49 protein-coding genes and 3 pseudogenes (1 of these 52 only partly in view) are annotated in these 57,671 nt (G+C 71.2%); 12 read left to right on the plus strand and 40 right to left on the minus strand.

Annotated elements, in window-relative coordinates; translation table 11 throughout:
• Both OHB56_RS14500 and OHB56_RS14505 read left to right on the plus strand, forming a co-directional pair.
• Nucleotides 1–1,110, plus strand: partial view of an alpha/beta fold hydrolase gene (locus OHB56_RS14500; RefSeq protein WP_406353679.1) — the 3' portion only. It extends 402 nt beyond the left edge of the window; only the last 1,110 of its 1,512 coding nucleotides appear in the window; its start codon lies beyond the left edge, outside the window; it ends in the stop codon at nt 1,108–1,110.
• A gap of 314 nt (nt 1,111–1,424) precedes the next feature.
• Nucleotides 1,425–1,709 (plus strand): hypothetical protein, encoded by a 285-nt coding sequence (locus OHB56_RS14505; RefSeq protein ID WP_326752658.1) that lies wholly within the window; start codon nt 1,425–1,427, stop codon nt 1,707–1,709.
• 79 nt (nt 1,710–1,788) lie between these two features.
• Here the strand turns inward: OHB56_RS14505 and OHB56_RS14510 are convergent, their stop codons facing one another.
• Both OHB56_RS14510 and OHB56_RS14515 read right to left on the minus strand, forming a co-directional pair.
• On the minus strand, nt 1,789–2,451 hold the full coding sequence (locus OHB56_RS14510; protein ID WP_406353681.1) for a response regulator: 663 nt from the start codon (nt 2,449–2,451) through the stop codon (nt 1,789–1,791).
• A pseudogene (locus tag OHB56_RS14515) lies at nt 2,448–3,251 on the minus strand (sensor histidine kinase); the annotation flags it as partial. The pseudogene OHB56_RS14515 and the gene OHB56_RS14510, both read right to left, overlap by 4 nt.
• 41 nt (nt 3,252–3,292) lie before the next feature.
• On the opposite strand from OHB56_RS14515, the gene OHB56_RS14520 reads away from it, so the two are divergent.
• The gene (locus OHB56_RS14520; protein ID WP_406353682.1) at nt 3,293–3,451 is read left to right on the plus strand and encodes a hypothetical protein; all 159 of its coding nucleotides are present in this window, start codon (nt 3,293–3,295) and stop codon (nt 3,449–3,451) included.
• Between the two features lie 184 nt (nt 3,452–3,635).
• Nucleotides 3,636–4,514, plus strand: a complete 879-nt coding sequence (locus tag OHB56_RS14525) for a cyclase family protein (RefSeq protein WP_406353684.1) — start codon at nt 3,636–3,638, stop codon at nt 4,512–4,514.
• Between the two features lie 55 nt (nt 4,515–4,569).
• Here OHB56_RS14525 and OHB56_RS14530 read toward each other — a convergent pair.
• The 9 genes and pseudogenes from OHB56_RS14530 to OHB56_RS14570 all read right to left on the minus strand — a co-directional run.
• Nucleotides 4,570–4,804: pseudogene (locus OHB56_RS14530) on the minus strand (MMPL family transporter); the annotation flags it as partial.
• A 264-nt stretch (nt 4,805–5,068) separates the two neighbouring features.
• Entirely contained in the window at nt 5,069–6,373 is a 1,305-nt protein-coding gene (locus OHB56_RS14535; RefSeq protein WP_326752662.1) for a hypothetical protein, read from the minus strand.
• Nucleotides 6,374–6,459: 86 nt separating this feature from the next.
• Nucleotides 6,460–7,494, minus strand: a complete 1,035-nt coding sequence (locus OHB56_RS14540) for an SCO2521 family protein (RefSeq protein ID WP_406353686.1) — start codon at nt 7,492–7,494, stop codon at nt 6,460–6,462.
• A gap of 1 nt (nt 7,495) precedes the next feature.
• Nucleotides 7,496–8,461: an SCO2522 family protein gene (locus OHB56_RS14545; RefSeq protein ID WP_406353688.1), complete on the minus strand. Its 966-nt coding sequence runs from the start codon at nt 8,459–8,461 to the stop codon at nt 7,496–7,498.
• Nucleotides 8,458–9,375, minus strand: coding sequence for an SCO2523 family variant P-loop protein (locus tag OHB56_RS14550; protein ID WP_406353690.1), 918 nt, complete (start codon nt 9,373–9,375; stop codon nt 8,458–8,460). Before OHB56_RS14550 ends, OHB56_RS14545 begins: the two co-directional genes overlap by 4 nt.
• A gap of 3 nt (nt 9,376–9,378) precedes the next feature.
• Nucleotides 9,379–11,223, minus strand: coding sequence for an SCO2524 family protein (locus OHB56_RS14555; protein ID WP_406353692.1), 1,845 nt, complete (start codon nt 11,221–11,223; stop codon nt 9,379–9,381).
• Nucleotides 11,224–11,285: 62 nt separating this feature from the next.
• Entirely contained in the window at nt 11,286–12,029 is a 744-nt protein-coding gene (locus OHB56_RS14560; protein WP_406353693.1) for an SCO2525 family SAM-dependent methyltransferase, read from the minus strand.
• 130 nt (nt 12,030–12,159) lie between these two features.
• Nucleotides 12,160–13,023: a hypothetical protein gene (locus tag OHB56_RS14565; RefSeq protein WP_406353695.1), complete on the minus strand. Its 864-nt coding sequence runs from the start codon at nt 13,021–13,023 to the stop codon at nt 12,160–12,162.
• Between the two features lie 27 nt (nt 13,024–13,050).
• The gene (locus tag OHB56_RS14570; RefSeq protein WP_406353696.1) at nt 13,051–17,298 is read right to left on the minus strand and encodes a caspase family protein; all 4,248 of its coding nucleotides are present in this window, start codon (nt 17,296–17,298) and stop codon (nt 13,051–13,053) included.
• Between the two features lie 495 nt (nt 17,299–17,793).
• On the opposite strand from OHB56_RS14570, the gene OHB56_RS14575 reads away from it, so the two are divergent.
• Nucleotides 17,794–18,228 carry a GNAT family N-acetyltransferase gene (locus tag OHB56_RS14575; RefSeq protein WP_406353698.1) on the plus strand — a complete coding sequence of 145 codons (435 nt, stop codon included), beginning with the start codon at nt 17,794–17,796 and terminating at the stop codon, nt 18,226–18,228.
• A 70-nt stretch (nt 18,229–18,298) separates the two neighbouring features.
• Here OHB56_RS14575 and OHB56_RS14580 read toward each other — a convergent pair whose 3' ends face one another.
• Both OHB56_RS14580 and leuA read right to left on the minus strand, forming a co-directional pair.
• Complete coding sequence (locus OHB56_RS14580) at nt 18,299–19,000, minus strand: TerB family tellurite resistance protein (RefSeq protein WP_406359058.1); 702 nt, start codon at nt 18,998–19,000, stop codon at nt 18,299–18,301.
• Nucleotides 19,001–19,183: 183 nt separating this feature from the next.
• Complete coding sequence (gene leuA / locus OHB56_RS14585) at nt 19,184–20,905, minus strand: 2-isopropylmalate synthase (RefSeq protein WP_326752667.1); 1,722 nt, start codon at nt 20,903–20,905, stop codon at nt 19,184–19,186.
• Between the two features lie 352 nt (nt 20,906–21,257).
• Here leuA and OHB56_RS14590 point away from each other — a divergent pair, with 352 nt between their 5' ends.
• From OHB56_RS14590 to OHB56_RS14600, 3 genes are all read left to right on the plus strand, one after another.
• Complete coding sequence (locus OHB56_RS14590) at nt 21,258–22,328, plus strand: M4 family metallopeptidase (RefSeq protein WP_406353700.1); 1,071 nt, start codon at nt 21,258–21,260, stop codon at nt 22,326–22,328.
• An 86-nt stretch (nt 22,329–22,414) separates the two neighbouring features.
• Nucleotides 22,415–22,681 (plus strand): protealysin inhibitor emfourin, encoded by a 267-nt coding sequence (locus tag OHB56_RS14595; protein ID WP_406353702.1) that lies wholly within the window; start codon nt 22,415–22,417, stop codon nt 22,679–22,681.
• 109 nt (nt 22,682–22,790) lie between these two features.
• Nucleotides 22,791–24,122, plus strand: coding sequence for a GH1 family beta-glucosidase (locus OHB56_RS14600; RefSeq protein ID WP_406353704.1), 1,332 nt, complete (start codon nt 22,791–22,793; stop codon nt 24,120–24,122).
• 132 nt (nt 24,123–24,254) lie between these two features.
• Here OHB56_RS14600 and era read toward each other — a convergent pair whose 3' ends face one another.
• From era to hrcA, 21 genes and pseudogenes are all read right to left on the minus strand, one after another.
• Complete coding sequence (gene era, locus OHB56_RS14605; RefSeq protein WP_055592215.1) at nt 24,255–25,208, minus strand: GTPase Era; 954 nt, start codon at nt 25,206–25,208, stop codon at nt 24,255–24,257.
• Nucleotides 25,209–25,369: 161 nt separating this feature from the next.
• The gene (locus tag OHB56_RS14610; protein WP_326752670.1) at nt 25,370–25,846 is read right to left on the minus strand and encodes a hypothetical protein; all 477 of its coding nucleotides are present in this window, start codon (nt 25,844–25,846) and stop codon (nt 25,370–25,372) included.
• Between the two features lie 250 nt (nt 25,847–26,096).
• Nucleotides 26,097–26,450 carry a cytidine deaminase gene (locus OHB56_RS14615; RefSeq protein ID WP_326752671.1) on the minus strand — a complete coding sequence of 118 codons (354 nt, stop codon included), beginning with the start codon at nt 26,448–26,450 and terminating at the stop codon, nt 26,097–26,099.
• A gap of 120 nt (nt 26,451–26,570) precedes the next feature.
• A complete protein-coding gene (locus OHB56_RS14620; protein ID WP_055626941.1) occupies nt 26,571–26,930 on the minus strand; it encodes an MmcQ/YjbR family DNA-binding protein in 360 nt (119 codons plus the stop codon).
• A complete protein-coding gene (locus tag OHB56_RS14625) occupies nt 26,927–28,270 on the minus strand; it encodes a hemolysin family protein (RefSeq protein ID WP_326752672.1) in 1,344 nt (447 codons plus the stop codon). Before OHB56_RS14625 ends, OHB56_RS14620 begins: the two co-directional genes overlap by 4 nt.
• Nucleotides 28,267–28,764, minus strand: a complete 498-nt coding sequence (gene ybeY / locus OHB56_RS14630) for an rRNA maturation RNase YbeY (RefSeq protein WP_055626939.1) — start codon at nt 28,762–28,764, stop codon at nt 28,267–28,269. Before ybeY ends, OHB56_RS14625 begins: the two co-directional genes overlap by 4 nt.
• Nucleotides 28,765–28,776: 12 nt before the next feature.
• On the minus strand, nt 28,777–29,847 hold the full coding sequence (locus OHB56_RS14635; RefSeq protein WP_406353708.1) for a PhoH family protein: 1,071 nt from the start codon (nt 29,845–29,847) through the stop codon (nt 28,777–28,779).
• 425 nt (nt 29,848–30,272) lie between these two features.
• Entirely contained in the window at nt 30,273–31,439 is a 1,167-nt protein-coding gene (locus OHB56_RS14640) for a PfkB family carbohydrate kinase (RefSeq protein ID WP_359731000.1), read from the minus strand.
• A gap of 177 nt (nt 31,440–31,616) precedes the next feature.
• Nucleotides 31,617–32,918, minus strand: coding sequence for a glucarate dehydratase family protein (locus OHB56_RS14645; protein WP_406359061.1), 1,302 nt, complete (start codon nt 32,916–32,918; stop codon nt 31,617–31,619).
• Nucleotides 32,919–32,938: 20 nt separating this feature from the next.
• Nucleotides 32,939–33,073: pseudogene (locus OHB56_RS14650) on the minus strand (5-dehydro-4-deoxyglucarate dehydratase); the annotation flags it as partial.
• A 120-nt stretch (nt 33,074–33,193) separates the two neighbouring features.
• On the minus strand, nt 33,194–33,340 hold the full coding sequence (locus OHB56_RS14655; RefSeq protein WP_326752674.1) for a hypothetical protein: 147 nt from the start codon (nt 33,338–33,340) through the stop codon (nt 33,194–33,196).
• 118 nt (nt 33,341–33,458) lie between these two features.
• Nucleotides 33,459–34,451, minus strand: coding sequence for an adenosine deaminase (locus tag OHB56_RS14660; RefSeq protein WP_406353710.1), 993 nt, complete (start codon nt 34,449–34,451; stop codon nt 33,459–33,461).
• A 21-nt stretch (nt 34,452–34,472) separates the two neighbouring features.
• Nucleotides 34,473–35,378, minus strand: a complete 906-nt coding sequence (locus tag OHB56_RS14665) for a ribonuclease Z (protein WP_406353712.1) — start codon at nt 35,376–35,378, stop codon at nt 34,473–34,475.
• A gap of 10 nt (nt 35,379–35,388) precedes the next feature.
• Nucleotides 35,389–35,742: an HIT domain-containing protein gene (locus OHB56_RS14670; RefSeq protein ID WP_326752677.1), complete on the minus strand. Its 354-nt coding sequence runs from the start codon at nt 35,740–35,742 to the stop codon at nt 35,389–35,391.
• Between the two features lie 49 nt (nt 35,743–35,791).
• Nucleotides 35,792–35,920 carry a hypothetical protein gene (locus OHB56_RS14675; RefSeq protein ID WP_406353714.1) on the minus strand — a complete coding sequence of 43 codons (129 nt, stop codon included), beginning with the start codon at nt 35,918–35,920 and terminating at the stop codon, nt 35,792–35,794.
• Nucleotides 35,921–35,925: 5 nt separating this feature from the next.
• The gene (locus OHB56_RS14680) at nt 35,926–39,228 is read right to left on the minus strand and encodes a S41 family peptidase (RefSeq protein ID WP_326752678.1); all 3,303 of its coding nucleotides are present in this window, start codon (nt 39,226–39,228) and stop codon (nt 35,926–35,928) included.
• 45 nt (nt 39,229–39,273) lie between these two features.
• On the minus strand, nt 39,274–39,777 hold the full coding sequence (locus tag OHB56_RS14685) for a hypothetical protein (protein WP_326752679.1): 504 nt from the start codon (nt 39,775–39,777) through the stop codon (nt 39,274–39,276).
• 547 nt (nt 39,778–40,324) lie between these two features.
• Nucleotides 40,325–41,065, minus strand: a complete 741-nt coding sequence (locus OHB56_RS14690; RefSeq protein ID WP_326752680.1) for a 16S rRNA (uracil(1498)-N(3))-methyltransferase — start codon at nt 41,063–41,065, stop codon at nt 40,325–40,327.
• Nucleotides 41,062–42,135, minus strand: a complete 1,074-nt coding sequence (locus OHB56_RS14695) for a nitronate monooxygenase (RefSeq protein ID WP_326752681.1) — start codon at nt 42,133–42,135, stop codon at nt 41,062–41,064. Before OHB56_RS14695 ends, OHB56_RS14690 begins: the two co-directional genes overlap by 4 nt.
• A gap of 416 nt (nt 42,136–42,551) precedes the next feature.
• Nucleotides 42,552–43,688, minus strand: a complete 1,137-nt coding sequence (gene dnaJ, locus OHB56_RS14700) for a molecular chaperone DnaJ (protein ID WP_326752682.1) — start codon at nt 43,686–43,688, stop codon at nt 42,552–42,554.
• A complete protein-coding gene (hrcA, locus tag OHB56_RS14705; protein ID WP_326752683.1) occupies nt 43,689–44,705 on the minus strand; it encodes a heat-inducible transcriptional repressor HrcA in 1,017 nt (338 codons plus the stop codon).
• Between the two features lie 160 nt (nt 44,706–44,865).
• Between hrcA and OHB56_RS14710 the strand changes: the two genes are divergently transcribed.
• Nucleotides 44,866–45,591, plus strand: coding sequence for an MBL fold metallo-hydrolase (locus OHB56_RS14710; protein WP_055591660.1), 726 nt, complete (start codon nt 44,866–44,868; stop codon nt 45,589–45,591).
• Nucleotides 45,592–45,634: 43 nt separating this feature from the next.
• Nucleotides 45,635–46,447: a DUF3097 domain-containing protein gene (locus OHB56_RS14715; protein ID WP_406353718.1), complete on the plus strand. Its 813-nt coding sequence runs from the start codon at nt 45,635–45,637 to the stop codon at nt 46,445–46,447.
• Between the two features lie 121 nt (nt 46,448–46,568).
• On the opposite strand, the gene hemW is transcribed toward OHB56_RS14715, so the two are convergent.
• From hemW to OHB56_RS14735, 4 genes are all read right to left on the minus strand, one after another.
• Nucleotides 46,569–47,801 carry a radical SAM family heme chaperone HemW gene (hemW, locus tag OHB56_RS14720; protein WP_055591674.1) on the minus strand — a complete coding sequence of 411 codons (1,233 nt, stop codon included), beginning with the start codon at nt 47,799–47,801 and terminating at the stop codon, nt 46,569–46,571.
• A gap of 67 nt (nt 47,802–47,868) precedes the next feature.
• Nucleotides 47,869–50,019, minus strand: coding sequence for a SpoIIE family protein phosphatase (locus tag OHB56_RS14725; protein WP_406353720.1), 2,151 nt, complete (start codon nt 50,017–50,019; stop codon nt 47,869–47,871).
• Between the two features lie 179 nt (nt 50,020–50,198).
• Nucleotides 50,199–50,576, minus strand: a complete 378-nt coding sequence (locus tag OHB56_RS14730) for a nuclear transport factor 2 family protein (protein ID WP_406353722.1) — start codon at nt 50,574–50,576, stop codon at nt 50,199–50,201.
• Between the two features lie 186 nt (nt 50,577–50,762).
• The gene (locus OHB56_RS14735; protein WP_406353724.1) at nt 50,763–50,942 is read right to left on the minus strand and encodes a hypothetical protein; all 180 of its coding nucleotides are present in this window, start codon (nt 50,940–50,942) and stop codon (nt 50,763–50,765) included.
• 58 nt (nt 50,943–51,000) lie between these two features.
• On the opposite strand from OHB56_RS14735, the gene OHB56_RS14740 reads away from it, so the two are divergent.
• Entirely contained in the window at nt 51,001–51,630 is a 630-nt protein-coding gene (locus tag OHB56_RS14740) for a DUF4291 domain-containing protein (protein WP_406353725.1), read from the plus strand.
• Nucleotides 51,631–51,752: 122 nt separating this feature from the next.
• On the plus strand, nt 51,753–53,114 hold the full coding sequence (locus OHB56_RS14745) for a hypothetical protein (protein WP_406353726.1): 1,362 nt from the start codon (nt 51,753–51,755) through the stop codon (nt 53,112–53,114).
• 257 nt (nt 53,115–53,371) lie between these two features.
• Here OHB56_RS14745 and OHB56_RS14750 read toward each other — a convergent pair whose 3' ends face one another.
• Nucleotides 53,372–55,246, minus strand: coding sequence for an AMP-dependent synthetase/ligase (locus OHB56_RS14750; protein ID WP_406353728.1), 1,875 nt, complete (start codon nt 55,244–55,246; stop codon nt 53,372–53,374).
• 349 nt (nt 55,247–55,595) lie between these two features.
• Nucleotides 55,596–57,464 (minus strand): translation elongation factor 4, encoded by a 1,869-nt coding sequence (gene lepA / locus OHB56_RS14755; RefSeq protein WP_406353729.1) that lies wholly within the window; start codon nt 57,462–57,464, stop codon nt 55,596–55,598.
• Nucleotides 57,465–57,671 lie beyond the last annotated feature (207 nt).

Genomic DNA, 57,671 nt, shown 5'->3' on the forward strand with positions numbered 1-57,671 from the left:
CCCCGTGGCCTCGCTCCCTCCACGGCCGTGGACTGCGGACTGGAACACGGCGACCTGGCGCTGTCGACACTGCGCCCGTGGCCGGCCCCCGACGGCTCGGTCGACGGCAACACGGCCACCGCACAGCGCGTCGCGGACGCCTGCGCACGCAACGGCGGTGAGCTGATCCGGCACATCGGCACGGCGAACAACGCCCGGGACCTGGACCGTGTCCGGGCGGCGCTCGGGGAGCGGAGGATCTCGGCCTGGGGCGTGTCGTACGGGACGTACGTCGGGGCCGTCTACCGCGAGATGTTCCCGCACCGGACGGACCGGATCGTGCTGGACAGCAACGACGACCCGGACCCCGAGCGGGTGGCCCGAGCCTGGCTGGCCGGGCACGAGCGGGGGGTCGAGGACGTGTTCCCGCACTTCGCCGCGTGGGCGTCGAAGCCGGGGAACCCGAACCGGGTGGCGGAGACGGCCGCGGAGGTGCGCCCGCTGTTCCTGCGGCTCGCCGCCCGTCTGGACCGCGAGCCGATCCCCTGGCCGGGTGCCAACCCGGAGGAACTGAACGGCAACGTCCTGCGCCAGACCATGCTGGACAGCCTGTACCGGCCCGGCAGTTACCCGACCTTGGCGAAGCTGATGCTGGCGGCGCGGAAGGGCACGGTGCCGCCCGCGCCGCCCACCCCTCCGGAGGCGGTGCTCCAGAACGTCGCCGCGGTCGGCGCCGGGACCCTCTGCAACGACGTGGCCTGGCCCAAGTCCCCTGCCCTGTACGAGAAGGACGTCGCCGAGAGCCGCGCCGCGTTCCCGCTCACGGCCGGGATGCCGCGCAACGCGATGCCGTGCGCGGCCTGGCCGTACCCGCCCCGCCGAGCACCGGTGAGGATCACGGACCGGGGGCCGTCCAACGTGCTGCTCGTACAGAACGAACGGGACGCCGCCACCCCGCTCGCCGGCGCCAGGAAGCTGCGCGAGGCACTGGGCGGGCGCGCGGTGATGGTGACCGTGAACTCCACCGGCCACGGCTCCTACCTCGCCGACGGCAACGCCTGCGGCGACGCCGCGGTCTCCCGTTTCCTGTCCACGGGCGAACGCCCCGCCCGGGACACGTACTGCCGCTAGCCGCTCGGGCATGATCGTTCGGTGTGCTGCGGGCGTACAACCTGCAGGGATGCTGCGCAGTTGTGCGGTTACGGAGTGATTCGCGCCTTAGTGGGTATACAGATGAAAGCGTACGAATATGTGGCGTTCGCTCATGCCGTGGAGTGCTCCCGCTCCGGTTCCCCCCAACTCCCGCTTTTCCGCTGAGCGGTTGGTCCGACCGGAGGATGACCTGGCTATGACGCCGTTGGCGTGACGTTTCGGCGGGGCGGTTCCCGTGGCAGGCTCCAAGGCGGTCTCCTGTGAGGTAGAACCGCAATTCTTTGGAGACCGACGTGACCGCCACCTCGTACGAGTACGGCCCCCACCACACCTACGTCGACCCGTACGCCTTCGACGGGAGCGCCTACGGCGACTTCCCGATCGCGCCGCCGCGCCCGCCGGAGCGGCTGGACATCGCCATCGATCCGCAGGACCGGCGGCGACTGGAACTCCACGCGGCCCTGACCGCCGCCGGGATCCCGCCGCTCCCCGAGGACCGCGAGGCCATCGACAGGCTCAGCGCCCTGCCCGGCAACATCAACGACACGATCCAGCGCTGGCTGCAGCACGCCCTCTGACGCGAGGCGAGGCCAGGCCAGGCCAGGCCAGGCCAGGCGAAACGAGGCGTACGGGAGGGCGTGGCATCCGTTGCCGCCGTCACTGCGTTCCCGGTGCGACCAGCCCCGACTCGTAGGCCACGATGACCAGCTGGGCCCGGTCGCGGGCCGCGAGCTTGCCCATGATCCGGCTGACGTGGGTCTTGGCCGTGAGCGGACTCAGCCCCAACGCCTCGGCGATCTCGGTGTTGTTGAGCCCGCGCGCGACCAGCGCGAGCACCTCCCGCTCGCGGTCCGACAGGCACTCGGGACCGGCCGTCACCGGCCCCCGGGGAGTGCGCAGGAACCGTGCGATCAGTCGTGCCGTGGGTCCCGGTGACAGCAGCGCCTCACCGGCGGCCACGGTGCGGATCGCGTCGAGGAGTTCGGCGGGCCGGGTGTCCTTGACCAGGAAGCCGGAGGCGCCGGCGCGGAGCGCGTCCACGATGTTCTCGTCGGTGTCGTAGGTGGTCAGGACGAGCACCTTCACCCCGGCGAGGTCCTCGTGGGCGGCGATCAGCCGGGTGGCCTCGATGCCGTCGAGGTCGGGCATCCGGATGTCCATGACGACGAGGTCGGCGCGCCGGGTGCGGGCCAGCTCGGCCGCTTCCCGGCCGGTGGCGGCCTGGCCGACGACCTCCATGTCGGACGCCGTCTCGACGAGCATCGCGAACGCCTCCCGTACGAGGGTCTGGTCGTCGGCGAGCAGCACACGGATGGTCATCCGGCCCTGGTTCCTTCCGTGGTCGTGGCCATGGTGGCGGTCGTGGTCAGGGGCAGGGTCGCGGTCACCCGGAAGCCGCCGCCCGCGCGGGCCCCGGCGTCGAGTGCGCCGCCCACGCTGCGGGCCCGTTCCCGCATGCCGATCAACCCGAACCCGGGAGCGGGACCGGGGGTGGGGCCGGTGCCGTCGTCGGTGACGGACAGGTGCAGGACGCCGTCGGCCGTGCGCAGTTCGACGGCGACACGGGGTTCGGGTCCGGCGTGCCGGACGGTGTTGGTCAGCGCCTCCTGCACGATGCGGTACGCGGCGGCGCCGACGGCGGGCGGGACGGTGCCGAACCGGCCGGACCGCTCGACCCGCGCCCCCGCCAGCCGGGCCGCCTCCACCAGGTCGGGCACGCCGTCGAGACCGGGCAGCGGCCCCCGGGCGTCGCCCCCGGCCCCGTCCTCCCGCAGCACCTCCAGGGTCGTCCGGATTTCCCCGCGGGCCGTCCGGCAGGTCTCGGCGATGTCGTCGAGGGACTTGGCGACCGTCTCCCGGTCGAGCCGCTCCGGGTCGGCGGCCAGGACGTGCGCGGCGACGGAGGTCTGCACGCCGATGAGGGTGATGCTGTGGGCCAGCAGATCGTGCAGGTCGCGGGCGATGCGCAGGCGTTCCTCCGCGACCCGCCGGCGGGCCTCCTCCTCCCGGGTGCGTTCGGCCCGCTCGACGAGCCCGGCGACGTACTGCCGGTAGTAGCGGACGTCGACGCCGGGGAAGAGCACGGCGACGACCCAGCCGATGATGCAGACCAGTTCCATGAAGCCGTCGGGGTTGGTGAGCCCGTTCAGAAGCTGTTCCTGTGTCGGAGGAGAGCGAAGCCTGGATCGCCTACGAGCGGGCGATCTTCCAGGCGGAACTGCACCGGGTCACCAACTTCAACACAGGGATGATCGCCCCGCACGCCAAGAAGGCCCCGGACGATGAATGGATCCGGCTGGCCCCCACCGGCTTGCGCTGATCTCGGCGTTACCGCCCCCGGTGGGCGTCGGTCAACTTGCCTTTGGGGCGGCCGAGTTGAGACCGACCGGATCACCGACGCCTATGCTCTTCCGTTACCCTGAGGTCGCACATCCACCACGAGTACGCAGCTTTTGCGCGGGCCATTGCGGTCTGAGCACATCATGACGAAAGGGGCCATCGACATGGCCGATACGAGTGAGACGGACCTGCCGGACAACTGGAGCCGATGGGGAGCGGACGACGAACTCGGCACCCTCAACCTGATCACCGACGAAGTACGCGCCAGGGCCGCCGCGGAGGCGCGGACCGGCCAGTGGGTGTCACTGGCACAGCCGATCACGCCGAGCGCGATGTTCTTCAGTCCGTTCTTACCCGAGACGGTCAATGCATCCCCGGTGCAGCAGATGGTGTCCCACACCGGTGGACCAGTGGCAGCCGATCTTTCGTTGATCTACAACCACCACTTCAAGTCGACGCACATCGACGCACTCGCGCACTGGTCGACCGACGGCCAGGTCTATCCGGGCCGCCCGAGGGACCAGGTCGTCACCCCCGTCGGCATCACGCACGCATCGACGACTGCTTTCGCCGCCGGAATAGTGACACGTGGGGTCCTGCTCGATCTGGCCGTCGAAGGGCCTCTTCCCCCCGCCTACGCGGTGACGTCACACGACTTCGAACAGGCCGAGAAGCGTCAGGGAGTCGAGGTGGGTTCCGGTGACGCACTCGTGGTCCGACTCGGCTGGACGGGCCGCGGGCCCCACGACACACCGAGCCCGGGAATCAGCATGGACGCGGTGCGATGGATGCACCGCCGAGGGGTCGCCATCGTCGCACCGGACAGGGGTGACGCGCATCCTCCCCTGAACCCGGACGAACCCTCCCCGCTGCACGGGGTAGCGCTGGGCCGGATGGCGATGCCTCTGATCGACGTGCCCCAACTGGATGACCTCGCGGCGTTGTGCGCGCGACTGAAGCGCTACAGCTTCCTGCTCACCGTCGCCCCGCCCCGCATCCACGGCCTGACCGGTGTACCGGTCAACCCCATCGCGATGTTCTGACCGAGCGATCATCAGCGCCCTTCGAGATCCTCGGGCACTCCCGCCCGGGCGGCGCCAGGGGCTCCTCGCGCATCCGGTGCATCAGGAAGATGCCGTAGTCGACGCCGAGGGCGACGAGGAAGACGAAGGAGAGCAGGCCGAGGCCGGGGTCGGTGCCCGCGAAGCCGAACAGCGGCTCGAAGACCAGCCCCCCCGATGCCGAGGGTCGCGCCCCACACGGCGACCACGGCGCCGAGCAGGACCAGGACGGCGGGCAGCAGGGTGGTCATGGCAACCAGCGCGGCCAGCACCCAGGGCACCGCCCGCCCCCGCCCCGCACGTGTCCTTACGGCCCCCATGTCACCGTCTCCCTCCGCTCGGCCCGCTCTTGCCCGGTTCGCTCTCCAGCCGCCCGGCGCGGGAGGGCCGGCACGTCGGGCGCGAGGGCGAGGTGACCGGTACCGCGGAGGGTGGCGCGGGGGGGCGAGTTACTCCCCGGGGAGTAGCGGGGGCGTGGGCCGGGCGGAGGCGGGGCAGGACGGGGCCGTGGAGAGGGTGCCGGGCGGGGCGGCCGCTCAGGTGCGGTCGACCATCCAGGTGCCGTCCTCCTCGTCGTCGACCCGCACCTCCAGTTCGCGGATGCTCATCCCCGCCTCCCAGAGTTTCCAGAAGCGCTTCATCTGGTCCTGGACATGGTCCTGACGTGCGATGAGCCTGGTTCGGACGTTGACGTCGCGCAGGTCCTGCTCGATCTCGAAGGAGACCTCCTCGTCGTAGACGATGAAGTCGTTGGCGGTGCCGCGCTGGATGTGCGGCGGCAGTTCGGGCAGGACAGCCACCCGCACCTCGATGCGCAGCGCCTCCTGCTCGTCGCACAGCCGCAGCAGCCGGTCGTCGAGTTCGCGGGCGCTCTCCAGCAGGAACAGCCGCCGTACGGGCACCCCGTGCTCCTCGATCGCCTGCTTCTGCGCGTCGAGGTAGCGGCCGGCGGGCTCGCTGTTCCAGAACTCCCGGTCGACGGACGTGCTGATGGCGCAGATCGACTGCTCCGCGACGTGGGTGAGGCTGAGCATCCAGTCGTGGTTCTCACCGTGGCTCTCCACGCTCAGCCGGGTGAGCGCCGACATGTGCTCGATCACCCGCTGCATCTCCAGCCGGATGAAGGAGTAGAGGAGCGGGGAGCCGGGCGCCAGGACGTCGGCGAAACGCTGGGCCAGTTCGGGTACGCCGTCCATGCGGACCCGGTCCAGCGGCGGGTAGGGCTGCGGGGACCGGTCCAGCTGGGCGAAGCGGCTCTCGACCAGTTGCTTCATGTCCTCGGCGTGCCGGCCCAGGTCGGTCCGCATCTCCTCGGTGTGCCGGGCGAGGCCGGTTTTCAGGGTGCCGTCGTACCGCTGGAGACCGTCCCGCACGGTGTTCTCCACCTCGGTCGCGGTCCCGGTCAGGACGCCCTCCGCCCACCTCTCCCGTTCCCGCCGGTACCTGTCCTGCCTCTCCCGCGTCCGCCACTCCCGCGCCTCGCGGTCCGGGCCGAGGACGTACTGGACGGCCACGACGGCACCGGCGCAGAGCGCGGCGGCGGCGAGCTGCCGCCCCGTACCGGCGTCCGGGGCCAGCAGCGCGGCGACGCCCCAGGCGAGGAGGCCGAGGACCAGGGCGGCCAGCAGCGGGCGCTGCCCTGCGAAGGCGGCCGGGCCCGGCCGCCTGCCCGGTTCGCCGGGCGCGTCAGGTGTGGCGCGTGCGGCGCGTGCGGCGCGTGAGTCCGCCGAAGGGGGTAACGCCGTGCTGCCCGGGTCGTCCGGCGGTCCCGCCTGCGCGGGAACCGCCGTGCCGGGTTCGGGCTGGATGCCCTCGGACTCAGGTGATGGTGCCGTGCTCATCTCGCTCTTCCCCCCGTTGGGATACGCGTCGGTTCGGGGTGCGGAAATGTGCTTGGGGCCGGGTCCGGCGGTTGCCCGGTGTCCGGTCAGGGACCCATGTCCGTCTCCCGGTGGGGAGAGGGGATCGCGTGCAGGGTGAGCTGGTCGCGGATGCGCTGCACGAGGGTCTGCCACTGCCGGGTGAAGCCGGGCCGTTCCTCCAGCGCGTCCCAGAGCGGCGCCAGCTCCTGTGCCACCCGGGCCCGCGGCATCCACAGGTGCAGCAGATGGTCGACGGCGGGCCGCAGCGCCCTGACCACGGCGGGAAGCTCCTCGCCCGCCCCCGGACGCTGCCTCGGCCGCTGCCGGGCCGGCGGTGCTCCGGCCGCCCCGGCGCCGGCCCCCAGCCGGATGCCGTCGAGGATGCGGACCACGGTGGTGAGCAGCCAGTCGTGCAGGGCGAGGTCGTCGCAGAGCCCGGCGAGCCCCTCGCCGGGGGTGCCCTCGGGCACCCGGAGCCGTACCGTGCGCAGCTCGTCCTCGGCGAGGGTGAACCGCTCGATCGACGGGCCGGCGCCCGGTTCCGCGGGCAGGGCCACCCAGCGGAGCCGGGTGGGGCGGGACCTGAGGGGCGGCCGGTGGTCGAGCAGGGGGTGGCGCAGCAGTCGGGTGTGCAGTCCGTCCGCGATCAGGCCGACATCGAGATCGCCGTGCCGCCCGCCGTTCAGCACGCCCGCGGCGACCGCCTCGTGGGGCAGCTTCCCGAACGGCTCGACCACGCCGGGCCGTACCAGGTAGTGGCCCCACGGCTGCCGGTGGTCGGGGCCGGTGGCGGGCATCGTGAAGTACGCGGAGGTCTGGAGCAGGCGTCCCTCGGTGAGCGCTGCCCGTGCGGCGACCGTGCCGACGGCGCGGACCCGGGCGCCGTTGGCGCTGGGCAGGGGGCAGTCGACGCCGGTGAGCGTGTCGGGCGAGCGCCCGTAGAGGTTGGGGCGCTCGGAGAGCAGGACGCGTTCGTCGGCGCGCAGTCCGAGGAGCTGGGCGGCGGCCCGGCTGTCGAGGGCCTGGAGGGCCGGCAGCAGCGAGGTGCGGACCTCGCCGCAGGCGAGCACGACACGCGGTGCGGTCTTCGCCTGCCCCATGTCACGGCCCCGCGTAGAAAACGTAGGAGACGCGGTCGGCGACCGAGTCGGGGACGGGCACCTTCTCCCCGGTGGACCGGCGGGCCACCTGGCTCAGCGCTTCGGGGTCCACCTCGGTCTGGTCGAGGATGACGCGGACGGCGTGCTCGACGGGCAGGAACCGGTTGGGCACCACCGAGCAGGTGCGGTACGCGGCGAACGGGTCCGCCCGGGGGTTGAGCCGGAGCAGCAGGGGCAGTTCGTCCCAGTCCTCGGGGAAGCCGTCGGCGGTGTGCGGCTGGGGTTCGAGGACGGCCTCGCCCTCGGTGCGCAGCAGCCCGAGGCGGGAGAGCTGCCAGACCGCGGCGAGGAAGGGGCAGGACCAGGTGCGCTGCCCGTCGGGTGCGTCGCTCCAGAGTTCGACGTCCAGGAAGACGGAGTGGCGGCGGGACGCGGTCTCCTTGGGCGGCTGCCAGACGGCAGCCTTCTTCATCGCCTGCGGGGCGCGTGCGACGGGGCTGCGCTCACCGTTGGCCAACCAGCCGGTCTGCGCGGCCGGCGGGCGCAGGCCGTAGCTGCCGGGCGGTGGTTCCTCAACGAGCCGGCCGGCCACCGCTTCCGCGACCGGCACCTTGCCGGCGACCGCGCAGCCGGACTCGCGTGCCAGGTAGTCGACGGCCAGCCCGGCCCGGTCCGCCTCCGCCAGCAGCAGCGGGACGAGTTCGGCGGGGCTGGAGAAGCGGGTGAAGTAGTCGTCGATCAGGAAGCAGGTGCTGATCCGGGGGCGTTTGCCGTCCGTCCGGGCGGCCGTCGCGGCCCGCGCCGCGTCCGCCCAGGGCCGTACCTGCGCGAAGTGCCGCCGCAGGTTCTCCGGACCGGCCTCGAAGTCTTCCATGTAGAGGTGGCCCAGCTCCAGGGAGAGGTGGGACAGCGGCACCGCCTGGGTACGCGGTTCGGCGGTGGTCTCGCGGAACACTGCGTCCGTCATGGCCGCCCCCAGCAGGAGTCGTCGGTCAGGCGTCGTGCGATCTCCTCGAGCGCCTCCAGCGTCTCCTTGTTGGCAATCTGGGTGGAGAGCACATCGTCCTCGGTGATCAGCTGTTCGCGCCACTGCAGGATGGGTTCCAGCGGTACGGTGCCGAGGACCACGCTGTCGCCGATGCGCTGGTCGGCGGCGAGCCGGCGCAGCGCCTTGTTGCAGGACTGCATCCAGGCTTCCTGGGCGTGCGAGACCTGCGACCACAGGGGCGACTCGGGGTCAGGTACGGCGGCCCGTACGAAGCGGATGTTGCCCTGCAGGGTCTCCTCGTCGTGTCCGCGGTCGACGCCGCTCCGGACGATGCCGTTCTCCTTGTGGACAAGACCGGCGGCGGCGATGACGTGCTGGTGGGTCCAGCGGTGGAAGACGAGCCAGCGGTAGGGGACGTGGCGCATCCGGGGGTGGGCCGTCGCCGCCAGGACCAGGTCGACGGCGTAGCTGCGGCCGGCGCTCAGGTCCACGACGACGAGGTCGAACTCGCCGTTGAGCCGCAGCAGGAGGTCGATGCACCGTTCCAGGGCGTCCTCGCCGGTGGCGAATTCGCCGCCGCCGATGTCGCCGGGGTAGAGGACCAGGCGGCCGGACTGGTTCTGCCGGGCCCGCAGCATGGGGTGTTCGGTGTGCCGCCAGATGTCGATGCCGGCCGGCTCGTCGGCCTCGCCCTCGAGGTAGGAGTGCAGGCCCCGCTCCGCGATGCCGCGCATCGCGCTGGGGACGTCGAAGACCGCGGCGGCGGTCGGCGATCCGAAGTCGAAGTCCACGTAGGCCACGTGGTCACCGGTGAGGGCGCGCTGGTAGGCCAGGTTGGCGCTGGTGACCGAGCGGCCCGTGCCTCCCTTGTCGGAGGCGGCGAAGACGAGCACTGCTCAGCCCTCCTGTGCGGCGGCGTTCCGGGCCTGGGCCAGGGTGTCGAGTTCCTGGAGCACGGGCAGGGCGAGCGCGAAGGCGGTGGCGGGCCGGTCGTCGACCAGACCGCGGGCGTGGTCCAGGCGGCTCTCTATGCTCCGCATGGCCCGTCCGCGGCTCCCGTCGGCGGTGGTGGACGCCTCCAGCTGCTCCTTGCCGAACAGGTGGGTGGCCTCGCTGAGCAGGTCCCGGGCGAGCTCGGCGAGTTCCGGGCTGCGGATGGGCTGCTGCTCGTACAGGTTGCGGGCGGCGACCAGACATTCCGTGACGCGCTCGGTGACGCTCCAGGACAGGCGGCGGGTGATGCCGTGCGCGTCCGGGTAGACGGCCCGTACGTTGTCCCAGAGACCGGCGCCGGGGCCTTCCTCGATCCTTCGGTTCCACAGGTGTTCGAAGGTCTGCTCGGCGAGGCGCAGCAGCCGGTCCTGCGCGTCGATGTTCCGGGAGAGTTCGGCGAGCTGGACGGTCCGCTTGAGCAGCTGGGCCGAGAAGTCGGTCATCCGCCACTGGAGGAGCGACCCGGAGCGTTCGGATCCGGCGAGCGGCATCAGCACGCCCGGATCGTGCAGCCGGACGACGGGATCGTTCCTGGTCAGTCTGCTGGTGACGCGGCCGCGGTCGGCGAGGCGTTCCATGATGGCGACGGTGCGGGTGAGGTCGTCGTCGGTGGCCTTCCGGCGGACCAGGTCGTGGACGAGGATGGCCGCGACGGTCAAGGAGAAGTACTCCGATTCCAGGCGCAGTCCGGTGGTCTGCCAGGGGAGGTCCTCCAGGGGCCAGCGGACATTGCCGAAGCGGGCGACGGCGGACCAATACTGCTGGCTGAGCTCCCATCGCAGCCGGAGTGCCTCGGCGAGTTTTTGCTGGTCTGCGTTGAGCAGGCCCAGGGTGAGGGTGCGCTCCGAGAAGAGGTCCTGGATACCGTCCAGGGCGACCACTGTGAAGTACACGTAGGGCAGCCGGTCGGCGATGCCGTCGGGCTGGCCCGGTACCTGCACGTCCAGGTCGGTGATCTGCGGTGCGTCCTTGACCACGCCCCAGGCCCAGCCGCACTCGAAGAGTTGGCTTTCGTCGCGGATGCTCTCGTCGACCTGGATGCCGCGGCTGAGGCTCTCGATGATGGTGGCGCGCAGCGGGCGGAAACGGCGGGAGAACTGCTGGAGCACCGCCCGGTCGGAGTGTCTGTCCTGGCCGATGACCTGGATCAGCCGCCGGCCCTGTTCGGACTCGGCGTCGAAGACGTTGACGGTGAAGGAGCGCAGCAGGCTGACCATCGCGGCGGTCAGCCGTGTGTTGGTGGCGTCTCTCAGTTCGCTGAGCGCCCTGCGCACTTCGGGGCGGGTGGTGCTGCTCTCGTAGACCTTCAGGAACCCGAGGGTGGCGAGACAGAGCGTAACGGACATGGAATAGGAGTCGACGACTCCTAACTTTCCCTGCTCATAAGTGAGTTCCTCGTCAGGGTCGGCAGGTTTGAAGTACGGTCCACCGGCGAAGGTGGGACTGTCGTCGGATCCCGTGTAGGTACGCATGAACTGGGTCAGCGCGGTGATCAGGTTCGGGGGGATCTCCAGACGGCTGCCGACCTGTTCCAGCGCACTCAGCACGTCCCGCTCGGTGGTGTCCGGCTGGTCCAGACGGAACGCGGGAATCTCGGTGGCGGGATACAGCAGACACAGCAGCCGCTCCGCGTCCGCGACACTGCTCAACCCGTCGGTGTCCCCCCAGACGAGCTTGCCGTCGTCGAACGAGTGGCGGGCCGCAGACCGCCAGAGCTCCAGCAAATGCTGACGTGGCTTGATCTGCATCCCTGCACCCCTCGTAGAGACCGGCGAACCGGCACCTCAGGCATGATTCCCATCAGTTACCATCAGAAACAATTACTTTTACGCCTTCCGAGCGCCAACAACATTCCCTCGTGCCCCTCCCGCACCGTGTGTTGAAGATCATGCACAACGAGATCCTCCGCGTACTCACCCACGATTCCCTCGACCCTCTCGGCGGCCACCCGGAATGCCGGATACCGGATCCCATTGACGATGTACCCCTGGGACTCCTTCATGAACGCGGCAGCGAACGGTGCACCTGCCTCCAGAATGTTCATGAAGGTGCGGACGCCGCGCTCGAACTCGGCGGGGCACTCCGTCATCGACTCTGCGACAAAGCACATCGTCCCCATGCCCCAACGCTGCCAGCCTTCGAGGTCGAACAGATTGGCACGCTCCACCCGGACGATCTCACCGAACCTTTTCCTTGGTTCGACGGCCTGGTAGGCCGGGTCCTTGCTGAGAACCTCCCAGAACGCATCCCACACGGCGTCAAACCCCGGATCGGACGCCTGCCGCTCCAAGTACGCGATGTTGGGGAGCGCATACTCAAGAAGAGTGATCTTGTCACACCATGGCAGCATTGCCAGCGCCGGATAGAGGTTCGGGCCCGCACCTACATCGACGCCCCGAGCCGAGCGGGCGGCCGTGACGCCGAAGCTACGGCTGAAGTGATCACGCATGAGCCGCACGATCTCCAGGTCGGCCTCACCAGAGATGCGGTAATTGATGTCAATATACGCGTCCGGGGCAAACGCCGACCAAGGCGCATCTGCATTCCGAATCATTCTGCCAACCTTCCGCCCCAGGCCGAAGAGCACATACGCGACGGCAGGCCGGCGTGAATACGTGCCCGGCCCTACCGTAACAATTACCTGACAGGCGTGAGACTACCAGGAGTAATCCAGCCACAGACCGTCATCCAAATGCGACTGCGATCGCCGCTCCCGTCTCCTTCTTGGTGAGGTAATGGGTAACATCGTGCACGTGGGACCCATTGGACACCAGGTGGCAGGCGACGTCCAGGCCGAAACACGGACGAAGATCCTTCACCAGAGCCACGACGTCCCGGGCATCGGCAACATTGGTCCAAGAGGTGGAGGACGGATTTCCTGGCCATCGACCCACTCCTCGCCTCGGTGCCGGATCAACGCGGTCGAATATCAGATTTGGTATGCCCAAGGGTGACCCCAGGGTGACCAAAGACCTCACGTCGTGCTCAGGAATGGAACACAGCGCCTCGTACGCCACAAGACTGCCGAGAGAATGTGCGACAACCACACGGGTGTCTGCTCCGATCATCTGCCGCACCCGGTCACGCGCAGCGGCGCGCAGCTCGGGCTCGGCAAGATAGCGGACCACCTGTTTCAAATCGAAAATGAGCGCTTTCTCAGCGAGACCTGCGAAGAACCTCGATCCTGACAGCGCAAGCAGTGCCGATTGGACCATCGGACCGACACCGGCGAGGAGGTTCTGGGCTTCCGGAGCCACGACCTGCGGTTCCGCCGCAGCGGCATGCTCCCACCATTGCAGCAGCAGTTCCGTCTCCGGTCCGGCCGATACGTCCCACCACTCGTAGTGGGGGTCGTCGCCGGCCAGACGCTGTCCCGGCGGCAGGAACAGATCACCGTAAAAGCTCATCCTCATGTCGGAATCCGCGAGCCTCGTCGCCGAACCGGCCCGGCGCATCCCGTCGTGCAGCGCCGGTGTCCACTGGCTCAGCAACGTCTGCTCGCCGAGCTGTTGTTTGCCCACACCGTGTACGCAGACAACACGTGCCATCGCGTCCTCCGTTACAGCGTCACATGGCTAGCGTCGGTCGAAGTCAGTGGACGTACCCATCTCGAACGCAACGATCTCGTGGCCCGTGCCGACAACGAAATCCCCATCGTCGCTGAGTGAAATCGCGCGCGCCGGATAGGGCGTGGCCCAGCACAGCATTTCGGTCCGCTTGTGCAGATTCCAGACCCGTACCGTGTAGTCGTCGCCCACCGTGACCGCGACTGGCAGACCGTCGACACGGCCGGTTGCCACCCCGTTCACCACACCGGTGTGACCCGGCAGAACGGCCACTTCGTCGGTGGTCGACAGGTCCCAGGCCCGCATCGCACCGTCGTCACCCACACTGACGGCCAGGTCCAGCTCGTCGACACGCGCACAGGCCACACCGTGAGCCGCACCGGAGTGGGCTGTCAGAGCGCTGATCCGCCGACCGGTGAGCAGGTCCCAGGTGCACATGACGCCGTCGTCGCCGACAGTGACGGCCACGTGGCGACCGCCGAGACGCGTGCAGGCAACTCCGTTCACCACTCCTGAGTGAGCCTCCGCGGAACAAAGGTTCTCGCCGGACTTCAGGTCCCACACGCGCATGATTCCCGACGCGTCACCGGACACGGCCACCGCGCGCCCGTCGACCTGGGTGGTGTCCAGACCCCAGATCCAGTCCTCATGCCCCCTCAGCACGCTCTCGTGCCGACAGGTCTCCAGATCCCAGACATGCAACGAGTAGGTGCCGCCGCCCCCCACGACGGCGACCGGTACTCCGTCGACATCTGCACAGGCGACCGCGTTCACCGCGCCCGTATATCCGGTGAGCACGGCAATCTGATCTCCGGTACGTGCATCCCAGAGGCGTACCGCCCCGTCACCGTCCCCTCCCACTGTCAGTACGGCCGACGAGCCCTTGATCTTCGTGTGCGCCACAGACCACAGCCACCCGGTGTGGCCGTTCCCGCCTGTCGGCGGCCGCTGCCCCGAAGCGCCGGTACGCGCGGTCCCCTCCTGCCCCGCCGTGGCGGCGGCCGAATCGGGGCCCTCCTCCACACCCAGCAGAAGACGCCGTGCTCCGGCCCGTACGTCCCAGACATGCACGGAACCGTCTGCACCGCCGGTCACGGCCACGGGAGTACCGTCTACCTCGGTCGCCGCGACAGCGTTGACAGCGCCGGCATGGCCTTCCAGCACGGCAGAAGGTTCGCCACGCACCAGGTCCCACACGCGAACCGTGTAATCGCCCCCGCCCACCACCGCCAGTGGTCGTTCGTCGACGGTGATGCAAGCCACCCCGTTCACCCAGCCTGTGTCGCCGCTCAGCACCCGCAGAGCCTCACGCCTTTCCAGATCCCACACACACAGGTGCCCGTCCCCACCGCCGCCGGAGACAGCGACCGAGGTGCCGTTGACCCGTGTGGACGACACCGCCCACACCCAACTGCTGTGGCCGGCGAAGGCCACACGTTCCGTCCGCTCCTGCAGGTCCCAGAGGCGGACGGAGCCGTCGGCTCCCACACTGATCGCATGCGGTACATCCCTCACGGTGATGCAGGAGACTCCATTGACCGCCCCCGGATGGCCGACGAGGGAGGCCAACTGGTCCCCGGTGACCAGATCCCACAGCCTGACCGATGCGTCACCACCACCGACGACAGCCACCGGCATCTGGTTCACGAGCGCGCAGGCCAGCCCGTTGACGGCTCCTCCCTGAGCACTCAGGACCGCCAGACTCTCCCCTGTCGACAGATCCCATACCCGCACGGTGTAGTCATCGCCCCCGGACAACGCGACGGACACGCCGTTCACCTTCGTGCAGGCAACCGCGTTGATCGCTCCCTGGTGACCGGCAAGAACAGAGCAGAGCTCACCCGTGCGCAAGTCCCAGACGCGCACAAGGCCATCGGTGCTCCCGCTGACGGCGACCGGGCGACCACTCACTTCTCCGCAGGCAACCGCGTTGACGGCTCCGGGCCGTTCGACCGAGGCCCGGGCGGTCTGGCTGTCGGTGGCCCATACCGGACGCCAGAGACTGTTGCGGCTCAAGCGGCGTGAGAGGTCCCGGTCCTTGAAACGCAGCGCGTCGAGCGCCAGCAGATCCCTCCGGACTCCTGGGCTGGCACGTCGGTGATCGCCGGCCGATGTCCTGTACAGGTCTGCCAGCCGAAGGGCCCGCTCCGTCGTGAGCCTGTCCAGGACCGCCAGCAGAGGCGCGGGCTCGGCGTGTACGAGGTACTCGGAGTCCGTCACCAGTTCGTCCAGTTCACCGGAGACGGCAGCATGAGTGGCGAGATGGTGCAGCGTGTAGGGATGGGCACGCGGCCAGTCGAGACGACGGAGAGACGTACGGGGAACAAGGCGCGTCAGTACCTCGACGAATGCTCTCTGGGCCTCTCTCGCGTTCTCGTCCCGCCGTAGATGCTCAGCCAGGGCCTGGTGATAGAGGCGGTACGCCGAACGACCGAACTCGGTTGCCTCCACGACATAGCGGCCGGTGGAATGCTGAAGCCACAGAAGGTCCTCGTCGTTGTAGGAGCGTCCCGACAAGCGAGAAGCCAGCGCACTCCAGATGTCTTCCCAGGGCAGCCCTTGGCCCTCCGCGTAGGCAAGGGGACGCAGAAGATCCCGCGCACGGTCGGCCTCCGCACCGAGTCGCTCGTCCAGGTCCTGCGCCATTGCCAAGTCTGCGGTCTTCGGCAGTGCCTGACGCCACTCCGGATCCCGGGGGTCGGCAACCGCACCCTGCGCGGCCAGGGTCCCGGAAACGATGCGGGCGACCAGGAAGGACGGGAAGGCTGCCTCAGCGACGGCATCGGCAACCTCACTCACCAGCGCCGGAAGCACGCCGGCGTAAGGGCTGTCGAGCCGCGACTCCGTCAGTCCCTGGCGAGCGTAGGTCGCGAGCGCAGCTCGGTCCGCGTAGGTCTCGTTGTCCAGATCGACAATCTTCACCTTCACATCTCGCTGCAGATGTCTGAGCAGGTGGGGTCTGGTTCCGAGAAGAAGGCGCACTTTGCCGTTGCCGAACCGGATGATCGGCTGGATCAGCTGCGTCACCAGCGAGTTGGGAGTAGCGGCCTCGTCCAAAGCATCGATGATCGCGGTGAACGGGCGTTGCCTGTTCGCCACCGCGTCGAGCAGGGCTCCCACCGTCAAGGCCCGCAAACCGGCGGCTGCCGCCAGCCCGTTGAGCACGTCCTCGTCGGTGAGGGCTTGCGCATAAATGACCACGTCGACCGATCCGGGCCGGGGTACCGCAGACTGCGGCAGGTCGAGCAGGCGGATCGGGACGCTGTGGTGGCGCTCCTCGCTGGTGAGCGCCGCGACCAGGCCCAGAACGGCGGTCTTTCCCGAACCGGGCCCACCGGTGACCACCAGAGCCGCCGATGGTGAGCCCGGCCCTTCCAGCCACCCAGTGAGCTCGGTGAGTGTTCGCCTGCGGCCCCTGAACCACCAGCCGCCCTCATCGCCGAACGACGCCTTGGCACGCATCAGCATGCGCCTGGCCAGTTCGGTTTCTCTGCGCTCCGCCTGTGCCTGCCATTCGATCGCTTGCTGCATCGCGAGATCTGCTTCGAACGGGCGGCTGTGCCGCCGTGGATTCGGGAAGAACGCCGGCACATCACCGAGCATCTTGGCCGCGTGCCACTCGATGCTCTGTGTCGGTGGCCTGTTGATGTCTGCGTTCATGTGAGCAACGAGTGAACCGAGGGTTAGGTACTCAGGCTTTTCGCCAGCGGTGGCAAGGCTGTCCACAGCGGCGGTGAGCAGATCGGGCAGGGCATCGACCAGTGCGGACTGAGCCGGCTGAGCTGAGGCGATGAATGCGACACCCGCGCTGTCGTTGTCCGGACTCCTGCGCAAGCTCTCCAGCGCGGCCGCCACGGAATCTCCCGCCCCCTGGCCGGCGTGGCATGTGTCGAGTACGAAGAGCAGTTGCTTGATGTTCGTGTCGTCGAGCAGGACCGAGGCGATCTGGGACGTCGGCAGCGCCTGCTTCGGCTTCGACAGGTCACTGTCGGCGGGGAAGAACATGTGCCTGCGGGGTGTCGACCCGAGTAACTGACCGTGTCCGGCGAGATAGACGACGACCATGTCGTCCGGACGCCTGTCCTCCGAAGTGGCGAAGCGCTCCAGTTGGTCCAGGAGTGCGTTCCGGTCAGGATCCAGCCCCAGGTCACTGATGTGTGTGTATCCGAGGCGAGTGGTGAACAGGTCGATGATCTTCTGCCGTGCCTGGACAAGCCCGGGACGACTCCCGACCGGGGAGCGGGGCAGATGCGCCACAGCTGTGGCGATGAGCAGCCGTCGCGGTCCTCTTAACCCATCATCCCGGCTCATCGGCGGCGGCCCGTTCTCGGGCGTCCATGCCCCGGAAGGCCGCAGCTTCTCCCATCCGCCATCACATCCGCCTCCTCGCACCCAGCGCCTCCGAGGGAGGGCGACGAGTACTGAGCCTCAAGAGTGTCCCTAACCCTCACACCTCTTACTCTGCCAACCTCCCGGACAGTCGCGCATCGCCTCGCCCCAAGCATCCCCACCTCCCGGCATGCCTCTCATGCGCCCCCAAAGCCCTCTTGTAGCAGTCGAGTTGGCAGATGACGCTGACGTAGAGCCGCAGACTACACAACACACTCGTACAGGGGACATGCCGCGCGGCGACCAGGTTCACTCGAAGACAGTGAGGCACAGATGGCGTCCGAGCTCCGAAACACAGAGCCGGCACAAATCCGGACATCACCCGATCGATCTCTCACCCTTCGACAGGCAGATTCGGCGGACGTGGCCGAGTTGCACATCCTCGATGAAAGAGTCTTCAAGGAGGTCGCATACCCGTACTTCCTCATGCGCCAGTTGGTCGACATCTACAGCCGGCACTTCCTGGTCCTGGATGACGACGAACACATCCACGGATATGTACTGGCGGCGACCTCCGCCCTCAGCCGTGAGAGCTGGATCCTGGGCTTGTGCGTGGCGATGGACCATCGCGGGGAGGGCCTGGGGCGGCTGCTGATGGCGGCGATCCTCAAACAACTGCGCAGCGACGGCATCCACGTCGTTCGACTCACCGTGGAGCCGGGGAACAACGTGGCGGTCACGCTTTACGAATGCCTGGGCTTCGTACCCGAGCAGCCCGGAAACGGTTTCCGCAGCGACTATTTCGGTCCGGGCGAACATCGCCTGATCATGCGACTCAACCTCTCCGGAGCTGCCTGATCTTCCTCGCGGGGCCGCAGTAGGCATTCCGGGACAACGAGTGACGCCCCTCGGCCGCGACGACGCCACCTCAGGACGGTGTCCGTGCCGCCGTCAGCAGGCGGGTCACGTCGGTCGCGCAGATGGTGAGGGCGGCGCCGATGGTGGACAGCGTGTCGCGTTCGGCGGGGGTGTAGGGGCCGTCGGCGAGGGCGATGCGGGCACCCTGGAGGAAGATCGATTCGCGGCCCGCGGCGGCGAGGTGCGGGGCCAGCGGGTCCAGGGCCTCGTGCAGTTCGATGGCGAGGCCCGCCGCGCAGGGCTCGCCGGTGAAGCGGCCGGTGTCGGCGGCCAGCGCCTCGACGAGGGCCGCCAGCTGGTCCTGGGTGCAGTCGTCGAAGCCGGCCGCGCGGACGGCGGTCACGGCGGTCTCCAGGGGGCCGCGCGCACAGGTGCCGCCCGCGGCCAGCACCGCGAGGGCGACGGTGTGCACGGCGTCGCGGAGCATCGCGGAGAAGCGGGTGGTGGTGGGGTGGTCCAGGACGTCGGTGCCGAAGTGGCAGCGACAGGCGGCGCATTCGACGACCGGGCCGGTCGCGCCGCGGGGCAGCAGGGGTACGCCGAGGAGGGCGAAGCGACGCTGTCCGGTCAGCCGCCGGTAGTTGCGGTCGCCGCCGCAGCCGGGGCAGAAGAACTCACCGTCGCCGACGGCCGTCCACGCGGTCCGGGTGCCCAGCAGGCGCGAAAGTCTGGTGACGGCGGCACGGCCGTCGGGTCCCCGTCCTGGCAGCACGTCGCACCTCCGCATCGCCCCGGCCTCATCGCCGTGCCCCGTGATGTTAGCCACATGGGTGAGGCTGAGTCAGCACCTCGGACGAGACCTTTCCGTGATCTCCACCCGATGTGGCCGGTAAACGACGGGGCCCCGCCCGCCTGAAGTGGCGGGCGGGGCCGTCGAACCCCTCGAAGCGGCTGTTCAGCGGGCCGCCCGGTTGACGGCCGAGACGACCGCCTTCAGCGAGGCGCGGGTGGTGTTCGCGTCGATTCCGATGCCCCACAGAACCTTGTCGCCGATGGCGCACTCGATGTACGAGGCGGCCTGCGCGGAGGCGCCCTCGCTCATCGTGTGCTCCTGGTAGTCGAGCAGGCGTACGTCGACGCCGATGGACTGCAGGGCGTCGAAGAACGCGGAGATCGGCCCGTTGCCGCTGCCGGTCAGCACGGTGTCGACGCCGTCGACGGCGGCCTCGACGGTGAGCGTGTCGACGCCGTCCCGGTCGGTGGTGGACTGGCCGTTCTTGACCTGGATGCGGCCCCAGGGGTTGCCCGGGTTGGGCAGGTACTCGTCCTGGAACACCGACCAGATGTCGGCCGGGGTGACCTCGCCGCCCTCGGCGTCCGTCTTGGCCTGGATGATCTTCGAGAACTCGATCTGCATCCGGCGGGGCAGGTCCAGCTTGTGGTCGTTCTTCAGGACGTAGGCGATGCCGCCCTTGCCGGACTGCGAGTTGACCCGGATGACGGCCTCGTAGGAGCGGCCGACGTCCTTGGGGTCGATGGGCAGGTACGGCACCGCCCACTCGATGTCGTCGACGGTGACGCCCTGGGCCTTCGCGTCGGCCTCCATGGCGTCGAAGCCCTTCTTGATGGCGTCCTGGTGGGAGCCGGAGAAGGACGTGTAGACCAGGTCGCCCACGTACGGGTGGCGCGGGTGGACGTCCATCTGGTTGCAGTACTCCCACGTACGACGGATCTCGTCGATGTCGGAGAAGTCGATCTGCGGGTCGACGCCCTGGGAGAACAGGTTCATGCCCAGGGTGACCAGGTCGACGTTGCCGGTGCGCTCGCCCTGCCCGAACAGGCAGCCCTCGACGCGGTCGGCGCCGGCCATCAGGGAGAGCTCGGCGGCGGCCACGGCCGTGCCGCGGTCGTTGTGCGGGTGGATGGACAGGCAGACGTGCTCGCGGCGGGACAGGTGGCGGCCCATCCACTCGAAGCGGTCGGCGTGCGTGGACGGCGTGGAGCGCTCCACCGTGGCCGGCAGGTTCAGGATGATCTCGCGGCCCGGGCCCGGCTGGTAGACGTCCATCACCGCCTCGCAGACCTCCAGCGCGAAGTCCAGCTCGGTGTCGGTGAAGATCTCGGGGCTGTACTGGTAGCCGAAGTGCGTCTCGGGGCCCAGCAGCTTCTCCGCGTACTCCACGACCAGGCGGGTGCCGTCGACGGCGATCTGCTTGATGTCGTCCCTGGAACCGCGGAAGACGACCCGGCGGAAGACCGGCGCGGTCGCGTTGTACAGGTGCACGGTGGCGCGGTGGGCGCCCTTCAGGGACTCGACGGTCCGCTCGATCAGGTCCTCGCGGGCCTGGGTCAGCACGGAGATCGTGACGTCCTCGGGGATGGCGTCCGGGTCCTCGATGATGGAGCGCACGAAGTCGAAGTCGGTCTGGCCGGAAGCCGGGAAGCCGACCTCGATCTCCTTGTAGCCCATCTTGACCAGCAGGTCGAACATCGCGCGCTTGCGGGCGGGCGACATGGGGTCGATCAGGGCCTGGTTGCCGTCGCGCAGATCGGTGGAGAGCCAGCGGGGAGCGGTGGTGATCCGCTTTTCCGGCCAGGTGCGGTCGGGGAGGTCGACCTGCTCGTAGCGACCGTACTTGTGGATCGGCATGGGGCTGGGCTGCTGGCGGTTCGCCATGATGCGTGGGCTCCTCGATGGTCCGCGGTCATCCGGTGGGATCCGGAAGGGACGGCCGACGGCGCAGCGCCAAACTCCGCGGGGAGGGGGTCGGCCTCGACTACAGGCCCTCGCCGCGGCAGCTAAGGAGAAGCAGCCCGAAACGCATGATGCTGCGCAGCTTAACCGAGACGCACTCTCGCGGGAGGGTCCGTATCAGTATGCGGGACCAGAGGGAGAAAGAGGACAAAAAGTGCCGCATACCACTCAGAGGTGTCCCTACGCAGGGATTGATGGCACATTTCACCCGTCGCGACCGGGGATCCGGTCGCTGATAGTGACATTTGAGTGACGCAGTGCAATGGTGCGGGGCATGACGACCCACGGGGGCTTCGAGCCCGTCTTCTGCACCATCGTCCCGCCGCACGTCCTGGACCGGCTCGCGCAGGCCGACGACCCCGCGCTCGCCGGCCCCGCCCGCCGCACCCTCCAGCGCGACGCCTACGAGCGCACCCAGCGCCGCCTGACCACGGTGGTCGGCGCCGCGCCCGCCGCGCCCCTCGCCGGGGCCGAGGCCGGCAAGCCGCACCGGACGATCCACGACGCCCGGCACCGCACCGCGCTGCCGGGGGCGAAGGTCCGCGGGGAGGGCCAGGAGCCCGGCAAGGACGCCACCGTCAACCGCGCCTACGCGGGCCTCGGTGCCACCTTCGAGCTGTTCCTCAAGGCCTTCTCCCGCGACTCGATCGACGGCTCGGGCCTGCCGCTGATCGCGACCGTGCACTACGACCGCGACTACAACAACGCCTTCTGGAACGGCGAGCAGATGGTGTTCGGCGACGGGGACGGCGAGATCTTCCTCGACTTCACGATCCCCGTCGACGTCATCGGCCACGAACTCGCGCACGGCGTCACGCAGTACACCGCCAACCTGGCCTACTTCGGCCAGTCCGGCGCGCTCAACGAGTCGGTGTCGGACGTCTTCGGCTCCCTCATCAAGCAGTACACGCTGGGCCAGACCGCCGCCGACGCCGACTGGCTGATCGGCGCCGGGCTGCTCGCCCCGCGGGTGACGGGGGTGGCGCTGCGCTCGATGAAGGAGCCGGGCACCGCGTACGACGACGACGTCCTCGGCAAGGACCCGCAGCCCGCCACGATGGACGACTACGTCCACACCGGCCGGGACAACGGCGGCGTCCACATCAACTCCGGCATCCCCAACCACGCCTTCTACCTGGCGGCCACCGCCCTCGGCGGGAACGCCTGGGAGCGGGCGGGGCAGGTCTGGTACGACGTGCTGACCGGCGGCGAACTGGTGGAGGACGCGCAGTTCACGGACTTCGCGACGCTGACGGTGAAGGCGGCGCGGGAGCGGTTCGGCGAGGGCGAGGAGCTGCTGGCGGTGTCGAAGGCGTGGGAGCGCGTGGGGGTGCCGACACTGTGACGCCGGCGGGGACCGGAGGCGCGCCAGGGCGGCCCACGGCAGTGCCGGGGTGGGCCGCGGGCCCGTTCCCGTACTAGACAGGAACCATGCGAATTCAGGTGCGGCGTACGGGCGGCTTCGCGGGGATCGAGCGGCAGGCCGAGGTGGACACCTCGGGCCGGGCCGACGCCGGCGAGTGGCACGCCCTGGCCGAACGGGCCGTCACCGCCGGCCGGGGCACCCCGCCCGCCGGGGTCCCGGACGGCTTCAGTTACCGGATCACGGTGGACGGGAGGTCGGTGTACTGCGCCGACCCCCGGCTGACCGAGGAACAGCGCGCGCTGATCAGCAGAGTGCTCCAGGAGGGGGCGTAACCGCCCTTTCCCGTAGGGCTGTTGGCCGCCGGCGCCCGCACGGGAACCGGCGGTCCCGGCCCTGCGCGGGCGTTGACTTCCCTCGCCGCCGGTGCGGATGATCCACCCCATGGCGACGACGAACCCGATCCCCCGCTTCCCGGACGGCTTCCTGTGGGGCGTGTCGACCTCGGCGCACCAGATCGAGGGCGCGGTGGAGGCACGCGAACCGTCCGTGTGGGACGTGTTCACGGCCGAACCGGGCCGGGTGCGGGACGGTTCGACGGCGGCGGTGGCCTGCGACCACGTGCACCGGTACCGCGAGGACGTGGCACTCCTGGCCGGACTGGGCGTGGACGCGTACCGCTTCTCCGTCTCCTGGCCCCGGGTGCGCGCGCGGGGCGGGCTGGACTTCTACGACCGTTTGGTCGACGAGCTGTGCGCGGCGGGCGTACGGCCGGTGCCGACGCTGTTCCACTGGGACCTGCCGGCCGGTCTGGACTGGCTGGAACGCGGCACCGCGGAGCGGTTCGCGGAGTACGTCGGTGAGGTGGCCGGCCGGCTCGGCGACCGTGTGGAGCGTTGGATCACCCTCAACGAACCCGCCGAGCACACCCTGCTGGGCCACGCGCTGGGCGTCCACGCCCCCGGCCGGAGGCTGCTCTTCGACGCGTTGCCGGTGGCGCACCACCAGCTCCTCGCGCACGGGCTGGCGGTACGCGCCCTGCGCGCGGCCGGTGCCGGTGGCATCGGGATCGCCAACTCCCACGGTCCGACCTGGCCGGCCTCCCCCGACCCGGCGGACGTGGCGGCGGCGGACTTCTACGACACGCTCCTGAACCGCCTGTTCGCCGACCCCGTGCTGCTCGGCCGCTACCCGGACGGCCTCGGCGACCTGATGCCGGGCGATGTCGAGGCGGACCTGAGGATCATCGCGGAGCCGGTCGACTGGTACGGCGTCAACTACTACGCGCCGACCCGGGTGGGCGCCCCCCAGGGCACGGAGATCGACTTCGGCGGTGTCCGGATGCCGGCCGAACTTCCCTTCTCCGTACGGGAGATCGAGGGGTACCCGGTGACGGACTTCGGCTGGCCGGTGGTCCCCGGGGCCCTGACCGAACTCCTCACCGCCTTCCACGCCCGCTACGGCGACCGGCTCCCCCCGGTCGTCATCACCGAGAACGGCTGCTCCTACGAGGGCGTCGACGACCGGGCCCGCATCACCTACCTCGACGGCCACATCCGGGCCCTGCACCGGGCGATGGAGGCGGGCGTGGACGTACGCGGCTACTTCGTGTGGTCCCTGATGGACAACTTCGAGTGGGCGGAGGGGTACGCCCGCCGCTTCGGCCTGGTCCACGTGGACTTCGAGACCCGGCGGCGCACCCCGAAGTCGTCCTACGGCTGGCTGCGCGAGGTGCTGGCCGAGCAGCACCGGCGCCGGAGCCCGTCCGGCACCTGAAGCCGCCCCGGTCCCCGTCCCGGGACGGCTTCGGAGGCCCGGGCGGCGCAGCTGCTCCGGATCCCGCCGCCGGTCCTCGGCGGCCTTGACACGGGGGTCGGGGCCGCATCGATAGGCGGCCACCGCCGCGCGTCAGAACCCCAGCTTCCGCAACTGCTTCGGGTCCCGCTGCCAGTCCTTGGCGACCTTGACGTGGAGGTCGAGGAAGACGGGGGTGCCGAGCAGGGCCTCGATCTGCTTGCGCGACTTGATGCCGACGTCCTTCAGGCGCTTGCCCTTGGGGCCGATGACGATGCCCTTCTGGCTGGTGCGCTCGATGTAGAGGTTGGCGTGGATGTCGAGGAGGGGCTTGTCGGCGGGGCGGTCCTCGCGGGGGAGCATCTCCTCCACGACCACGGCGATGGAGTGGGGCAGTTCGTCGCGGACGCCCTCCAGGGCGGCCTCGCGGATCAGCTCGGCCACCATGACCAGCTCGGGCTCGTCGGTCAGGTCGCCCTCGGGGTAGAGGGCGGGGCCCTCGGGCATCAGCGGGACGAGGAGGTCGGCCAGCAGGTCGACCTGCTGGTTCGCGGTCGCCGACACCGGGACGATCTCCGCCCAGGTGATCCCGAGCTCCTTGCCCAGCAGGTCGACGGCGATCAGCTGCTCGGCGAGCGCCTTGCCGTCCACCAGGTCGGTCTTGGTGACGATGGCGACCTTCGGGGTCTTCTTGATCCCGGCCAGTTCCTTGGCGATGAAGCGGTCGCCGGGGCCGATCTTCTGGTCCGCGGGGATGCAGAAGCCGATCGCGTCCACCTCGGCCCAGGTGGTGCGGACCACGTCGTTCAGCCGCTCGCCGAGCAGCGTGCGCGGCTTGTGCAGGCCGGGGGTGTCGACGAGGATCAGCTGCGCCTCGGGGCGGTGGACGATGCCGCGCACGGTGTGCCGGGTCGTCTGCGGCCGGTTGGAGGTGATCGCCACCTTCTGCCCGACCAGAGCGTTCGTGAGGGTGGACTTGCCCGCATTGGGGCGGCCCACGAAGCAGGCGAAGCCGGCCCGGTGGACTGCTTCGGCGGGCTGCTCGGATGACTGGGTACGAACACTCATGCCGCCCATTCTCCCTGATCCCCGGAGCCCCGCCGTACCACCCGCCCGCGCCGGGCCCCGGGGGCCGGGCACCCCGTGAGATGCCCGGCCCGGGAGACAGCAGGATCAAGCAGCGATCGAGCCGTGGCCGTCCAGGCCTCGAGTGGGGGGCGAGGCCTGGATCAGTCGAAGACGAACGGGCCCGGGGACTGCGGGCCCTGCGCCGTGCACGTGATGGTGATGAAGCCGAACGCGGTCACCTTCAGCGTGCCGCCGAACGCCTCCAGACTGTCGCCGGACGCCACGGTCCCGGAGAGCGGGCCGACCTCGAGGGCGTCCCCGGTCGCCATGGCCGGGTTCTTGGTGCCCTTGAAGACGGTGGTGCCGCCGCCGGCCTTGACCAGGGTGAGCTGCGAGACGAGCGAGTCCTTGCTGATCGCGAGGGGCGCGGTGACCGCGGAGGTGTTGATGGTGATGGTGGCGGACGTGCCGCTCTGGGTGGCCGTGAGGGTGGCGTCGCCACCGCCCCAGCTTCCGCAGTCGGCGTTGACGGTCGCCGCCCCGGGGGCGACGGCGGCGGCGGAGGGGGCGAAGGCGAGCCCGCAGGCCGCCACGGCGGCGACCAGGGACGCGCAGGTGCCGATTCGTGTACCTCTCATGGAGTCCGGTTCCCTTTCCGTGGGGGGAAACGCCCGGCAGGTGAGAGCGGTCGTCACGCTGCGCGGGACGGGGGAGCGACGGACCGCTCCTGACGGTCCGTCGGGAACAACGGTTCCATTGATGCGCGGGAGGCAGGGGGCGGCAAGGTGGAATTCCGGCCCATTTACCCTCGGTAACATCCGGGGGTTCCCGACGGCTCTCGACGGTTCCCGGCGGTTCTCGAGTGATCTGTCGGAGGGCTCTCGGGGGTCACCCCGCGGGCGACGTCTCCAGGACCGTTCCGTCCGGGGCGGCCAGGAGGACCGGGGTCCCGGGGCCGCCGAGGTCCCGTACCGCCGCGCGGTCCGTGTCCGGCACCGAACCGGCGTCCGTCACCACGGCCGCCGCCTCCAGCGACTGCGCCCCGGACGCCACCGCCATCGCCACCGCCGTCTGCAGGGCGGTCAGCTTCAGGGAGTCCAGGGCCACGGTCCCGGCGACATAGGTCCGGCCGTTCTCGTCCCGTACGGCGGCCCCCTCGGGCACACCGTTGCGGGCCCGCGCGGAACGGGCCAGGGTGACGATCTTGAGGTCCTCGGGGTCGAGCGCGCTGCTGTCGGTCATGGCCCCGAGCATACGGAGCACGGGCCCGCGAGCCTGCCCCAGGGCCGCTCGCGGCGCCGCGCAACGCCGGGGACGGGGCCGGGGTCGCGGCGCCGTGCCCCGGGAGCGCGCTTCAACGCCTCACGGACGGTCCAGACGGAGGCGTTCGGCGCGCGGCAGGCCGGCGACGACCAGGTCGTAGGAGTCCTCGACCAGTTCCCGGACCAGCCGGTCCGGGAGGCCGCCGTCGACGGTCACCGTGTTCCAGTGCCGTTTGTTCATGTGCCAGCCGGGGACGATCAGCCCGGGATGCCCGGCCCGGAGCCGGACCGCGTCCTGCGGATCGCACTTGAGGTTGGCCTTCAGGGGCCGCGCGTCCAGGTTCGTCAGGGCGAAGAGCTTGCCCCGGACCTTGAAGACCGAGGTCTCCGGGTTGAAGGGGAAGTCCTCCACGGCCGCCTCGAAGGAGAGGCAGAGGGCGCGCAGTTCCGCCGGAGTCATGCCGACCGCTCCTGCGCTTCCTCCTCCGCCTCGTCCCGGGACGGGTCGGTCGACTCCCCCGGGTCCTCGGGGCCGACCGGCTCCACCAGCACGGTGACGATCTTGTTCCGACGGCCGGCCGCCGCCTCCGCCGTCAGCCGCAGCCGGCGCTCGTCGGGGAGGTCGACCACCGCGGACGCGCCCGCGATCGGCACCCGGCCGAGCCGCTTGGCGAGCAGGCCGCCGACGGTCTCCACGTCCTCGTCGTCGTACTCCTCCAGGCCGTACAGCTCGCCGAGGTCGGTGATGTCGAGGCGGGCGGTGACCCGGTAGCGGCCCTCGTCCAGTTCCTCCACCGGCGCGATCTCGCGGTCGTACTCGTCGGTGATCTCGCCGACGATCTCCTCGAGGATGTCCTCGATGGTGACGATGCCGGCGGTACCGCCGTACTCGTCGATGACGACGGCGACGTGGTTGTGTTCCTTCTGCATCTCGCGCAGCAGGTCACCGGCGTTCTTGGTGTCGGGCACGAAGTACGCGGGCCGCATCGCCGTGGACACCAGCTCGCTCTCCGCGTCCCGGTTGATGTGCGTCTTGCGGGCCAGGTCCTTCAGGTACACGATGCCGACCACGTCGTCCTCGTTCTCGCCGGTCACCGGCATCCGGGAGAAACCGGAGCGCAGGGCGAGGGTGAGGGTCTGCCGGATGGTCTTGTAGCGCTCGATCACCACGAGGTCCGTGCGCGGGACCATGACCTCCCGGACGAGGGTGTCGCCCAGTTCGAAGACGGAGTGCACCATGCGGCGCTCCTCGTCCTCGATCAGGGACTCCTGTTCGGCGAGGTCGACCAGCGCGCGCAGTTCCGCCTCCGAGGCGAAGGGGCCGCGCCGGAAGCCCTTGCCGGGGGTGAGCGCGTTGCCGATGAGGATCAGCAGACTCGGGATCGGGCCCATGATCCGGGCGAGCGGCAGCAGGACGTACGCCGCGGCCGTGGCCGTGTTCATGGGGTGCTGGCGGCCGATGGTGCGCGGCGAGACGCCGACGGCGACGTAGGAGACGAGGACCATGACCGCGATGGCGATCAGCAGGGCCTCGACGGTGCCGTCGAACTGGCGCAGGCAGGCGTAGGTGACCAGCGCGGCGGCGGCCATCTCGCAGCCGACGCGGACCAGCAGCGCCACGTTGAGGTAGCGGGTGGGGTCGGCGGCGATCCTGGCCAGCCGTGCGCTGCCCCGGCGGTCGGAGCGCACGGCCTCCTCGGCCCGGAAGGTGGAGATCCGGGCTATCCCCGCCTCCGCGCAGGCGAACAGCCAGGCGACGACGACCAGGGCGATCGCGCCGAGGACGAGGTGCGGACTCATGACACGGTCGGGGCGGGGGACGGGCCGCTGATGCCCTTCTCCGCGCGCCAGCCGTCGACGATGGCGGCCTGGAGGCCGAACATCTCGGCCTTCTCGTCGGGCTCCTCGTGGTCGAAGCCCAGCAGGTGCAGCACACCGTGGACGGTGAGCAGCTGGAGCTCCTCGTCCATGGTGTGCTGCGTCGGCGCCTCGGCGCCCTGTCTGGCGGCGACCTCGGGGCACAGCACGATGTCGCCGAGCAGCCCCTGCGGGGGTTCGGCCTCGTCCTTCGTGGGCGGCCGCAGCTCGTCCATCGGGAACGACATGACGTCCGTCGGCCCCGGCAGGTCCATCCACTGGATGTGGAGCTCTTCCATGGCGGCGGCGTCCACCACGATCACCGAGAGCTCGGAGAGCGGGTGGATGCGCATCCGCGCGAGCGCGTAGCGGGCGATGTCGAGGACCGCCTGCTCGTCGACCTCGGTTCCGGACTCGTTGTTGACGTCGATCGACATCTGCTGCTCGGTCTACTTCCCCTTGTGCCCGGACCTGCCCCGGCCGCTCTTGTGCGTGCCGTTCTCGGTGCCGTGCTCGCTGTCGTACTGCTCGTACGCGTCGACGATACGGCCCACCAGCCGGTGGCGTACCACGTCCTGCGACGACAGCCGGGAGAAGTGGACGTCCTCGAGGCCCTCCAGGATGTCCTGCACCTGCCGCAGACCGGACTTGGTGCCGCTCGGCAGGTCGACCTGGGTGACGTCACCCGTGACGACGATCTTCGAGTCGAACCCGAGCCGGGTGAGGAACATCTTCATCTGCTCGGCGCTGGTGTTCTGCGCCTCGTCCAGGATGATGAAGGCGTCGTTGAGCGTCCGGCCCCGCATGTACGCCAGCGGCGCGACCTCGATGGTCCCGGCCGCCATCAGGCGGGGGATGGAGTCGGGGTCGAGCATGTCGTGCAGCGCGTCGTAGAGCGGGCGCAGGTACGGGTCGATCTTCTCGTAGAGGGTGCCGGGCAGGAAGCCCAGGCGCTCTCCGGCCTCGACCGCGGGGCGGGTCAGGATGATGCGGTTGACCTGCTTGGACTGCAGGGCCTGCACCGCCTTGGCCATGGCGAGGTAGGTCTTGCCCGTGCCGGCGGGGCCTATGCCGAAGACGATGGTGTGCTTGTCGATCGCGTCCACATAGCGCTTCTGGTTGAGCGTCTTGGGGCGGATCGTGCGGCCTCGCGAGGACAGGATGTTCTGGGTGAGCACCTGGGCCGGGGTCTCCTGGCCGTCGCTCTCCCCGTTCTCGCTCGCCTTCAGCATCGCGATCGAACGTTCCACCGCATCCTCCGTCATCGGCTGCCCGGTGCGGAGCACCAGCATCATCTCGTCGAACATCCGCGAGACGAGGGCGACTTCCGTGGCATCGCCGACCGCACTGATCTCATTGCCCCGGACATGGATGTCGGCCCCCGGGAAGGCCTTCTCGATCACGCGGAGCAGGGAGTCGCCGGAACCCAGCACGGTCACCATGGGGTGCTGGGCCGGAACGGTGAGTTGTACTCTCGCCTGTTCCTGCGCGGGGGTGTGAGCTGTGGGTGTCTGAGTCATGGGCCGGCGCTGAAGGCCTGCGGTTCCTCCTCGTCAGGGCCGCGCAGCTGAGGGCGGCCTCGCGACTCCCAGGGTACGACGCGGGGGTGACAACCCCGTAGGCCTTTTCACAGCGGGGCGGTTGCGGGCCGGTGCGCGAGGAGTGACGGAGGGCTTCGGAGGAGCTGCGAAAGGGCGGGCAACGGCCGGCGGGGATGACTCGGCGGCGGGTGACGGCAGCGGGAGACCGGGCACGGACGCGGGGGGGGCCGGCCGTGGGGCGGGCGGTGGGGTGTGCGGCCCGGTGCTGTCCCGGCGGCCGGAACACGTGGCTTTCCCGGCCCGGAAACCGCAGGCCCTGGGCGGTGTCCGCCTCCGCGCGGCGGTAAGGGGCCGGCCGCGGAAGGTCCGGCGGGAGCCCCGGCCGCGGAAGAATCGTCGCCCGGTCAGACCGACCGGCCGAAGCCGATCGTCGGAACCGCCCGGCGCAGGGGCCAGGGGCGGATCAGGTCGTCGGGGACCAGGTCCGCCAGGAACGCGTACCGGCTCAGGGCGGCCGGGTCCTGGCCCCGTACGGACTGGACCTCGCGCCACCAGGCGGCGATCTCCGACCAGCCGGGCGCCGACAGGGAGCCGCCGAACTCCTGGACGGAGAGGGCCGCGGTCAGGCCGGCGAAGGCGAGGCGGTCGGCGAGCGGCCAGCCGGCCAGGCTGCCGGTGACGAAGCCGGCGACGAAGACGTCCCCGGCGCCGGTCGGGTCGAGCGCCTCGACGGCGATGGCGGGCACCTCGGCGCTCTCACCCGTGCGCCGGTCCACGGCGTACGCCCCGTCCGCGCCGAGGGTGACGACGGCGACGGGCACATGCTCGGTGAGGGCGTGCGCGGCGGCGCGGGGGCTGGGGGTGCCGGTGTAGCGCATGGCCTCCTCGGCGTTGGGCAGGAAGGCCTCGCAGTGCCGCAGGTCGGGCAGCGCGGTCAGGTCCCAGGCGCCGGTGTCGTCCCAGCCGACGTCGCCGAAGACGCGGGTGCCCCGCGCGGCGGCGCGGGCGATCCAGGCGTCGCTGCGGCCCGGGGTGAGGGAGGCGACGGCGGCACGCGCGTGCGGCGGGCAGGGCGGCAGGTCCGCGCCGGGCGGGAGCCGCTTGCGGGCGGTGGGGTCCGAGGGGCGTGAGGGCTGTTCCGGCGGCGGCTCGTGGCCGTGGGAGACCATCGTGCGCTCCCCCTCGTACGCCATCGAGACGGTGACCGGGGAGTGCCAGCCGGGCACGGTGCGCGACGGGGAGAGGTCGATGGCCTCGCCCTGCTCCAGGGCGTCCCAGCAGTACTCCCCGTAGTGGTCGTCGCCGAAGGCGGCCGCGAGGGAGGTGCGCAGGCCGAGGCGGGCCAGGGCGGTGGCCATGTTGGCGACGCCGCCGGGGCTCGACCCCATCCCGCGCGCCCAGGACTCGGTCCCGCGCACCGGGGCGGAGTCGAGCCCGGTGAAGATGATGTCGAGGAAGACCGTACCGGTGAGGTAGACGTCCCAGGGCGGGTCGTCGGGGGTGCGCAGCGCGGCGAGCGGGTCGGTCTGGGGCTGGCAGTGCGCCCCCGCCGGGACACCGGCATGGCCGATGACGCCCTGAGCGGCGCTGTCGGTGATTACCTCTCCGGCTGACGTGGTGGACGCCTCCACAATGCGCTCCCTGGCCTGGTGCGGTTTCGGCCAGTGTGCACCACGCCACCGACAACGCGCCGCCCGTCACGCCGGAGCCGCTCCCCCGCTCCCGGGTCCGGCGTGCCGCGGGGTCTCTCACCAGCGGGGCACCGCCGGGGGGAGCCAGTCGGGGTCGGCGATCCGCATGGCCGCCGCGTCGTCGCGGTCGCGGAGCGCGCCGTCGTCCTCCAGCCACCGCCGGTGCAGCGCGGCGAGCCGGTCGTGGTCGAGGGTGACGCCGAGGCCGGGCGCGTCGGACACCCGCACGGCGCCGTCCTCGAAGGCGAGGCGTTCGGTGAGGACGTCCTCGGACTGCCACGGGTAGTGGGAGTCGCAGGCGTGGTGCAGGCCCGGGACGGTGGACGCGACGTGGGTCATCGCGGCGAGGCTGATCCCGAGGTGGGTGTTGGAGTGCATGGAGACGCCCACGCCGAAGGTGCGGCAGACGGCGGCGAGGTGCAGGGTGTTGCGCAGTCCGCCCCAGTAGTGGTGGTCGGAGAGGACGACCTGGACGGCGTTCGTGGTGAACGCCTCCTTGATCTCGGCGAACGTCGTCACGCACATGTTGGTCGCCAGCGGCACGCCGGTGCGGGCGGCGACCTCGGCCATGGCGGGGGTGCCGAGCGTCGGGTCCTCCAGGTACTCCAGGATGCCGCCGACCGCCTCGGCCACCTCGACCGAGGTCTCGACGGACCAGGCGCCGTTGGGGTCGAGCCGCAGCGGGTGGCCGGGGAAGGCCTCGGCGAGGGCGCGGACGGCGGCGATCTCCTCCTCGGGCGGGAAGACGCCGCCCTTGAGCTTGAAGGAGCCGAAGCCGTACCGCTCCTTGAAGGCGCGGGCCTGCGCGACGACGCCGGCCGGGTCCAGGGCGGCTCCCCAGTCGTCCTTCTCGGCCGGGACGCCGTCGGGGTGGTCGGCCCATTTGTAGAAGAGGTACGCGCTGTACTCCACGGTGTCGCGGAGCTTGCCGCCGAGCAGGGCGTGCACGGGCAGGCCGAGGCTCTTGCCGAGGGCGTCGAGGCAGGCGACCTCGAAGGCGGAGGCGATGGACAGCCGCAGCTTGTCGGCGGTCTGCACGCCGCGCAGCCCGCCGACGTCGACGGCGTCGTCGACCCGGGCGGCCTCGACGGCGACCTCGTCCAGGAGCGCGAACAAATCGTTCACATCCGTGACCTTGCGGCCCTTGAGCTGCTCGGCAAAGGGGTGGGCCAGTTCCAGGTACTTGGTGTCGCCGTAGGTCTCCCCCACGCCGGTGGTCCCGTCCGCCGTGACGATCTCGACGATCAGCCGGGGCGTGTAGGGCTGGTGGACGCCCTGCGTGTTCAGCAGCGGCGGGTCGGCGACCAGGATCGGCGTGAGCCGCACCTCGGTGATGGTCAGGTCGCGGGCGGTCGACACGGTTAACACGTTCTGCGCGGTCACAGGGCGGCTCCTACGAGGTCCAGGCCGGCGGCGAGCAGGTCCTTGAGGTCGGTGAGGTCGGAGGGCGAGGGGTCGGTGAGCGGGGCGCGTACGGGGCCCACGGGGCGTCCGCGGAGTCGTGCCGCCGCCCGTGCCCGTGTCGGGGCTCACCCGCGCCATCTCCCCCCAGGAAGGTCATCCATGTATGAGAACAGAGGCTAGATAGGCGAACCAGGGCCGTCAATGGGTCGGTGGCAACCGGTCCCGGAGGGTCAGCCGGCGGCCTGCGCGGCGACGCTCCCGATCGCCTCGACGGCGACCTCGGGCTCGTCGACGTGGAGGCAGTGCCCGCTGTTCTCGGCGGTGCTCAGTCCGCTGTCGCCGGTGCGGCGATCGATGGGTCTGCGACCCGTGCCCATGGGGGTGGTGGCACCACCGTCGGTTCGTGCGCCGGACGCACCGGACGGCGGGAACACGGGGGCACGGGGAGGGGCCCGGGGACTACGGGGACTACAGGGACTACAGGGACTACAGGGACTACAGGAAGACGTACGCCTCCACCTCGGCGAGGTACCGGCCCCGCCGCTCCTCGTCGTCGTCCAGGAAGGCCGCGAGGAAGGAGTTGCGGGCCAGCTCGCGCAGCCGCTCCGGGCCGAGGCCGAGGATGTCGCGCACCGCGTCGAAGTTGTCGCCCGCGTAGCCGCCGAAGTAGGCCGGGTCGTCGGAGTTCACCGTGCACAGCAGGCCGGCGTCGAGCATCGCGGGCAGCGGGTGGGCGGCGAGGGTGTCCACGGCGCGCAGCCGGACGTTCGACAGCGGGCACAGGGTCAGCGGGATCCGGTCCCGCACCAGCCGCGCCACCAGCGCCGGGTCCTCCACGCAGCGCAGCCCGTGGTCGACCCGTTCGACGCCGAGGACGTCCAGCGCCTCGGTGATGTACTCGGGCGGGCCCTCCTCACCGGCGTGCGCCACGCGCCGCAGCCCGAGCGCGGCGGCCGCCTCGTACACCTCGCGGAACTTCGCCGGCGGGTGGCCGACCTCGGCCGAGTCCAGGCCCACACCGGTGATCCGGTCCAGGTGGGGCTCGGCCGCGTCCAGGGTCGCCAGGGCCGACTCGGCGGACTCGTCCCGCAGGAAGCACATGATCAGCCGGGTCGAGACGCCGTGCGTCTCCTCACTGCGTCCGAGCGCCCGCCACAGCCCGTCGACCACGGTGTTCATGCCGACGCCCCGGGCCGTGTGCGCCTGCGGATCGAAGAAGATCTCCGCGTGCCGCACGCCCTGCGCCGCGGCGCGGGCCAGGTAGGCGTCGGCGAGGTCCTCGAAGTCCCGCTCGGTGCGCAGCACGGCCATGAGCTCGTAGTACAGGTTCAGGAACGACTGGAGGTCCTGGAACCGGTACGCCTCGCGCAGGGCGTCGGTGTCGGCGTAGGGCAGGTCGACACCGTTGCGGGCGGCGAGGGCGAAGGCGAGCTCGGGTTCGAGGGTGCCTTCGATGTGAAGGTGCAGTTCAGCTTTGGGTACGGGCATCGAAACATCGTACGGGCGGCCTCAGCGACGCTTGGGGAGCGGCACTCGCAGCAGGTCGCGGGCCACGGTCAGCTCGCCCGCGTACCCGGCGGCCCGCGCCTGCCGCTCGAACTCCTCCGGGTCGCTGTAGCGCTGGCTGAAGTGGGTGAGCACCAGGTGCCGCACGTCCGCGTCCCGCGCCACCCGGGCCGCCTGGCCGGCCGTCAGGTGACCGTGCTCGACGGCGAGCTCCTCGTCCTCGTCGAGGAACGTGGACTCGATGACGAGCAGGTCGCAGCCCTCGGCGAGCGCCTGCACCCCCTCGCAGAGCCGGGTGTCCATGACGAACGCGAACCGCTGGCCGCGCCGCACCTCGCTGACGTCCTCCAGCGCGATCCCGTTGAGCGTGCCCTCGCGCTGGATGCGGCCGACGTCCGGGCCCTTGATGCCGTGCGCGGCGAGCCGGTCGGGCAGCATCCGCCGGCCGTCGGGTTCGACCAGCCGGTAGCCGTACGACTCGACGGGGTGCGACAGCTTCCGCGCCTCCAGCGTGTACCCGGGCGTGCGGGCGAGCGGGCCGTCGGCGCCGACGGGTCCCTCGGTGATGCCGACCGTCTCGCGGTAGGCGGTCGCGTACCGCAGCCGGTCGAAGAAGCGCTGCCCGGAGCCCGGGTAGTGGGCGGTGACGGGGTGCGGGACCCGATCGAGGTTGATGCGCTGGATCACTCCGGCGAGGCCGAGCGAGTGGTCGCCGTGGAAGTGGGTGACGCAGATCCGGTTCAGGTCGTGCGCGGCGACCCCGGCGCGCAGCATCTGGCGCTGGGTGCCCTCGCCTGGGTCGAACAGGATGCCCTCGCCGTCCCAGCGCAGCAGGTAGCCGTTGTGGTTGCGGTGGCGGGTGGGGACCTGGCTGGCGGTGCCGAGCACCACCAGTTCGCGTACGGACACAGGGGGCTGCCTATCCGGGCGGCCAGTGGAGGCCGCGGCCGCCCAGGACGTGGGCGTGCGCGTGCCAGACGGTCTGGCCGGCGCCGCTGCCGGTGTTGAAGACGATGCGGTGGCTCTCCAGGTGCTCCTGGTCCGCGACGGCCTGCGCCTCGCGCAGGAGGTCCGCCGCGACCTCGGGAGCGGCCGCGGCGAGGGCCGCCGCGTCCTTGTGGTGCGCCTTCGGGATCACCAGGACGTGCGTGGGCGCCTGCGGGTTGATGTCGCGGAAGGCGACGGTGGTGTCCGTCTCCCGGACGATCGTCGCCGGGATCTGCCCTGCGACGACCTTGCAGAACAGGCAGTCGTCCTGCGGTTCCCCTGCCATGGGTGTGCCTCCTCGCGCCGGGTTGATCGCCTACCCGGCATCGTATCCGTCACACCGTCGCGCCGGACGCTTCGGCTACCTCGGCCGCTTCGGCTTCTTCGGTTGTCTCGGTTTCCTCGGTTGCTTCGGCTGCATCGGTCACGTCGGTCACGTCGGTCACGTCGGTCACGTCGGTCACGTCGGTCAGGACAGCGTCGGCGGCGTCTTCGCCGGTGTCTCCTCGAGCGCGGCCAGCGCCAGCCGTACCGCCTCGTCCAACTGGACGTCCCGGCCTGCCGCGTGGTCCTGCGGGCTCTGGACGACCTCCACGTCCGGGTCCACGCCGTGGTTCTCCACGCCCCAGCCGTAACCCTCCAGCCAGAAGGCGTACTTGGGCTGGGTGACGAGGGTGTGGTCGACCAGCCGGTAGCGGCTGTCGATGCCGACCACGCCGCCCCAGGTGCGGGTGCCGACGACCGGGCCGATGCCGAGCGCCTTGATCGCCGCGTTGACGATGTCGCCGTCGGAGCCGGAGAACTCGTTGGCGACGGCGACGACCGGGCCGCGGGGCGCGTCCTGCGGGTAGCTCTCCGGGCGCATGCCGCGCGGCAGGTCCCAGCCGACGATCCGCCGGGCCAGCTTCTCCACGACGAGCTGGGAGGTGTGGCCGCCGCGGTTCTCCCGGACGTCCACGATCAGGCCCTCGCGGATCACCTCGACCCGCAGGTCCCGGTGGATCTGGGCCCAGCCGGGCGCCTGCATGTCGGGGACGTGGATGTAGCCGAGCCGGCCGCCGGACAGTTCGTGGACATGGGCCCGCCGGTCGGCGACCCAGGCGTGGTAGCGCAGCGGCTCCTCGTCCGCGACGGGGACGACGACCGCGTGCCGCGGGTCGCCGCCGCCGGCCGGGGAGACGGTCAGCTCCACGGGCTTGCCCGCGGTGCCGACCAGCAGCGGGGCCGGTCCGGCCAGCGGGTCGACCGGCTGTCCGGCCACGGCGACGATCGCGTCACCGGTGCGGATCGCGACGCCGGGCGCGGCCAGCGGGGAACGGCCCTCCGGGTCGGAGGTCTCCGCGGGCAGGATGCGGTCGACGCGCCAGCTGCCGTCCTCGTGGCGGGAGATGTCCGCGCCGAGCAGGCCCTGCCGGGCGCCGCCGCCGAAGCCGCCGCGCGGGGTGACGTAGGCGTGCGAGGTGCCGAGTTCGCCCTGGACCTCCCAGAGGAGGTCGACCAGGTCGTCGTGGGTGGCGAGCCGCTCCAGGACGGGCCGGTAGCGGTCGAGGACGGCGTCCCAGTCGACGCCGTTCATGTCCGGCCGCCAGTAGTTGTCCCGCATCACGCGGCCGGCCTCGTCGAACATCTGCCGCCACTCGGCGGCCGGGTCGACGAACTGGCGGACCCGGTCGAGGTCGACGGTGATGTTGCTGTCGCTGTCGTCGTCGCCCGACGCGCGCCGGTCGCTGGGGACGACCTTGAGCCGGCTGTCGGTCCACAGCAGCACCCGCTTGCCGTCACCGCTGACCTCGAAGTGGTCGGCGTCCGAGGTCAGGTGCTCGAGGCGCTGCTGGGCGAGGTCGTAGCGCTCCAGCTCGGTCTTCGGGTCGGGGTCGTCGGGGGTGGCCCTGGAGGCGCCGAGCACGCCGCGCACCGGGTGGCGCAGCCACAGCACCCCGTCCTTGGCGGCGCGCAGGTTGGAGTAGCGGGCGGCCTCGACCGGGAACGGCACGATCCGGTCGGCGAGCCCCTCCAGGTCGATCCGGGTGGTGGGGGTGCCCTCGCTGTCGGGGGTCTCGTCCCGGTCCGGCGTCTCGAAGGGGCGGCCGTGCCGCTGCGGGCCGAACGGCGACGGGGTCGTCGCGGCGAGGGTGATCAGGTGCGGCCGGGCGCCCTCGACGAAGGCGAGGTCGAAGACGTGCTCGTCGTAGACCGGGTCGAAGGAGCGGGTCGACAGGAACGCGAGGTGTTTGCCGTCGAGGGTGAAGGCGGGCGCGTAGTCCTGGAAGCGCAGCGGGGTCGCCTCGGTGACCTGGAGGTCGGTGGTGCTGGCGATCCTCAGCTGGCTGAGCGGGCGGGGGCCGGGGTGGGACCAGGCGAGCCAGGCGGAGTCGGGCGAGAAGGTCAGCCCGGAGACGTCGCCGTCGGCGCTGCGGTCGACCTCGCGGACCTCGCCGGTCTCCCGCTCGACGAGCAGGACGCGGCCGTCGTGCGAGGCGACCGCGGCGCGGCTGCCGTCCGGTGACATCGCGAGTCCCAGGACCCGGCCGAGCTGTCCGGCGGCGAGCCGGCGCGGGGTCGCGCCGGGGGCGAGGCCGGTAGCCGGGGCGAACTCCAGGGCGTCGTCGCCCTCGGCGTCCGTCACCCACACCACCCACTCCTCGCCGTCCGCGCGGAAGGTGCGCGGGCGCCGGGCGCGGACGCCGGGGGTGGCGGCGAGGGCCCGGGCGGGCCCGGACCGGTGGGTGACCCAGTGGACGGCGCCGCGCACGCAGACGGCGCTGCCGCGCGCGGTGTGGTCGGGGGCGGCGGAGCCGAACCAGCGGGCCGCGTTCACCGGGAACGGCTGGAGGTCGACGCGCTGGCCGCCGAGCCGGATGTCGAGCGGGCGGGGCTCGGCCCCGTCCAGGTCGTCGAGGAGCCACAGCTGCCCGGCGCTGGCGTAGACGACGCGGGTGCCGTCGGTGGCGGCGTGCCGGGCGTAGAACCCTCCCCCACTCTCGGCTTCGCTCGAGCGGGAGGTGCCCCCAAGGGGGGTGTGCCGGCGCAGGTCGGACCCGTCGGCGAGGGAGGAGTACAGCGCGCCGGTGCCTTCGTGGTCGGAGAGGAAGGCAATCCTCGTCCCCACCCAGAGCGGGTACTCGATGTTCCCGTCGAGGTCGGCGTGCAGGCGTACGAACTCGCCGGGGAGCGCGGTGGCTTCGGGAGCTTCGGTGACCTCGGTGGCGTCGGCGGCCCCGAAGTCTCCCGTCTCCCGCTCGATCCACAGCTTGCCCGCCGTGCCTCCCCGGTAGCGCTTCCAGGTGGCGGCCTCGCGGCCCATCGTCGCGGACAGCAGTACGGTGCGCGGCCCGTGGGCGACGTCGCCGACGGGGCCGTAGGGCAGCGTGGTGGCGGGTCCTCCGTCGAGGGGGATCGCGCGGGCCCAGGTGCGGCGCAGGCTGGCCTGGCCGTGGGTGCTGAGCGCCAGGACCCTCCCGTCCGGTGTCCAGCCGCGCACCTGGGTCTTCCCGCTCCCCCAGTACGTCAGGCGTCTGCCGGGGCCGCCCTCGACGGGCGCGACGTGCACCTCGGGGGCGCCGTCACGGGTGGAGGTCCAGGCGACGGTGGTGCCGTCGGGCGAGATGCGGGGCATCGTCACGGGCACGTTGTCGGCGCTGGCCCGCCAGGCGCGGCCGCCGTCGAGCGGGGCGAGCCACACGTCGTCCTCGGCGGTGAAGGCGACCAACTCGCCGTGCAGATGCGGGAACCGGAAATAGGCGGCGGAGGCAACCGATGCAGGCTGTGTCACCCGATCACCCTATGCAAGCGCGGTCGGCGTGGACAGGGGTTTGGATCACTTGCCCTCGACAGGGCGGCAGGAGGGGTACTGGTCGCACCACACGGTCGTCGTGACCGTGACCGTGACGGTGGGCCGCGGGCCGCGGTTCGTGGGCTCGCCCACCGCCGGCGGGCTGGTGGCGTCGCAGTCGCCCAGGCCGTCGACCCGGAACACCTGCTTGCCGTCCACCTTCGCGGTGATGTCCCCGCGCACGCAGGCGCCGTCGACGGCGTGGGTGATCTTCCCGGTGACGGTGATCTCCTTGCCGTTCTCGGTCTCCCCGTCGCAGTCGACGGTGGCCACGGTCTTCTCGCTCGCGCTCGCGGAGCGGGACGACGCGCTCTCCTCGTCGCCGTAGGAGGCGGTGCAGCTGAGCCACCGCACACCGTCCTTCTGTCGGTTGAGCTCCTGCGTGACCGTCTTGTCGGTCGTGAGCGCCACCGCGGCCGAGCCGACCGAGCCCGGCTCGCACGCCACGGCCCCGCCCACGGCGACCACGGCGAACCCCACGGCGAGCACCGGCCGCCGCCACCGTGGCCCTCGCCCGGCCCTCGACCACGACCTCGGCCAAGGCCTGGGCCAACTCCCTGTCAGTGCCCTCTTGGACGCCATGAACGGCAGCCTGCCACCGTCACCGGCGTGACGGTAGGGCGCATACGGTCACCGCGCACCACCGTGGCGGATGCGCGGCGAACGCCGCCTCAGAAGACTCGTCGTGGACGGTTCCGGTGCGGGCGAAGCAGCCGTTCACCTGTGGTCGGTGCGCCATCGGCACCGTACCGAGGGACCCTGTCGGGAGGTGCTCGCACTGCACAGGGACGGGCGGACGACACACCTCGTGTTCCGGGGCGGCGAGGGACGTTTCGTCCCCGACGGCTTCCTGCACTCCGGGTGCGTGGCCGTCAGGGGGCAGGGAACGCCGAACCCGCACGAGCCCGGTGTCGTACGGGCCTTCGTCGACGAGGCGGCCCGGCGCGGGCTGCTCACCGGGGCCGCGGAGCTCGACGGCTGGGAGCTTTTCTTGGCGGTCGCCGCCGGCCGTGCGGCGGACGGCCGACCGGGGCCGTCACGACCAGCGGCCCGTGCGGGCCAGGAGGACGGCCGCCGCCGCGGTGCCGGCGGTGGAGGTGCGCAGGACGCTGCGGCCCAGGCGGTAGGGCTCGGCGCCGGCCTGCGCGAAGAGCTCCAACTCCTCCGGTGAGACGCCGCCTTCGGGTCCGACGACCAGCACGATGGTGCCGGAGGCGGGGAGTTCGGCGGTCGCGAGGGGTTCGGTGCCGCTCTCGTGGAGGACTGCGGCGAAGTCCGCTTCGGCGAGAAGTGACGCAACCTGTCGGGTCGTGGCCGCGTCCGCGACCTCCGGGAAGCGCGTCCGGCGGGACTGCTTGCCGGCCTCGCGGGCCGTCGCCCGCCATTTGCCGAGGGCCTTCAGCCCGCGCTCGCCCCGCCACTGGGTGACGCAGCGCGACGCCGACCACGGCACGACCGCGTCGACGCCGACCTCGGTCATCGTCTCCACGGCCAGCTCGCCCCGGTCCCCCTTGGGCAGGGCCTGGACAACGGTGAGCCGGGGCGACTCCACGGGTTCCTCGACGACGTCGCCGAGGCGCACGATCAGCCGGTCCTTGCCTTCGGTGCCGGTCACCTCGCCCTCGGCCCGGCGGCCCGCGCCGTCGGTGAGGACGACGGTCTCCCCGGCCCGCAGCCGCTTCACGGAGACGGCGTGCCGTCCCTCGGGGCCGTCGAGCACGTGGTGGCCGGAGCCGTCCGTGCCGAAGTCGTCCACGACGAAGACCGGGGCGGTCATCGGGCACCTCCCGCCGACAACGCGTTCCGGGTGGCGGTGAGTTCGGCGGCCAGCACCTCCACCAGCTGCCCGGCGGGCAGCTCGCGGGCCATCCGGTGGCCCTGTCCCGCCCACAGCGCCATGCCCTGCGGGTCCCCGGCGGCGGCCGCGGCCTTGCGCAGCGGGGTGGTCAGATGGTGGACGTCCGGGTAGGCGGCGGGCGCGTACGGGCCGTGCTCGCGCAGGAAACGGTTGACCAGGGCGCGGGCCGGACGTCCGGAGAAGGCCCGGGTCAGTTCGGTGCGGGCGTACAGGGGGTCGGTCAGCGCCTGCTTGTGCAGGGCGTGCGCGCCGGACTCGTGGGTGGCGAGGAACGCCGTGCCGAGCTGGGCCGCCGAGGCGCCGGCCGCGAGGACGGCGGCGATCTGACTGCCGTGCATGATGCCTCCGGCCGCGACGACCGGGATGCCCACGGCCTCCCGCACCTGGCTGATCAGCGACAGCAGTCCGATGCCGGAGCCGTCCGCCTCCGGGTCGTCCCGGTGGGTGCCCTGATGGCCGCCGGCCTCGACGCCCTGCGCGATCACCGCGTCGGCGCCCGCCTCCTCCACGGCCCGCGCCTCGTCGGGGGTGGTGGCGGTGGCCAGCGTGAACGTGCCGGCGCGGCGCAGGGCGTCCAGGACGTCGCGGGAGGGCACGCCGAAGTGGAACGACACCACCGGCACCGGGTTGTCGAGCAGGACGGCGAGTTTGGCGTCGTAGCCGTCGTCGCGGCCGCAGTCGGGGTCGCCGAGCTCGGTGGAGTACCAGGGGGCCTCACCGGCCAGCTGGTGGGCGTAGACGCCGACGGCGGCGAGGTCGGGGGTCTCGGGCTGCGGCATGAAGACGTTGACGCCGAAAGCAAGGCCGGTCAGCCCGCGCAGCTGCTTGATCTCCTGGTACATCCCGTCCGCGGTCTTGTACCCGGCCGCCAGGAACCCCAGCCCGCCCGCCTCGGACACGGCCGCGGCCAGCTGCGGCACGGCGACTCCGCCCGCCATCGGGGCCTGCACCACGGGGTGCCGGAGGAGGTCGGTGAGGGCCAAGGACATGACGGCATGTTGCCACGTCCTTCGGACATCTCCGAATTGGACCGGGGTGGATCAGAGACGGCCGGAAGCGGACCGGGGACGGGCCGCAGAGGGACCGGAAAGGGACCGGACAGGGAGCCGGGGGCGGATCCAGGGGCGGGATCCGGGGGTGCGGATCGACGAAGGGCCGCAGAGGGATCGAGGGGGACCAGAGGCGGACCGGGGGGACCAGAGGCGGACCGGGGGGACCAGAGGTGGACCGGGGGGACCAGAGGTGGACCGGGACGGTTCGGCGAAGGGCCGGAAACGGTGCGGCATCGGGTCCGAAGCCGGTCCTGCCCCTCGGTGCGGGCCGCTTCCGGGAGGGCACCGCGGGGACCTCGTCCGGTCCCCGCGGAAAAGCGCCCGTCGGCGCCCGCCCGTGTCCGACGGCTCCGTCAGCGCCCGTTGAAGGCGTCCTTCAGCCGGGAGAACAGTCCCTGCTGGCCCGGCTGGAACTGGCCCAGCGGGCGCTCCTCGCCACGGAGCTTGGCGAGTTCGCGCAGCAGGCGCTCCTGCTCGACGTCGAGCTTGCCCGGAGTCTGCACCTCGACGTGCACGATGAGGTCGCCCCGGCCGCCGCCGCGCAGATGCGTGACACCCCGGCCGTGCAGCGGGATCGACTGGCCGGACTGGGTACTGGGCCGGATGTCGACCTCCTCCATGCCGTCCAGCGTCTCCAGCGGCACTTTGGTGCCGAGGGCCGCCGCCGTCATCGGGATGGTGACCGTGCAGTGCAGGTCGTCGCCGCGCCGCTGGAAGGTGCTGTGCGGCAGCTCGTGGATCTCGACGTACAGGTCGCCGGCGGGACCGCCGCCGGGGCCGACCTCGCCCTCGCCGGCCAGCTGGATCCGGGTGCCGTTGTCCACACCGGCCGGGATCTTCACCGTCAGGGTGCGGCGGGAGCGGATCCGTCCGTCGCCGGCGCACTCCGGGCACGGGTTCGGGACGACGGTGCCGAAGCCCTGGCACTGCGGGCAGGGGCGCGAGGTCATGACCTGGCCCAGGAAGGAGCGCGTGACCTGCGAGACCTCGCCCCGGCCGCGGCACATGTCGCAGGTCTGCGCGGTGGTGCCGGGTGCGGCGCCCTCACCGCTGCAGGTGGTGCAGACGACCGCCGTGTCGACCTGGATGTCCTTGGTCGTGCCGAACGCGGCCTCGTCCAGCTCTACTTCGAGGCGGATCATCGCGTCCTGGCCGCGGCGGGTGCGCGAGCGCGGACCGCGCTGCGACGCCGTGCCGAAGAACGCGTCCATGATGTCGGAGAAGTTCCCGAAGCCACCCGCGCCGAAGCCGCCCGCGCCACCGCCGCCGGCCTGCTGGAGCGGGTCGCCGCCGAGGTCGTAGACCTGCTTCTTCTGCGGGTCCGACAGCACCTCGTAGGCGGCGTTGATCTCTTTGAACCGCTCCTGCGTCTTCGGATCCGGGTTGACGTCCGGATGCAGCTCGCGGGCGAGTCGCCGGAAGGCCTTCTTGATCTCTTCCTGCGACGCGTCCCGGCGTACGCCGAGTACGGCGTAATAGTCGGTGGCCACTTACGACTCCGCCAGGATCTGTCCGACGTACCGTGCCACTGCTCGTACCGCTCCCATCGTTCCCGGGTAATCCATGCGTGTCGGTCCGACCACGCCGAGCTTGGCAACCGCCTCGCCGCCCGAACCGTAGCCCACCGACACGACGGACGTGGAGTTGAGTCCCTCGTGGGCGTTCTCATGACCGATACGGACGGTCACGCCCGGATCCTTCGCCTCTCCGAGCAGCTTGAGGAGCACGACCTGCTCCTCAAGTGCCTCCAGAACAGGCCGGATCACCAGGGGAAAGTCATGTCCGAAGCGGGTCAGATTGGCGGTGCCGCCGATCATCAACCGCTCCTCGTTCTCCTCGACCAGCGTCTCCAGGAGAGTGGAGAGCACGGTCGAGACCGTACCGCGTTCCTCGGGGTCGAAGCCCTCGGGGAGGTCCTCGACGAGGGATGGTACGTCGGCGAAACGGCGGCCCGCGACACGGCTGTTGAGCCGCGCCCGCAGATCCGCCAGGGTCGCCTCGCCGACCGGCGCCGGACAGTCGACCATGCGCTGCTCGACCCGCCCGGTGTCCGTGATCAGCACCAGCATGGCGCGCGCGGGCGCCATCGGGAGCAGCTCCACGTGCCGCACGGTCGAACGGGTCAGCGACGGGTACTGCACGACGGCGACCTGCCGGGTGAGCTGCGCGAGCAGCCGCACCGTGCGGGCCACGACGTCGTCCAGGTCGACGGCGCCCTCGAGGAAGTTCTGGATGGCGCGCCGCTCGGGCGCGGTCATCGGTTTGACGCCGGCGAGCTTGTCCACGAAGAGCCGGTAGCCCTTGTCGGTGGGGATGCGCCCGGCGCTGGTGTGCGGCTGGGCGATGAACCCCTCGTCCTCCAGGGCCGCCATGTCGTTGCGCACGGTGGCCGGGGAGACGCCCAGGTTGTGCCGCTCGGTGAGGGCCTTGGAGCCGACGGGCTCCTCGGTGCCGACGTAGTCCTGGACGATGGCGCGCAGCACCTGGAGCCTGCGTTCACTGAGCATCACGCACACCTCCAGAAGCCGTCCGCCCGGTACCTTCCCTGGCACTCTTCGCACGCGAGTGCCAGTCTCCCCGCCCAGTGTACGGCCGGGGGGTGCTCCCTGGGCAAGGCCGGTCCCACGCCGTCGCGCGGCGAAAGCCGTAGGCCGTTAGCGTCGCGGTATGACGGTGGCTTGGGAAGAGTCGGGATGGGAACGGCTGGCGCCGGGAGTGGGACGGTGCCGGCTCCCGGTCTGGGACTGCACGGTGGGGCTCGTGGTCGGCGCGGACGCGGTGCTGCTCGTGGACGCTGGTTCCTCCCTGCGCGAGGGCGCGCGGTTGCGGGCCGAGGCGCAGGCGCTCGCCGGGCGGCGTGTGACGCATCTCGCGCTCACCCACCCCCACTTCGACCATGTGCTGGGGGCGGCGGTGTTCGCGGGCGCGGAGGTGTTCGGCGCGGTGGGCCTGGACACGGTGCTGGCGCGGGGGCGCGAGGAGCTGCGCGCGGACGCGGAGCGCCACGGTCTGGACGCGCGGGCGGCCCGGGAGGCGGTGGACGCGCTGGTCCGCCCCCGGCACACGGTGCCCGGCGAACGGATGCTCGACCTGGGCGGCGGACGGCGGGCGCTCCTCACGAACGCGGGACCGGGGCACACGGCGCACGATCTCGCGGTGCTGGTGCCCGGCGATCCGACGGTGGTGTTCTGCGGCGACCTGGTGGAGGAGTCCGGCGAGCCGCAGGCGGGCCCCGACGCCGTGCCGTCGCAGTGGCCGGGCGCCCTGGACCGGCTGCTGGCCCTGGGCGGCGAGGACGCGGTGTACGTCCCCGGCCACGGCGCGGCGGTGGACGCGGCGTTCGTACGCGCCCAGCGCGACGCCCTCGCGGCTCGTGTCGGCGTGTCGGGCTGACCCTTCGGCCGAACGGGGGCCGGCTTCTCCTATCGTCATCGGAATGCGCTCGTACTCTCCTGACCTGACCCCGGGGTGGAAGAAGTCCCGGCCCGTCCCCGAGGTGCCGGCCGAGCCAGGCCTGGTGGTGGAGGAGCCCGGCAGCGGATTCTGCGGTGCGGTGATCCGCTGCGAGGCGGGCACGGTGACCCTGGAGGACCGCTTCGGCAAGCACCGGGTGTTCCCCCTGGAGCCGCGTGGCTTCCTGTGGGAGGGGCGCGTGGTGACGCTGGTGCGGCCCGCCGCCGGTCCGTCCCGGCCGACCCGTACGGCATCCGGTTCGGTGGCCGTCCCGGGCGCACGCGCGCGGGTGGCGCGCGCCGGGCGCATCTACGTCGAGGGACGGCACGACGCCGAACTGGTCGAGAAGGTGTGGGGCGACGACCTGCGCATCGAGGGCGTGGTCGTGGAGTACCTGGAGGGCGTCGACGACCTCCCGGCGATCGTCGAGGAGTTCGGTCCGGGCCCGGACGCGCGGCTGGGGGTCCTGGTGGACCACCTGGTGCCGGGTTCGAAGGAGTCGCGCATCGCCGAGGCGGTCACCGGTGAGCACGCCCTGGTGGTGGGCCACCCGTACATCGACGTCTGGGAGGCGGTGAAGCCGTCGTCCCTGGGCATCCAGTCCTGGCCGCGCGTCCCGCGCGGCCAGGACTGGAAGACGGGGGTGTGCCGGGCCCTGGGGTGGCGCGTGGCGAACACCGGCGAGGCCTGGCAGCACATTCTGGGACGGGTGCGGTCCTACAAGGACCTGGAACCGGAGCTCCTGGGGCGGGTGGAGGAGCTGATCGATTTCGTCACGGAAAGCGGTGGGGCCTGACGCCCGGGAAGGTGCCGGATTCGCTCAGCTCCTCCACATCCGCCGCGTCCTTCGATCGGCAGCCTACGCACCAGGTGAGAGACCGAACCCGCGTTCCGCGGTGATTCACTCCGCCCAGTGATCAGTCCACCAGATCCCTGACCACGGCATCCGCCAACAACCGCCCTCGCAGCGTCAGCACCGCGCGCCCCTCCTCGTACGGGCCCGGCTGGAGCAGACCGTCGGCGAGGGCCCTGTCGGCGGCCCGAAGGCCCTCCGCGCGGAGGAGGGACAGCGGGACGCCCTCCTTGAGGCGCAGTTCCAGCAGGATGCGTTCCACCCGGCGGTCCTCCTCGGAGAGGATCTCGCGCCCGGCACCCGGCGAGCGGCCCTCGGCCAGGGCCGCCGCGTACGCGCCGGGGTGCTTCACGTTCCACCAGCGCACCCCGCCCACGTGCGAGTGCGCCCCGGGGCCCGCGCCCCACCAGTCGGCGCCGCGCCAGTACAGCTCGTTGTGCAGGCAGCGGCCCGCGTCCGAGGTGGCCCAGTTCGACACCTCGTACCAGTCGAATCCGGCTGCCGACAGGGTCTCCTCGGCGATCAGGTACCGGTCGGCGTGGACGTCGTCGTCGGTCATCGGGACCTCACCGCGCCGGATGCGGCGGGCGAGCTGGGTGCCCTCCTCGACGATCAGGGCGTAGGCCGAGATGTGGTCGGGGCCCGCGCCGAGGGCCGCGTCCAGCGAGGCCCGCCAGTCGTCGTCGGACTCGCCGGGGGTGCCGTAGATCAGGTCGAGGTTGACGTGCTCGAAGCCCGCGGCCCGCGCCTCGGCGACACACGCCTCCGGGCGGCCGGGGGTGTGCGTGCGGTCCAGGACCTTCAGTACGTGCTGCCGGGCGCTCTGCATGCCGAAGGAGATCCGGTTGAAGCCGCCCTCGCGCAGGGCGGCCAGATAGGCGGGGTCGACCGACTCCGGGTTCGCCTCGGTGGTGATCTCGGCGTCCGCCGCGAGTCCGAACTCGTCGCGGATCGCGGCCAGCATCCGTACGAGGTCGTCGGCGGCCAGCAGGGTGGGCGTGCCGCCGCCGACGAAGACCGTGCGGACCTCGCGCGGGTCGTCGCCGAGCACCTTGCGGGCCAGGCGGACCTCGTCGGTCAGCGTGTCGGCGTAGTTGTCGCGGGACGCCAGGACTCCCCCACTGCCGCGCAGCTCGGTGGCGGTGTAGGTGTTGAAGTCGCAGTAGCCGCAGCGGGTCGCGCAGTACGGCACGTGCAGGTAGAACCCGAGGGGGCGGTCGGCGGCCCCGGCGAGCGCGAACGCGGGGAGCGCGCCGTCGGCGGGGACGGGCTCGCCGTCGGGGAGTGCGGAAGGCATGTGCTCCATTGTCCCGCACGCGTCCCGGTCCTTTCCCGCGTCTCCTTTCCTTTCCGCGTCGCGGGCGTCAGTCCGCCTGGAGCACGAGCAGGGCGAGATCGTCGGCCGGCGGCCGCGCGCCGAACTCGTGGACGAGCCGGTTGATGCGTTCCGCTATCAGGCCGGCGTCCAGTCCCACGCAGCCGGCCAGCGCCGTGGCGAGCCCGTCCCCGTCGTCGAACTGGCGGGAGCCGGAGCGCCGCTCGGTGACGCCGTCCGTGACACAGAGCAGGGTGTCGCCGGAGCGCAGCTCGAAGGTCTCGCTGGTGTAGGTGGCGTCCTCGACGACCCCGAGCAGCGTCTGCGGCTGGGCGACGGTACGGACCGTCCCGTCGGGTGCGAGCAGCAGCGGCAGGGGGTGCCCGGCGGAGGCGAGGGTGACGCGGGCGCGGACACGGCCGCCGGTGCCGCCGTCGTCGCCGGCACCGCCACCGTCGTCGTCCTCGACGAGGGTGAGCTCGCCGTAGAGGAGGGACAGGAAACGGGTCTGGGGCCCGTCCCCGGGGGCGGTCGGACGGGCGCCGGCGGCGACCAGGGCACGGGCGGCGGCGTCGGCGGCCTCCGTGGCGTCGTCCAGGAGCAGCTGGTTGAGGCGGTCGAGGACGTCGGCGACGCGGTAGCCCTCACGGGCGAGCAGCCGCAGCCAGGGGCGGGCCAGCCCGATGACGACGGCCGCCTCGGGGCCCTTGCCCTGGACGTCGCCGATCGCGAAGCACCAGCGGCCCTCGTCGGCCTGGAACAGGTCGTAGAAGTCGCCGCTCGGTCCGCCCTTGTCGAGGGGCTCGTGGACGAGTGCGGAGTGCACGCCGGGGATCTCGGCGACGGCGCTGGGCAGCAGACCGCGCTGGAGCACGGCGGAGATGGTGGCCTGCCGGGCGTACTGCCGGGCGGCGCCGATGGCGAGCGCGACACGCCGCCCGAGGTCCTCCACCAGCCCGGTGACCTCGTCCGGGAACCGCCCGATCCCGGCCCGTCCGATCACCAGCGTTCCCAGCGGCCGCCCGCCGGCGACGAGACGGTAGGCGAGGGCGGCACCGGGGGTGGCCACGGGGACGCCGCAGTCGTACGGCGGGGCCCCGTCCGGCACCTCCGGCAGGCCGAAAGGGGCCTCCGGCAGGCCGAAGCCCTCCGGCAGAGGGCCGAGGCCGGCCTGCGGCGGGTCGAGCGCCTTCTCGGGCCAGGGGTAGACGAGCGGGCCGGGGCATAACGGGTCGGAGAGCGGCGGCGGGTTCTGCTCGAGCGCCCTGCTCAGTTCCTCGACGCGGCTCTCGTCGGCGTGCCAGACCCGGGCGAGGCGGGGCCCGCCGGCCCGAGCCCCGTCGCTCCAGTCGCCATGGCCGGTGGTCTCGTCCTCCAGCCACACCGCGCACCAGTCGGCCAGCCGCGGCACGATCAGCTGCCCGGTGAGCGCGGCGACGAGATCCTCGTCGAGCTGCCCGGCGAGCAGGTCGGACGCCTCGGCCAGGAACGACAGCGCCCCGCGCCCCAGCCAGGCCCCGTCCCGCCGGGACGCGCTCCACGCCTCCCCGTCGGCCCCGCTCCGCGCGGCGGGCACCCCGGCCCCGCGCGGCGGCTCCGGCTCCCCCTCGTGCGCGTACGCCTCGAGCCAGTCGTCCGTACCGGCCGAGCCGTCGAGGCCGCCCACGTCGCCCACGTCGTCCACGTCGTCCGTGCTGTCCGTCGCGAGGCCCCGGGCGGGGATGCGGGCCCAGACCGACTTCGTGTGCGCGCCGGGCCGGTAGGTGATCCCCCAGGCCTCGGAGAGCGCGGCCACGAGCCGCAGCCCGCGCCCGTACTCGGGGCTCTCGCCGGACGGCGCGTCCGGCTCGCTGTCGCGCGGGGAGCGGGAGGGGTGGCGGTCGGCGACCTCGATGACGAGCGCGCCGGTCTCCTCCTCGAGCCGGCAACTCAGCCGTACCTCGGTCCCGGCGTGCACGACGGCGTTGGTGACCAGTTCGCTGGCGATGAGCGTGGCGTCGTGGCCGGCCCGGGTGGTGAGGTGCTCGGTACCGGGCAGCGCGCGTTCCGTCCACTCGGCGAGCGCCGCCCGCACCAGGGCTCGCGCGGACCCCGGGGCGAGGGGGCCGCCGGACAGGGTCGCGTCCGCCCGTGCGCACGCCTGCGCGGACGCCTCCGAGACGGCACGCGAGATCTCCCGTTGCGTCGGAATGGCCCCCATGGGCAGCTCCCGGACTGTTCGTACGAATACACCGCGATCAATGCCGTCAGGGTGACAGACCGACCCTACCCATAAGCAACGAGTTACCGAAGTGGACCGCTGAGAGCGGGAACAGCGCCCCACACTCGGTCAAGAACTGGCCGAAAATCGATCACTTTCGAGCAATCACGGGGGAGCGCTCACATGCGCTGGACGTAGGGGGCCCGCCACGCGGGCGAAGGGTCCGCGCCGAGCTCCGTCCAGTACTCGCGACCGCCGATGATCAGGTCGTTGCGAACGGTCCAGAAGGACGCCACCCGGTGAACGCCCATCGTGGCATGCGGGACCTCGACCTCGGAGACCACTTCGTCCCCGGACGACACGACGCGGAGCACGTCGATCGACCATCCCTCCGGGTACTCCGCGTTGACGCGCACATAGTTGTCCCGGCCGAGGATGCGTTCACCGCTGACCGGCCACTCCACGACGACATCGGCCGCCAGCAGCTTGCCGACGCCTGTCCAGTCCCGGTCCTGCATGCGGTCCCAGAGCATCCGGACAATGGTTGCGGATTCCATGACCGCATCCTGCACCGCGCCACTGACGGAAGGGGCGGGTTCCCGCCCGGCCGGGCGCGGCGCGGACGTGCGCCCCACGTGCCTCACGTGTCCGCGCCTCGACGGCCGGCAGGACTTCGGCGACGCGCAAGGGCAGCACTCCGTTCTCGGCCCGACGTCGAAGGGTGCCCAGTGTGTCGGTAGCGGTCAGGGAATCAACTCCCTTGCACGAGCGGCCGTCTCGGAGCCACGCTCGACCACGTGGTCGGCTCCGGATCCGCGCACCGGGTCGAGGTCACGTGCGGAGGCGCCGGCGACGAGATCCAGCCCGTCCGCCACGGCCGGCTCGACCACGTATCCGCCGACGGCGCCGGCCACGCCGGTCACCGGTCGATTCCGTACGGGGCCTCAGCGGGAAGGGGCGGGGCCACGCCCCGGTAATTCGATGGCGCGCGCGAGACAGCGTGCCCACCCTGTTCCCGTGACAGAACCCAAGTACCGGATCCGCGCCCTGCACACGGACTCCACGGTCACCGTCTACCAGGCGTACCCGCCGGAGATCGGTCTGCCGGCGGCCGAGGGAGGCCGTTTCCCCCCGGTGTGGCAACGCGACCGGATGACGTGGATCAAGCCGTCGTTCCCGTGGATGATGTACCGCTGCGGATGGGGCGCCAAGGAAGGCCAGGAAACCGTCCTCGCCGTCGAGATCACCCGGGAAGGCTTCGAGTGGGCACTGGCACACGCCTGCCTGTCCCACTACGAGCACGGGCTCCACGCCGACCGCGCCACCTGGAAGCGACAACTGAAGCGGGCCCCGGCCCGGGTGCAATGGGACCCCGAACGCGACCTGCTCCTCCGGCCGCTTCCCCACCGGTCCCTCCAGCTCGGCCTCGCCGGCGAAGCCGCCCGTCTCTACGCCGATGAGTGGACCGTCCGCATCACCGACGTCACGCCACTCGCCCACACGGTCCACGAGCACGTACGGGAGGGGGACCTGGACGCCGCACGGCAGCTCCTGCCCCGTGAACGCCCTTACCCCGTGCGCGAGGAGAGCTTGGCCCACCTGTACCGATGAGCCGGGCCCGCCAATTGAGTCGGCCGGTAAGGCCAAGCACCGGTCCGAGACGGCTTCCCTGGCCGGCCCGGGGCAGCAGGTGGGCCATTAGGAGCACACGCAGGACCGATTAGGTTGAGCGCATGACGAGTCTCGCTCATCCGCGACTGTCCGGGCTGGGGCGCAACCCGGCGGCCCCGCAGGACGTACTGGTGCGCTTGGCCGCACATCCTGCCGGCCGGCAGGGGATATCACTGCGTCGCGGGCGGCTGGCGGACGCGGTCGTCGAGGCCCTGCTGACGCACGGCGACAGGAGAACCGCGACAGTCCTCCACGGGGACCAGATCTCCCCGGCGATGCGCCGCAGGGTCGCCGAGCATCCCGATCCAGCGATCCGTGACGCGTACCCGGACTTCGTCCGGGACACGGTGGACCTTGGGGTTCAGATCGGCATCGACGCCTTGGAGGAAGCCTACGGCCGGCCCCGGGCGGCGCTCGCCGGTGCGCCGAGTCCGAAGCTGCGCGGCGCGGTCGCGCGCAGTTGGTACGACCGGCCTCCCGCCGTGCAGGAGGGTCTGCTCGCCGACCCGGATCCACAGGTCCGCGCGGCCGCCACCGAGCACGAGCAGCCTGGTGTCCCGCCCGAGTGGAGGGACCGTTGCCTCGCCGACCCTGCCGTGCGCGCCAACGTGGCACGCTACGTCCCCCTCACCTCGGACCAGTTCGAACAGCTCATGCGGAGCGAGGACGAGACGGTCCATCGGGCGGTCGCGGGAAACCCGCACCTGTCGGCGGAGATGGTCGCCCGGCTCCTGGGCGTCGATGACCCGCTCGTACGCGTCGCGGTGGCGCGGAGCCGCCATGTGGACGCCGGAACCCGGGACAGGCTGTACGCGCTCGTGGAAGCCGAACGCGTGGAGGGAAGCATCGATGCCGAGGTGGCTCTGAACTGGAACTTCGCCGAGCCGACGTGGCTGCGCGAGGTTCCCCTCGAGGAGCGGATGACCTACCTGGACTGCCCGTACGCGGCATTCCGGCGTGTGCTGGCCTCCTGCCACGACCTGCCCGAAGAGGCATGGCACCGGCTGGACAACGATCGGGAACTCATGGTCCGCCGTACCGCCGCCCGTCGGCCGGATGCGCCACCGGAAGTCCTGGAACGGCTGGTCCGCTCCCACGGCGAGGTGTTCCACATCCGACCGCTGCTCGTCGACCACCCCAACTTCCCTCGTCACACGCTGCGCACGTTCGTCGACGAACCGAGCCCGCACGTGCGCTACGTCGCTCTGCAGGACCCCGAACTGCCCGTGACGTCCCTTCAGCGACTCGCCGACGACGTCGAGCCCTCCCTGCGCCGCGGGGTCGCCCGTCACCCCAACATCACGGAAGCGCTGCTGGAGCGACTGCTGTCGGATGCGGACCCCGAGGTCGCCGACGACGCCGCTGCCAACTCCGCGGTGCGGCTCTCATCGATGTACCGGATACTCACCGCTGCCGACTTGTGATTCCGGTCCACGAGACCGTCCCGGTGGAATTCGCCACAGCCGTCGGGAGATTCCTCGGCTCGCTGTGACTTGCCCGGACGAGTCGTCTCCCCCAGGCATCGACGATCGGGATGTTGCGCGTGGTGCTCAAGTGTCATTTGGCTGCCCGCTGCCGACTGTCGGCTGCTCACGCTTCTCAGCGCGGAAGGGGCGGGGCCCGGACCGGATCGGTCCGGGCCCCGCCCCGGTGTTCACGCCTACGGAGCGTCCCGTGCGGCTCAGGCCTCCCGGGCGCCCGCGTACATCTCGTCGATCAGGTGCTTGTACTCCCGCTCCACCACCGGACGCTTCAGCTTCAGGCTCGGGGTGATCTCGCCGTGCTCGATGTCGAGGTCGCGCGGCAGGAGGCGGAACTTCTTGATGGTCTGCCAGCGCTGGAGACCCTCGTTGAGCCGCTTGACGTAGCCGTCGACCATCTCGACCGTGGCGGGCGCGGCGACGATCTCCGCGTACGACTTGCCCTCCAGGCCGTTCTCCTGCGCCCAGGGCGCGAGGGCCGCCTCGTCGAGGGCGATGAGGGCGGTGCAGTAGTTCCGGTCGGCGCCGTGCACCAGGATGTTGGAGACGTACGGGCACACCGCCTTGAACTGTCCCTCGACCTCGGCGGGCGCGATGTACTTGCCGCCGGAGGTCTTGATGAGGTCCTTCTTGCGGTCGGTGATGCGCAGGTAGCCGTCGGGCGACAGCTCGCCGATGTCACCGGTGTGGAACCAGCCGTCGGACTCCAGGACCTCGGCGGTCTTCTCGGGCAGCCCGTGGTAGCCCTCCATGATGCCGGGGCCGCGCAGCAGGATCTCGCCGTCGTCGGCGATGCGCACCTCGGTGCCGGGCAGCGGCTTGCCGACGGTGCCGGTGCGGTAGGCCTCGCCGGGGTTGACGAAGGAGGCCGCGGAGGACTCGGTGAGGCCGTACCCCTCCAGGATGTGGATCCCGGCGCCGGCGAAGAAGTAGCCGATCTCGGGTGCGAGGGCCGCCGACCCGGAGATGCAGGCGCGCAGGCGGCCGCCGAACGCCTCGCGGATCTTGGCATAGACCAGTTTGTCGGCGACGTTGTACTTCGCGGTGAGGCCGAAGGGGGCACTGGCGGTGCCGGTGCGGCGGAAGTTGTCCTGGGTGGCCTTGGCGTACTCGCGGGCGACGCCGGCGGCCCACTGGAAGATCTTGTACTTGGCGCCGCCGCCGGCCCGCGCCTTGGCGGCCACCCCGTTGTAGACCTTCTCGAAGATGCGGGGCACGGCCGCCATGTAGGTCGGCTGCACCACCGGCAGGTTCTCGATGATCTTGTCGACGCGGCCGTCGACGGCGGTGACGTGTCCGACCTCGATCTGGCCCGAGGTGAGCACCTTGCCGAAGACGTGCGCGAGCGGCAGCCACAGGTACTGCACGTCGTCCGCCTCGACCAGCCCGGTCGCGGCGATCGCCTTAGCCATGTACGACCAGTTGTCGTGCGGCAGGCGTACGCCCTTGGGGCGGCCGGTGGTGCCCGAGGTGTAGATGAGGGTGGCCAGCTGGTCCTTGGTGATCGCGGCGACCCGCTCCTTGACCAGACCGGCGTCCTTCTCCAGCCGGGCCGCCCCGCGGCGCTCCAGCTCGGCGAGGCTGATCACCCAGTCGTCCGTCTCGACGCCGTCCGTGTCGATGACCACGACATGGCCGATGTGGGGCAGCTCGGCGCGCTTCGCCACCGCCTTGGCGACCTGCTCGGCGTTCTCCGCGATCAGCACCCGGCTGTCGGAGTCCGACAGGATGTAGGCGGACTCCTCGAGGTTCGTCTGCGGGTAGACCGTCGTGGTGGCGGCGCCCGCGCACATGATGCCGAGGTCGGCGAGGACCCATTCCACCCGGGTGGCGGAGGCGAGCGCCACCCGCTCCTCCGGGTTCACGCCCAGCTCGATCAGACCGGCCGCGATGGCGGTGACCCGCTCGGCGGCCTCGCCCCAGGTGAGCGACTTCCAGTCGTCGGGGCCCTCGCCCCTGGCGGACGGGACGGGGTAGCGATACGCCTCGGCGTCCGGTGTGGCGGCGACACGCTCCAGGAAGAGGGTCGCCACGCTCGGCGGCCGGTTCTCGATCAAAGTCTGTGTGTCGCTCAAGACATCCTCCGGGGCCCGCGACGGTGCGGCTGGCTCAGATGCGGCTGGTGTACGACTGGCATGCGGGTGGTGGTCGGCCGGTTACGCTCACGTACCCTTGTTTAACTCGCGAGTAACCGTCGGGCAGGGACAGAGTAAAGGCCCACCGGCGGCTGCGTAAGGGGTCACGGCCTGTCACTTCGCACAGAGAATCACCTCACGGGCCACCACGGAACCGACGACGGGCCGGTTGCGGGGCCGCCCGCGGACCTGCCGCGAACGCGCCGAGGCCCGTCGTGCGCGCGCACGACGGGCCTCACTCCGCCCGGGTGCCGGAGTGGCTTCCCCGGCCACCTCCGGTAACCCCCGGTTACTTCTTGCCCTTGCCCGATCCCGCGCTCTCGTCGCTGGAGAGGACGGCGATGAAGGCCTCCTGCGGGACCTCCACGGCACCCACCATCTTCATCCGCTTCTTGCCCTCCTTCTGCTTCTCCAGCAGCTTGCGCTTGCGCGAGATGTCACCGCCGTAGCACTTGGCGAGGACGTCCTTGCGGATGGCGCGGACGGTCTCGCGGGCGATCACCCGGGAACCGATGGCGGCCTGGACGGGCACCTCGAAGCCCTGCCGCGGGATCAGCTCCCGCAGCTTGGCGACGAGCCGCACGCCGTACGCGTACGCCTGGTCCTTGTGGGTGATCACCGAGAAGGCGTCCACCTTGTCGCCGTGCAGCAGGATGTCGACCTTGACCAGGCTGGAGGACTGCTCGCCCGTGGGCTCGTAGTCCAGCGAGGCGTAGCCACGGGTCTTGGACTTCAGCTGGTCGAAGAAGTCGAAGACGATCTCCGCGAGCGGCAGCGTGTAGCGGATCTCGACCCGGTCCTCGGAGAGGTAGTCCATGCCGAGCAGGGTGCCGCGCCGGGTCTGGCACAGCTCCATGATCGCGCCGATGAACTCGGTGGGCGCGAGGATCGTGGCCCGCACCACCGGCTCGAAGACCTTGTCGATCTTCCCCTCGGGGAACTCGCTCGGGTTGGTGACGATGTGCTCGGCACCGTCCTCCATGATCACGCGGTACACCACGTTGGGCGCGGTGGCGATCAGGTCGAGCCCGAACTCGCGCTCGAGGCGCTCACGGATCACGTCGAGGTGCAGCAGGCCCAGGAAGCCCACGCGGAAGCCGAACCCGAGGGCCGCGGACGTCTCCGGCTCGTAGACCAGGGCCGCGTCGTTGAGCTGGAGCTTGTCCAGTGCGTCGCGCAGCAGGGGGTAGTCGGAGCCGTCCATCGGGTACAGGCCGGAGAAGACCATGGGCTTGGGCTCCTTGTAGCCGCCCAGCGCCTCCTCGGCCCCCTTGTGCTGGCTGGTGATGGTGTCACCGACCTTGGACTGGCGGACGTCCTTCACACCGGTGATGAGGTAGCCCACCTCGCCGACGCCGAGACCGTCGGAGGACAGCATCTCCGGCGAGTTCGTACCGATCTCCAGCAGCTCGTGCGTCGCGCCCGTGGACATCATCCGGATGCGCTCGCGCTTGTTGAGCTGGCCGTCGATGACCCTGACGTACGTCACGACCCCGCGGTACGAGTCGTACACCGAGTCGAAGATCATCGCGCGGGCCGGGGCGTCCTTGACGCCGACCGGGGCGGGAATCTCGGCGACCACCCTGTCGAGCAGCGCCTCGACGCCGAGCCCGGTCTTGGCGGACACCTTCAGCACGTCCTCGGGCTCGCAGCCGACCAGGTTGGCGAGCTCCTCGGCGAACTTCTCGGGCTGCGCGGCCGGCAGGTCGATCTTGTTGAGCACCGGGATGATCGTGAGGTCGTTCTCCATCGCCAGGTACAGGTTGGCGAGGGTCTGGGCCTCGATGCCCTGCGCGGCGTCCACCAGGAGGACCGTGCCCTCACAGGCGGCGAGCGACCGCGACACCTCGTAGGTGAAGTCGACGTGCCCCGGCGTGTCGATCATGTTGAGGATGTGCGTGCTGCCCTTGTCGTGAGTGGGCGCCCACGGCAACCGCACCGCCTGGGACTTGATCGTGATGCCGCGTTCGCGCTCGATGTCCATGCGGTCGAGGTACTGGGCACGCATCTGCCGCTGCTCGACCACGCCGGTCAGCTGGAGCATCCGGTCGGCGAGCGTGGACTTGCCGTGGTCGATGTGCGCGATGATGCAGAAGTTGCGGATCAGAGCCGGGTCGGTACGGCTCGGCTCGGGCACGTGGATGGGGGTCGCGGGCACGCAGGGTCCTGATTCTTGAGGCGTCCGCAGTGTCTGCGGTCTCGGGTCGGATCGGATCTATACGTAGCTTCCATGGTCCCACGCGCGGCGAGTATGGCGCCCCGGGTGGGGAACGGAAGCCCGGCCGGGGCCGGACCGGGGCCCGTCCCTGGACCCTGCCGCCCCGGCCGGGGCCGGGTTTGGGCCGCCCGTCGGGCCGCTGGTAAC

The organism is Streptomyces sp. NBC_01635, from assembly GCF_045209715.1.
Taxonomy (GTDB): Bacteria; Actinomycetota; Actinomycetes; order Streptomycetales; family Streptomycetaceae; genus Streptomyces; species Streptomyces hirsutus.

Coding starts and splice junctions, on each gene's coding strand:
- OHB56_RS14510 (WP_406353681.1), bottom strand. CDS start 2,451: ATGACCATCCGTGTGCTGCTCGCCGACGACCAGACCCTCGTACGGGAG.
- OHB56_RS14525 (WP_406353684.1), top strand. CDS start 3,636: ATGGCCGATACGAGTGAGACGGACCTGCCGGACAACTGGAGCCGATGG.
- OHB56_RS14535 (WP_326752662.1), bottom strand. CDS start 6,373: ATGAGCACGGCACCATCACCTGAGTCCGAGGGCATCCAGCCCGAACCC.
- OHB56_RS14540 (WP_406353686.1), bottom strand. CDS start 7,494: ATGGGGCAGGCGAAGACCGCACCGCGTGTCGTGCTCGCCTGCGGCGAG.
- OHB56_RS14545 (WP_406353688.1), bottom strand. CDS start 8,461: ATGACGGACGCAGTGTTCCGCGAGACCACCGCCGAACCGCGTACCCAG.
- OHB56_RS14555 (WP_406353692.1), bottom strand. CDS start 11,223: ATGCAGATCAAGCCACGTCAGCATTTGCTGGAGCTCTGGCGGTCTGCG.
- OHB56_RS14560 (WP_406353693.1), bottom strand. CDS start 12,029: ATGATTCGGAATGCAGATGCGCCTTGGTCGGCGTTTGCCCCGGACGCG.
- OHB56_RS14565 (WP_406353695.1), bottom strand. CDS start 13,023: ATGGCACGTGTTGTCTGCGTACACGGTGTGGGCAAACAACAGCTCGGC.
- leuA (WP_326752667.1), bottom strand. CDS start 20,905: ATGGCGAACCGCCAGCAGCCCAGCCCCATGCCGATCCACAAGTACGGT.
- OHB56_RS14590 (WP_406353700.1), top strand. CDS start 21,258: ATGACGACCCACGGGGGCTTCGAGCCCGTCTTCTGCACCATCGTCCCG.
- OHB56_RS14595 (WP_406353702.1), top strand. CDS start 22,415: ATGCGAATTCAGGTGCGGCGTACGGGCGGCTTCGCGGGGATCGAGCGG.
- OHB56_RS14600 (WP_406353704.1), top strand. CDS start 22,791: ATGGCGACGACGAACCCGATCCCCCGCTTCCCGGACGGCTTCCTGTGG.
- era (WP_055592215.1), bottom strand. CDS start 25,208: ATGAGTGTTCGTACCCAGTCATCCGAGCAGCCCGCCGAAGCAGTCCAC.
- OHB56_RS14610 (WP_326752670.1), bottom strand. CDS start 25,846: ATGAGAGGTACACGAATCGGCACCTGCGCGTCCCTGGTCGCCGCCGTG.
- OHB56_RS14615 (WP_326752671.1), bottom strand. CDS start 26,450: ATGACCGACAGCAGCGCGCTCGACCCCGAGGACCTCAAGATCGTCACC.
- OHB56_RS14620 (WP_055626941.1), bottom strand. CDS start 26,930: ATGACTCCGGCGGAACTGCGCGCCCTCTGCCTCTCCTTCGAGGCGGCC.
- OHB56_RS14625 (WP_326752672.1), bottom strand. CDS start 28,270: ATGAGTCCGCACCTCGTCCTCGGCGCGATCGCCCTGGTCGTCGTCGCC.
- ybeY (WP_055626939.1), bottom strand. CDS start 28,764: ATGTCGATCGACGTCAACAACGAGTCCGGAACCGAGGTCGACGAGCAG.
- OHB56_RS14635 (WP_406353708.1), bottom strand. CDS start 29,847: ATGACTCAGACACCCACAGCTCACACCCCCGCGCAGGAACAGGCGAGA.
- OHB56_RS14655 (WP_326752674.1), bottom strand. CDS start 33,340: ATGGGCACGGGTCGCAGACCCATCGATCGCCGCACCGGCGACAGCGGA.
- OHB56_RS14660 (WP_406353710.1), bottom strand. CDS start 34,451: ATGCCCGTACCCAAAGCTGAACTGCACCTTCACATCGAAGGCACCCTC.
- OHB56_RS14670 (WP_326752677.1), bottom strand. CDS start 35,742: ATGGCAGGGGAACCGCAGGACGACTGCCTGTTCTGCAAGGTCGTCGCA.
- OHB56_RS14690 (WP_326752680.1), bottom strand. CDS start 41,065: ATGACCGCCCCGGTCTTCGTCGTGGACGACTTCGGCACGGACGGCTCC.
- OHB56_RS14695 (WP_326752681.1), bottom strand. CDS start 42,135: ATGTCCTTGGCCCTCACCGACCTCCTCCGGCACCCCGTGGTGCAGGCC.
- hrcA (WP_326752683.1), bottom strand. CDS start 44,705: ATGCTCAGTGAACGCAGGCTCCAGGTGCTGCGCGCCATCGTCCAGGAC.
- OHB56_RS14710 (WP_055591660.1), top strand. CDS start 44,866: ATGACGGTGGCTTGGGAAGAGTCGGGATGGGAACGGCTGGCGCCGGGA.
- OHB56_RS14715 (WP_406353718.1), top strand. CDS start 45,635: ATGCGCTCGTACTCTCCTGACCTGACCCCGGGGTGGAAGAAGTCCCGG.
- hemW (WP_055591674.1), bottom strand. CDS start 47,801: ATGCCTTCCGCACTCCCCGACGGCGAGCCCGTCCCCGCCGACGGCGCG.
- OHB56_RS14725 (WP_406353720.1), bottom strand. CDS start 50,019: ATGGGGGCCATTCCGACGCAACGGGAGATCTCGCGTGCCGTCTCGGAG.
- OHB56_RS14730 (WP_406353722.1), bottom strand. CDS start 50,576: ATGGAATCCGCAACCATTGTCCGGATGCTCTGGGACCGCATGCAGGAC.
- OHB56_RS14740 (WP_406353725.1), top strand. CDS start 51,001: ATGGCGCGCGCGAGACAGCGTGCCCACCCTGTTCCCGTGACAGAACCC.
- OHB56_RS14745 (WP_406353726.1), top strand. CDS start 51,753: ATGACGAGTCTCGCTCATCCGCGACTGTCCGGGCTGGGGCGCAACCCG.